This is a genomic window from Acidimicrobiales bacterium (assembly GCA_035533095.1).
Taxonomy (GTDB): Bacteria; Actinomycetota; Acidimicrobiia; order Acidimicrobiales; family Palsa-688; genus DATLUM01.
Genome location: DATLUM010000103.1, coordinates 1 through 57,671, shown reverse-complemented (window position 1 = coordinate 57,671; position 57,671 = coordinate 1). Strand labels below are relative to the sequence as shown.

Here is a 57,671-nt window from a genome sequence, read left to right as displayed (position 1 = left end):
CGCAGCGAGCACGGCCGCGACGTCCCCCTCCCACCTCGGCATCAGCACCTGCGTCTCGGGGTCGCCGAATCGCACGTTGAACTCGAGCACCTTCGGTCCTTCCGGGGTGAGCATGAGGCCGGCGTACAGCACCCCTCTGAAGTCGATGCGGTGCTCCGACAACCATGACAGCGTCGGCTCCACCGCCCCGGCCATCACCGCCTCGACGACTCCCGGCCCCGCGACGGGCACAGGCGAGTACGAGCCCATGCCGCCGGTGTTCGGGCCGAGGTCGTGGTCCAGCGCCCGTTTGAAGTCCTGCGCGGGCGCCAGCGCCACGGCGCGTTTGCCGTCGCACACCGCCATCAGCGACAGCTCCGTCCCGTTCAATCCCTCCTCGACCACGACGCGCCGGCCGGCCTCGCCGAACGCGACACCGGCGAGCTTCGCTTCCACGTCCACGCAGGCCGCATCGAGGTCGTCGGTCACGAGCACACCTTTTCCTGCAGCGAGGCCATCCGTCTTCACTACCCACGGCGGCGGCAGCGACTTGAGGAACTCGATCGCCGGGGCGACCTCGTCGAAGATGCCGTACGCCGCCGTGGGGACACCGGCCTGCGCCAACACGTCCTTCATCCACGCCTTGGAGCCCTCCAGCCGTGCTCCATCGGCACCGGGGCCGAAGACCAGCCGGCCAGCCGCGCGGAGCCTGTCGGCCAACCCGTCCACCAGCGGCTGCTCCGGTCCGATCACGAACAGGTCGGCGTCCACGTGTTCAGGGGGGCCGCCCTTGCACGTCACACCGAGCGCCGCCATGCCAGCGTTCCCCGGGCACACCACGACGTCCGCCGTCCGCCCGAGCGCCTCGGCGAGGGCGTGCTCGCGCCCGCCTGACCCGACTACGCAAACCCGCATCCGCCCGCGTGGGGACACTACGGAGCGAACCTGACGAACTGGTCGCGGCCGGGGCCGACGCCGACCAGGCGGATGGGGACACCGGTCGTCTCGGCCAGGAAATGCACGTAGTCCTTGGCCTCCGCGGGGAGGTGGTGGAGCTCGGTTGCCGCCGAGGTGTCGGTCATCCACCCCGGCAGTTCCTCGTAGACGGGCACAGCCTTGTGCAGCACCGTCTGGTGGTAGGGCATGTGCTCGTAGCGCACCCCGTCGCACTCGTACGCGACGCACACCTTCAGGGTTTCGAACGTGTCGAGCACGTCTAGCTTGGTGAGGGCGACCTCCGTGAGCGAGTTGAGCCTCGCGGCCTGGCGGATCATCACCGCGTCGAACCACCCGGTCCGCCTGCGCCGGCCGGTGTTGGTGCCGAACTCCGCGCCGCGCTCGACGAGCACATCACCGAGTTCGTCATCCAGCTCCGTGACGAAAGGACCGGACCCGACGCGCGTCACGTAGGCCTTGGCGATGCCGATCACCTCGGCTATGTCCTTGGGGCCGATACCGGCGCCGACGCACGCTCCGCCGGCGACGGGGTTGGAGGAAGTGACGAACGGATACGTCCCGTGGTCGAGATCCAGGAATGTCGCTTGCGCACCTTCCAGAAGCACATGCTGGTCCGCGGACAGCGCCTCGTGCACCACCGCGACGGCGTCACCGATGTGCGGCGCGAGCGTCGGTGCGTACTCCTCGAGGTAGCGCCCCGCGATGTCAGCGGCACTCAAGGGCAGCCGGTTGTAGATCTTCGCAAGGATCAGGTTCTTCTCCTTGAGGACCACCTCCAGCTTCTCGCGGAAGATCTTGGGGTCGAGGAGGTCCTGCACCCGGATTCCGACCCTCGCCGCCTTGTCGGCGTAGGACGGCCCGATCCCGCGCTTGGTGGTACCGAGCTTGTTTCGCCCCAGGAAGCGCTCGGTCAACGCGTCGATCTCCTGGTGGTAGGGCATGATCAAGTGCGCGTTGCCGGACACGACCAGACGGGAGCAGTCCACGCCTGCGGAGGTCAGCTTCGCCATCTCGGCGAGCAGCACCCCGGGGTCCACCACTACGCCGTTGCCGATGACAGGCGTGATGTGGTCGTAGAGGATTCCGCTCGGTAGCAACTGGAGCGCGTACTTCTCCCCGTCCACCACGATAGTGTGGCCGGCATTGTGGCCGCCCTGATAGCGGACGACCACCTGCATCTCCTTGGCCAGGAGGTCGGTCAGTTTGCCCTTGCCCTCGTCACCCCACTGGGTTCCGACGACGACGGTGGCGCTCACCCGAACAGCATAGTGAGCCCACCCCTCAACCGATGGTGGAAAGACCCCCGTCCACAGCGAGAATTTGGCCTGTGATGTAGCTCGCCTCGTCGCTGAGGAGAAAGACGGCGGCGTTCGCGACTTCCCAGGCGGTCCCCTGGCGCCCCAGCGGGATGCGCGTCGAGCCGCGACTGGGTCTGCCGGCCGTGGCAAGCCTCCCTAGCGGCGTGTCGATCAGGCCCGGCGCCACAGTGTTGACACGCACTCCCGCCCGTGCCGCCTCGGCCGCGGCGTGCCTCGCCAAACCGAACTGAGCCGCCTTCGAAGCGTCGTAGGCCGGTATACGACTGCCAGGCTTGAGGCCCGCCAACGACGAGATCAACACCACCGCACCCCCCGCCTCCATGAGAGGCAGAGCTGCCTGGATGCAAAGGAAGTGCGACCGCACGTTGATGGAGAAAACGCGGTCCCAGTCCGCAGCCGACGTGCCTGCGAGACCCAGGCCGGAGCCGACCCCGACGTTGAGAACGAGGCCGTCCAGGCCGCCGAGCGCCTCATTCGCCTCGTGCACCGCCTCGGAGCAGGCTTGGGCGTCTGACACGTCGGCCACAACAACGGCTGCGTCCGCCTCGGGCCTCGCCTCCTTGATGAGGCGCGCCGTCTCATTCGCTGATGCTTCGTCGATGTCCGCCACCGCGACCGACGCCCCGTTGCGCGCGGCGGTGACCGCGATCGCACGCCCGTTGCCAGGAGGAGCCTCCGGTTCGTCGGTCGGCCGCGTGCCACCGCCGACGACGAGCACCCGTCGGCCGTCCAGCCTGCCGGGCGTCATGCTTGCGGCCATCCCGGGGTGCCTGCCTCCAACTGCACACCCGTCGCGTTCAAGAAGCCCGACACCAACCGGTAGAAACCCGCGACGATGAGAAGCTCGATCAACTCCTGCTCGTTCCATCTGGCGGAGAGCCGCGCCCACAGGTCGTCGTCAACGGAGTTGGTCAAGCAGAGCTGGTCGGCGAGCTCCACGAGGTCGCGGTCGCCATCAGCCCAACCGTCCGTGCTCTCTACCACGAGGCGGCGGACCTCCTCGTCGGTGATGCCTGCCCCCATGCCGATGACAGTGTGCTGGCCGAACTCGTAGACCGAACCCGACCTCCAGCCGACCCGCAGGATGACGATCTCTCTTTCGCGCGCCTGGACGAGTCCCTTGAACAGCAGGAACCCTCCGAACCGGTTGAATCGGTCGAGAAGCTCGGGGTACTTGGCAAGGGTGGCGAAGATGTTCAGCGGCGGCAAGCCTTCCGGCGCGTCGTCAGCGGGAGCGATCCTCGGGCCGGTTCCGTCCACGATTGATCAACCTAGCCAGCCTGCGATGCGCCCGCATCGGCACCGCTCCGCACCGCTTCCGGCCCCTGCCCTACCGGAGGACGAGCCCGCCGGCGCCCGGCCCGGACCCCGAGTCCGGCTCGGTCAGCCCGGCACCGGTGAGGACCGGTACGCCCTCCAGGGGCGCGTCGACGGTCACCGTGTCGCCGTCGGCGTAACGCCCCTCCAGCAGCGCGAGCGCCAGCGGGTCGCTGATCTCGCGCTGGATGAGACGCTTGAGCGGACGGGCCCCGTACGCCGGGTCGTATCCGCGCCGGGCCAGCCACTCGCGCGCTGCGGGTGTGACCTCGAGCTGCAACCTCCGTGACGACAACAGGCGCTCGGCCAGACCGCGCAGCTGTATCTCTACGACACCTTCGAGATCCTTCTCGGTCAGCGAGCGGAAGCGCACGATCTCGTCGATGCGGTTCAGGAACTCCGGTTTGAAGGCCAGCGCGAGATCGCCGTGGTGGTTGGAGGTCATGATCACGACGGTGTTGGAGAAGTCGACCGTGCGGCCCTGCCCGTCGGTGAGGCGCCCGTCGTCCAGCACCTGCAGGAGAACATTGAACACGTCAGGGTGCGCCTTCTCGATCTCGTCGAGCAGCACGACGCTGTAGGGCCGCCGGCGGACCGCCTCTGTCAGCTGGCCTCCCTCGTCGTAGCCGACGTAACCGGGAGGAGCTCCGAGCAACCGTGCCACCGAGTGCTTCTCCATGTACTCGGACATATCAATGCGCACCATGGCTCTCTCGTTGTCGAACAGGAACTCCGCGAGCGCTCGAGCCAGCTCGGTCTTGCCGACGCCCGTCGGGCCGAGGAACAAGAAGCTGCCGATCGGCCGGTTGGGGTCACCGAGCCCGCTCCTCGAACGCCGGATCGCGTTCGCGACGGCTACAACCGCCTCGTCCTGGCCCACCACCCGCCCGTGAAGCAGGTCCTCCATTCGCACGAGCTTCGTAACTTCTCCTTCGAGCAACCGGGACACCGGAACGCCGGTCCACTTGGACACGACTTCCGCGACGTCCTCCTCGTCGACCTCCTGCTTGAGCATCTTCTGCTCGCCCTGGAGTGATTTCAGCTTCTCGTCGGCTTCGTCGAGCTGCCGCTGCAACTCCGGTATCTGCCCGTAGCGGATCTCGGCGGCCTTCGCGAGCTCGCCGTCGCGCTCGTAACGGTCCGCCTCGCCGCGCCGCGCCTCCAGTTGCTCCTGGAGGGACCCGATCAGGTCGGCGGACTCCTTCTCGTTGCGCCACCTTGCGGTCAGCGCGTTCGACTGTTCTTTGAGGTCGGCGAGCTCCGCTTCGAGCTTGGCGAGTCGCTCTCGCGAAACCTCGTCCGTCTCCTTCTTCAGAGCGATCTGCTCGATCTCGAGCTGCGCGATCCGCCTATCAACGACGTCGATCTCAGTCGGCTTCGACTCCTTCTCGATACGAAGGCGGCTCGCGGCCTCATCGACGAGATCGATCGCCTTGTCGGGAAGGAACCGCGATGTGATGTAGCGGTTCGAGAGCACGGCTGCAGCGACGAGCGCGGCATCCTGAATGCGAACGCCGTGGTGGACCTCGTAGCGCTCCTTCAGGCCGCGCAGGATCGCGATGGTGTCCTCCACCGTCGGCTCCCCGACGAACACCTGCTGGAACCGGCGCTCCAACGCCGGATCCTTCTCGACGTGCTTGCGGTACTCGTCGAGGGTCGTCGCGCCGATCAGCCGCAGCTCGCCACGCGCGAGCATCGGCTTGATCATGTTGCCGGCGTCCATCGCGCCTTCCGCAGCGCCGGCTCCGACGATGGTATGCAGCTCGTCCACGAACGTGATCACCTCGCCGCCCGCGTCGGCGATCTCCTTCAGGACCGCCTTGAGCCGTTCCTCGAACTCGCCCCGGTACTTGGCGCCGGCGACCATCGAACCAAGGTCGAGCGCAAGGACCCTCTTGCCCTTCAAAGAATCGGGGACGTCGCCGGCGACGATGCGAAGCGCCAATCCTTCGACGATCGCCGTCTTGCCGACGCCGGGCTCACCGATGAGGACCGGATTGTTCTTGGTGCGCCGCGAGAGCACCTGGATGACCCGGCGGATCTCTTCGTCCCGGCCGATTACGGGGTCGAGCTTGCCGGCACGCGCGTCAGCGGTCAGGTCACGCCCGTACTTCTCGAGTGCCTGGTACTGCTCCTCAGGGTCCTGGCTCGTCACACGGTGACTGCCCCGCACTTCACGCAGCGCACCCAGCAGCTGCTCGCGGTTCGCGCCGACCAGCCCGGACAGCGCCAGCAACAGGTGCTCCACCGACAGGTACTCGTCGTTGAGCGACTGCCGTTCCTCGTCGGCGCGATTGAAAGCGTCCAGCGCGCCGCGGCCGAGTTGCGGCTCGCTTCCCGGCGCGCCGCCGAAGTTGCGCGGCAGCTTCGACAGTAGGTCCTGCATCCGGTTGCGCACGCTCAACGGCGCCACGCCGACGCGCTCGAGCACGGGCAGGGTGATCGTCCCGTCCTGGCCGAGCATGGCCGCCAGCAGATGCTCCGGTGTGATCTCCGGGTTGTTGCGTGCGCCGGCGTCCGAGGCGGCGGCGCGCAGGACTTCTTGGGTCTTTGCAGTCCATCGATTGGGGTCGAGTGCCACCGGGGCTCTCCTATCTACAGCTTCGGATTCGGGAAAAAGACGCTGCCGTCGCGCCGGCAGCCTGCGTTGTCAACGCCCGGGCACCCATCGCTCGGGCGAGTTCTTGACCGGCACCAGGTCCCGCCGGTACTGGCGGTGGATCTGCGCCGCCTGCGCGGCCGCTTGGCGCTTCGCCTCCGCCAGCTCAGCGCGCAGGCGCGCCACCTCGGCTTCGAGTTCCATCACCCGCCGCACACCTTCGAGGTTCAGGCCCGCGTTGGTCAGATCCTGGATGCGGCGCAGCCTCTCCAGGTCGCGCTCGCTGTATCGCCGGCTACCCCCGACTGTGCGGGCAGGGTCGAGCAGACCCTTCCGCTCGTAGATGCGCAGTGTCTGTGGGTGAACCCCTGTCAGCTCGGCGGCCACGGATATCACGTAAACGGCTCTCGTCAGGTGGCCCTCTGGTTCTCTCACGGTTCACCCCAGAGGTGGTCTCTCAACGAGTCGCCCTTCATGAGATCGCCGAGGGCCTGCACGGCTTCGTGCTCCGCGTCGCTCAGCGAGGTCGGTACCGCCACCTCTACGGTGACCAGAAGGTCGCCGGCACCGGACGCGGCAGGCACGCCACGGCCTCTGACGCGCAAGACCCGCCCGGATTTCGTTCCCGCGGGTACCTTCAGAGTGACCGGCCGGTCCAACGTGGGCACCGAGAGCGTGGTGCCGAGAGCCGCCTCCGGGAAGGTAACGGGCGCCGTCAAGGTCAGGTCCTTGCCCCGCCGGCCGAACACCGGGTGACGCCCAACGTGCACGACCACGTAGAGGTTGCCAGCGGGACCCCCGCCTCGTCCTGCCCCGCCGCGGCCCTTCACCCGGATCCGCTGCCCGTCCTCCACTCCGGCCGGGATGCGGACCTTGACGTCGCGCGCGGCGTACTCCACGCCGGCACCGCGGCAGGTGGGGCACGGAGTGTCGATGCGCGTACCCGTTCCCGCGCACGCCTGGCACGGCTGGCTGAACGAGAAGAGCCCCTGATTGTCGCTCACCACGCCTCTTCCGCCACATACCGCGCAGGTGGTCGGGGCGGTTCCCGGCGCGGCTCCACTTCCGCCGCAGGTGTGGCAGGCCACCTCCGACGTCACGTTGACGGTCGTGGTGATCCCGTTCACCGCATCCATAAACGACAGGTGCAGCGTGGCCTCCAGGTCCTGCCCTCGCTGCGGGCCGAACGCGCCGGAGCCCCCTCCCCCGGCGCGACCGCTTCTCGTGCGGCCACCGCGGCCGAAGATGTTGCCGAGCAGATCTCCTAGATCGTCGACTCGGAATCCGCCCGTGAATCCGCCTGCACCGCCGGGTCCGGGCGCGCCACCGAACATGTTGCCTGCCGGCCCGAGCCTGCGGACCTCGTCGTACTCCTTGCGTTTCGCCTCGTCGCCGAGCACGTCGTACGCGGCGGAGATCTCCTTGAACCTGTCCTCCGAACCGGGGTTGGCGTCCGGGTGGTACTGCTTCGCGAGCTTCCTGTAAGCGCGCCCTATCTCCTTGGCAGTGGCGGTGTCGGCCACGCCAAGCACCTTGTAGTAGTCCTTCTCGAACCACTCGCGCTGGGGCGCCATCTACGGATCAACCTCTTACTTTCACCATCGCCGGCCGCAGCACGCGGCCCTTCCACCGGTAACCGGCTCGAAGCACTTCGACGACGACCTGCTCGCCGTTACCGTCTCCGGGTTCGTGCACGACAGCGTCGTGCAAGGTTGGGTCGAAGGGCGCACCCTCGCCGGCTATGCGCTCGAGCCCTTCTTTCTCCAGGGCACCCATGAGGCTGCCCGTGATCTGCTTGACGTCCTCGCCGCCGCCGTGTGCCAGCGCCAGGTCGGCGGTGTCGAGCACCGGCAGCAACTTGTCCACCAACGACGCGGCTGCACGCTCGAGATGCTCGGTCTGCTGCTTCATCATGCGCTTCTTGTAGTTCTCGAAGTCAGCCTGCAGACGTATCAGCGCATCCCGGTACTCGTCCCGCTCCGCCTCCGCTCGACGTAGCGGGTCGGCTTCCTCTACAGGCGTACCGGGCTCCATCGGCGAGGCTTCCGTGCCAAGCGTTTCGCTCGAAGGGTCGGCAGCCGGCTCGGAGGTCGATTCGGCCGGTCGCTGCCCGCCTCCAGGCGGGCCGCCGGCAGGAGCGCCTCCGAGATCGGTTGGCGGCCTCCGATCGAAGTCGCCATCAGCACTCACGAGCCCTGGCCCTCGTCGACGATCTCGGCGTCGACAACCTCGTCGTCGTTGGCGCCGGCGGTCGACGAACCCGCGCCGGCGGCTCCGTCGGTTCCGGTCGCGGCGGTCGAAGCGGCGGCGTGCTCGTAAAGCTGCTTGCCGAGCTCCTGCACGCCGACGGCGAGTTTCTCGGTGGCGGACTTGATGGCCTCGGTGTCACTCCCGTTGAGCGCTTCTTTCAACGACGCGAGATCCGCCTCGACAGTCGTCTTCTGCTCTCCGCTAAACGACTCGGCCTGGTCCTTGAGCATCTTCTCGGTCTGGTACACGAGACTGTCGGCCTGGTTGCGGACCTCCGCCTCTTCACGCCGGCGGCGATCGTCGGCCGCGTGCGATTCGGCGTCGCGGACCATCCGGTCGATGTCGTCCTTGTTCAAAGACGACTGGCCGGTGATGGTCATCGACTGCTCCTTGCCGGTCGCCCGGTCCTTGGCGGACACGTGGACGATGCCGTTGGCGTCGATGTCGAAGGTCACCTCGATCTGCGGGACGCCGCGGGGCGCCGGCGGCAGGTCGACGAGTTGGAACTTGCCGAGCGTCTTGTTGTACATCGCCATCTCGCGCTCGCCTTGGAGCACGTGGATCTCCACGGAAGGCTGCCCGTCCTCCGCTGTGGTGAAGACCTCTGAGCGCTTGGTCGGGATGGTGGTGTTGCGCTCGATCAGCTTGGTCATGACGCCGCCCTTGGTCTCGATGCCGAGCGACAGCGGGGTGACGTCGAGCAGCAGGACGTCCTTGATCTCGCCCTTGAGGACTCCGGCCTGGATCGCTGCGCCCACAGCAACGACCTCGTCCGGGTTCACACCCTTGTGCGGCTCCTTGCCGGTCATCTGCTGGACGAGCTCCTGGATGGCGGGCATACGCGTCGAGCCACCGACCAGCACGACGTGGTCGATCTTTTCCTTGGTCAACCCCGCGTCGGAGATCGCCTGCTCGAACGGACCGCGGCACGCGTCGACCAGGTCCGCGGTGAGCTCCTGGAGCTTGGCGCGGGTCAGCTTGACATCCAGGTGCTTCGGGCCGGTGTCGGTCGCCGTGATGAACGGCTGGTTGATCGTGGTTTCGAGCACCTGCGACAATTCGATCTTCGCTGTCTCGGCAGCCTCCTTGAGGCGCTGCAGCGCGAGCTTGTCCCCGCTCAGGTCGACGCCCTCGGTGTCTTTGAACGTCTTGACGAGCCAGTCGATGACCCGCTGGTCCCAGTCGTCGCCGCCGAGGTGGGTGTTGCCGCTCGTCGACTTCACCTGGAAGATGCCCTCGGAGATCTCGAGCACGGACACGTCGAACGTGCCGCCACCCAGGTCGAACACGAGGACCGTCTGCTCCTCCTCCTTGTCGAGGCCGTAGGCAAGCGCTGCGGCCGTCGGCTCGTTGATGATCCGCAGGACCTCGAGGCCGGCGATCTGGCCCGCCTCCTTGGTCGCCGTGCGTTGCGCGTCGTCGAAGTATGCAGGCACGGTGATGACCGCCTGGCTGACGGTGTCGCCGAGGTAGCTCTCGGCATCCCTCTTCAGCTTCATCAGGATGCGCGCGGAAATCTCCTGCGCGCTGTACTTCTTGCCGCCGATGTCGACGCTCCAGGAGTTCTCACCCATGTGGCGCTTCACCGAGCGGATGGTGCGGTCCGGGTTGGTGATCGCCTGGCGCTTGGCGACCTCGCCGACGAGCACCTCGTCGGACTTCGAGAAGCCGACCACCGAGGGGGTGGTGCGGGCGCCTTCCGCATTCGGGATGACAGTCGGCTCGCCCGCTTCGAGAACGCTGACGACCGAATTGGTGGTGCCGAGGTCGATGCCGACGGCCTTGGGCATGGGGGTTGCCTCCGTGTCAAATCGTTTGGGTCGACCCTCAGGTTACCAGACTTGAGTGTAAGACGCTCAAGAAATCTTCCATATCGACCTTTGACCTGCCCGGCTACGCTTGGCGAGGTGGGAACCCTCGCCCTTGTGCGCCACGGCCAGAGCCAGTGGAACCTCGAGAACCGCTTCACCGGCTGGTGGGACATCGGGCTCTCCAACCTCGGGAAAGACGAGGCCGCCTCCGCCGGGGCTCTGCTCGCCGAAGCGGGCCTGCTCGTCGATGAGGCCCACACGTCGGTGCTTACCCGTGCCATCAAGTCCCTGCACCTGGCGCTGGAGGAGATGGGCCGGCTCTGGGTTCCGGTGCACAACCACTGGCGGCTCAACGAGCGCCACTACGGCGCTCTCACCGGCCTGGACAAGGCAGAGACCAACACGCGCTACGGCGAGGAGCAGTTCATGGCTTGGCGGCGCGGCTACGCGACCCCTCCGCCGCCCATGCCCGCCGGCCACGAGTTCGACGTGCGGTCGGACCCCCGCTACGCCCCCTACCCCCCCGACATCGTCCCGGCGACCGAATGCCTGGCGGACGTGGTGGTGCGGATGCTGCCGTACTGGCACGACGCGATCGCACCGGCACTGCGTGCCGGTGCCACCGTCCTCGTGGTCGCCCACGGCAACAGTCTCCGCGCTCTGATCAAGCATCTCGAGTCGATCTCCGACGACGACATCACCGAGCTCGAGATACCGACCGGCGTGCCGATCGTCTACGAGCTCGACGCCGAGTTTTCGGTCGTGTCGAAGCGCGAGTTGGGCGACCCGGCGGCGATAGCCGCCGCCGCTGCGGCCGTTCGGGCCCAGGGCGACCGGTAGGACCGGGTTGCCCGCGCCAGCCGAGTTGAAGGCGGCGCGCTCCGCGCTGGTGGGCGACTGCTCGCTGTCGGGCAGCGAATGGTGCGAGCGGTACGCGCGAACTTGGGACGAGTGGCTGGGGTCGCTGTTGGCGGAGGCCGCCGGCGGCGACCTGACCGGTTTGGCGCTGCTGGCGGTCGGCGGGTACGGGCGCCGGTCGCTGGCCCCCGGAAGCGACGTGGACCTGGTGCTCGTCCACAACGGCAAGCGAAAGATCGGCCCGATCGCCGACGCCCTGTGGTACCCGATCTGGGACACCGGTGTCTCGTTGGATCACAGCGTGAGGACGGCCAAGGAAGTCCGGTCGGCGATGGACTCCGACATCAAGGTGGCGCTCGGACTTCTCGACGGACGGCTGGTGGCCGGAGACGACAAGCTCGCGTCGGAGGTGCTCGCCAGAGCGGTGGATATGTGGTCGACCCGGGCCGCTCGTTGGTTGCGGGATGTCGACGGGGCGGTCCGGTCAAGGCATCAGCGATTCGGCGATCTCGCGTTCTTGTTGGAGCCAGACCTCAAAGATGCGCGTGGCGGGCTTCGTGACGTCTCGCAGCTGCGCACCCTCTCGAAGGTCGTGCCGGTCCTGTCGGGCGTGATGGAGGACTCTGACCTGTCCGCCGCCGGCGAGGTACTGACAGCGGCGCGGGTAGAGCTTCACCGGCTCACCGGCCGTCCCGCGAACGTCCTCACGTTGCAGGACCAGGACGCGGTCGCGTCGGCGCTTGCCTACACCGACGCCGACGCGTTGATGGCCGCCGCGGCCGAGGCGGGCCGCGCCATCGCATGGGCCAGCGACGACGGTTGGCGGCGCGTCGAGTCCTGGCTCGCCGGACCCAGCGGTCGCGGAGGCGGGGGAGACCGTCCGCTCGAAACAGGCATCGTGATGCGCGACGGCGAGATCGCGCTGGCCGCCGGCGCTGAGGTCGGAGGCGATCCGTCCCTGGCATTGCGCGTCGCCGCAGTGTCCGCGGAGCTGGATGCCCCCATCGCCCCCTCCACGCTCGACCGCATCGGCTCGAAGGCTGCGGTTCCCGCCGGCGTGTGGCCGCCGGAAGTCCTCCATGCCTTGCTGCGCCTTCTCGGAGCCGGCCGGCCCGCTGTTGCTGCGATCGAAGCCCTCGACCAGCGCGGTCTGTGGGTGCGCTACCTGCCCGAGTGGGAACCGGTCAGGAACCGCCCGCAGCGCAACGCGTACCACCGCTTCACCGTCGACCGGCACCTGGTCGAAACGGCCGCCGGCGCCGCGGCGTTGCAGGTCCGGGTGTCGCGACCCGATCTGTTGCTGCTCGGCGCGCTGTTGCACGACATCGGCAAGGGCCGCGGCGGCGACCACACCGAGATGGGCATAGAAGTGGTGCAGTCGCTCGGACCGCGCCTGGGTCTGCTGCCCGCGGACGTGGACGTCCTGGTAGCGGTGGTGCGGTACCACCTGTTGCTGCCCGACGTTGCGACCAGGCGGGACCTGGACGACCCTGCCACGACCGAGGCTGTCGCGTCCGCCGTCGGCGATCGACTCGTACTGGAGCTCCTATCTGCTCTGACGGAAGCGGACAGCATCGCGACCGGCCCGTCGGCGTGGGGGTCCTGGAAGGCGGGATTGGTGGCCCGGCTCGTGGAGCGCACAGCCGCTGTCCTCGAAGGCCGCCCGCCGCCCGACCCCCGCGGTGCTGACATCGGGGCGGAGGAGCGAGCGCTTCTGGCGACCCGGACACTGCAGTTGGTGGCCGACGGAGGCCGCTTGAGCATCGCAGCACCCGACCGGGCGGGACTGCTCGCCACGGTCGCCGGCGTCCTCACCCTCGCGGGGTTGGCCGTACGCTCCGCCACGACGATGTCGGACCCTGCCACGTCGATGGCGCTGCTCCGCTTCGACGTAGTCCCGGCATTCGACCGTCTCCCCGATTGGGACCGCCTGAGGCACGATCTCGACGCCGGACTCGACGGTCGTCTGTCGGTCGGCGCTCTGCTCGAGGAAAGAGAGGCCCACTACTCCAGGAACCGCAGGCAGACCGCGGCCCAGGCACCAGAGGTCGCCGTCCTCATCGACAATGACGCCTCCGCGGAGTCCTCCGTCGTAGAGGTCCGCGCCCCGGACCGGGGCCCGGTCCTCTACAGAGTCACCAGCGCTCTGACCGCGTGCGGTCTCACGATCTCGTGCGCGCTGGTGAGCACGCTGGGGGCCGAGGCCGTCGACGTCTTCTACGTGCAGACTGTGGGAGGAAAGAAACTGACGGACCCCGGCGATCAAGCGCGGATCGTGGACGAGGTGCGCGGGGCGCTCTGAGCGTCGCCGTCAATCGCTGAGGCTCGAATGCTTCCTCCAGAGCCACATGGAGATGGCGAACCAACCGAACGCGATCACACCCCACGCGGCCGCGTAGGCGGTCTTGCCGTTGGTAGCGAAGATGATCACGATCCCCACTGCGACCAGGGACAGCAGCAGGAACGCCCGCCATATCCACACCGAACGGATCGAGCGGGAATCCTCGAGCTGCCATCCATCCTTCGGCACAGCCGCGATCCTAGGCATCGAAGGGTGGCGCCGCCTGCCGGCGGCGCCACCCTTCTGGGGATTAGATCGCGTCTGCACCGGTCTCGCCGGTCCGGATGCGGGTCAGGGCGTCGACGGGGGTGACCCAGACCTTGCCGTCCCCGATCTTCTCGGTCCTGGCGGCCTTGGTTATCGACTCGACGACGTCCATGACGGACGACTCTCCGACGACGACCTCGACCTTGATCTTGGGGGTGAACGCCACCTGGTACTCGGCGCCCCGGTAGACCTCGGTGTGGCCCTTCTGGCGTCCGAAACCCTGGACCTCTGTGACGGTCATGCCCGTCACGCCGGCGGCCTCCAGCGCCTCCTTGACGCTGTCGAGCTTGAAGGGCTTGATCACCGCTGTTACGAGCATCATCGGGGGTCACCTGCCAGGTCGGGGGTGGTCGGAATCGGTGGTACGGATCGCCCGGATCCTGCTGGGACTGTGCCGAGGGAGGCGCCGACCAGCTGGCCGACCCGGGTATATCCCTCGTCCGCCGGATAGGCCTCCTCGTCGTGGACGGCGAGATCGCCGATCTCGAGCTCCTCGTCGGACATCCGCAGGCCGCGGAAGACAACCTTGAGGATCAGGAGGATGATGGCGGTGACGATGGCGTCGTAGACGATGATGGTGAGCGCGGCGAGGAGCTGGATCCACACCTGCTTCGGGTTCCCGTAGAGCGCCCCTGCGAACGAGACCGGCGTGAGACTCTTCGTCGAAGAGCCGCTGCTGGCGTAGAGGATCACCGCAGGATCGGCGAAGACACCCACGAGGAGCCCGCCGCACAGGCCGGCCAAGCCGTGGGTGAAGACGACCCCCATGGCGTCGTCCACGTAACGCATTGTGATCGGCTGGATGTAGGTCCAGGCGAACCACACGATGCTGGAGGCGATGATGCCTGTGAACAGCGCACCCGCTCCGTTGACGTAACCGGCGGCCGGCGTGATCGCGACCAGCCCGACGATCATCCCGTTCACCGAACCGAGGAACGTCGGCTTCTTCGCCTTGCCGAGAACCATGTCCCAGACCACCCATGCGAGAAGCGCTGCAGCGGTGGCCAGATTGGTGTTCACCACGGCGGTCGCGGCGTCGGCACTGGCGAAGTAGGGGTCGCCTCCGTTGAAGCCATTCCAGCCGAGCCACAGGATGCCGGCCCCTATCGAGATGAGCGGCAGGTTGTGCGGCACGAACCTCGCCCGGTCCCTCGCCAGCCGCGGCCCGATGAGCCAGGCGGCGACGAACCCGCTTGTGCCTGCCGCAAGGTGGATGACGTAACCACCCGAGTAGTCGAGTGCACCCTCGTGGCCCCAGTAACCACCGCCCCAGATCAGCATGGCGTTGACGGTGTAGACGAAGGTGCACCACAGCGGCACGAACAGCAGCCACACCTTGAATTTGATCCGTCCGAGCACGCTGCCGAGGAACAGCAGCGGCGTGATCGCCGCGAACACGAACTGGAAGTAGAAGAGCGCCGTCGTCGAGAACTTGAGAGGCACCGTTGCCCCGCCGTTCGCCGTCAGGGACGCCTGCGAGATCTGGGAGCTGCCCCGAAGCGCCGTCTCGGGGTGGCCGACCATGTTGTTCAAGAAGTTGGAGAGGAAGTTGCCGCCGTAGTGGTAGTTCCACGTGTTGGCCGTGCCTCCTCCGATGGGCGATCCGAACCCCATCTTGTAGCCCCAGAGAACCCATACGATGAGCACTCCGGAAAAGCCGGTGAACGCCATCATCATCGTGTTGACGACCCACTTCTTCGGCACCAGGCCGGCGTAGAGCACGGCCAAGGCGGGGATGCTCATCAAGCCGACGAACGTCGCAGCGGTCAGCTGCCACGCAGTGTCGCCGCTGTCGAGCCAGCTGAGGTCGGAGCAGGCGTTGGAGTTGCCTACTACTGCGTTCTGTCCGCAGCTGGCCGCGTGCACGATTGTTGTTGCGAGCAGAGACAAGGGATGGGCCCTCCTGAGCCGGAAGTGTTTGCAGGAGGGTAGGGAGCGACTGTTTCCGCCCTTCGACCGCTTTGTTGCGCCAGCGTTAAATGAAACCGGACAATTTCCACCGGGGCCCAAGCCCGGTAAGTACAGTTCCGGCCATGGCCGCTGACCGCAAGCTGGAGCACCTCGCCAACGTCCGTATGTTCTCCTCCCTCAACCGGAAGGAGCTGTCGCTGGTGGCGAGGGCCGTCGACGTTGTCACCGTGGATGCGGGCTCCGAGATCGTGACCGAGGGCAGTACCGGTCACGAGTTCTTCCTGATCCTCGATGGCGAGGCCGTGGTGAAGCGGGGCGGACGCAAGATCGCCACGCTGGGCCCCGGCAACTACTTCGGGGAGCTGGCTCTTCTGGATCGCGGGCCGCGGTCAGCCACCATCGTCGCCGGCAGCGATCTGAAGCTCGCCGTGCTGGGGCAGCGGGAGTTCATGGGCCTGCTCGACCAGGTGCCGGCGCTATCGCACAAGTTGCTTGTGAGCATGGCAACCCGTCTTCGAGAAGCGGACACCAAAGCCGTCTCGCACTAGCGCCGGCGGCCCACCAGGACCCGGGCCGCTCCGACGAGCAAACCCACGCCTGCAAACACCCCCGCGGCCGCGTATCCCACCGTGGACGATCGTCCCTGCCTGACGCCCGCCGCAGTCCATAGGAGGTCCGGATGACCCGGGACGGCGACTGCCGGCAGCCTCGCGCCGGCGTCGACCAGCTTGCGGTTCCCCCCGAGCGGCGCCGTGAACGTGCGGCCGTCGACGGTGTAGGAGGCCCGGCAGTTCCAATACTCGATGCCCATGCCGACTCCCGAGCTGACGGCCGTGCATCCCGTTACCCTGGCCTCCACCGGCACACCCCTGCCGCGAAGCAGCGCCAGGCGCGAGTCCTGTCCGGCCGCCGAGACGGCCAGGTAGATGGCGAGCCCCAGCAGTGCGGCCACGAGCAGCCACACGAGGACGCCGGCCAACCGCCGGGTGTTGACCGGGATGCCCCCACCCGCGCGGATGTACGCCGCGCCGGCAACCGGAGGATCAGCGTCGACGGACATGCCGGGATCCTACGGGCGAGCCGGCCTGGTCAGCCCGAGCCACCTTCGCCAAGGGGACACAGAAACAGCCGCGCCGACGATTAGCGGTCTCGAGCCTCGTCCGCTTCCCGGCCATTCTGAGCGTCGCTAGAGGACAGGGAAGGCGTTGCACTTCCGATCTGGAGACTCAACCCTGTCCACTTGAGGACCCAAGACCCACTCGAGGTCCCAAGACGGCCCGCCGTCGGAGCGGCAGGCCCTCAGCAAGCGCCGGCCCTCTACTCCTCGACCGGGGAGGGATGCTGCGCCACAGCCGAGGCCGATGCCGGCGCCAGCGACTGCTCCAGCACCTGCGCCACGTCGAGCACCTTGACCGACTCGGGCGCGCTGCCCTCCGCTTGGCGGCTCTTGGTGGCGTCGTCGAGCATGATCAGGCAGTACGGGCATGCCGTGGAGATCACGTCGGCGCCGGTGGCGAGCGCCTCGTCCGTGCGGTTGACGTTGATCCGCGAGCCGATCTTCTCCTCCATCCACATGCGCGCGCCGCCGGCGCCGCAGCAGAAGCCGGTCCGCTTGTGGCGGTGCATCTCCGTCACGGCTACACCGGGCACCTGCCCGAGCACGCCACGGGGCTCGTCGTAGACCTCGTTGTGCCGGCCGAGGTAGCAGGGGTCGTGATAGGTGACCTTCGCCTCCACGGGAGTCTCCGGCTTCAACTGGCCCTCCGACAGCAGCTTCTCGAGCAACTGGGTGTGGTGCACCACCTCGAAGTCGCCGCCGAGCGCCGGGTATTCCCGGGCGATCGAGTTGAAGCAATGCGGGCAGGACGCGACCACCTTGCGGACCCCCGCCGACTTCAGGGTCTCGATGTTGGCCTGCGCCTGCATCTGGTACAGGTACTCGTTGCCGAGCCGGCGGGCCGGGTCGCCCGTGCAGGACTCCTTCGGCCCGAGCACGGCAAACGACACACCCGCCCTGTGCAGCAGCTTCGCGATGCTCTGCGTGGTGCGCCTGGCCCGCTCGTCAAGGGCACCGGCGCAACCTACCCAGAAGAGGTACTCCACCTCGTCTGGAATGGTCCCGGTTACCACGGGGATCTCGAAGTCGAGTCCCTCGGTCCAGGTAAGACGCTGCGACTGACCGAGACCCCAGGGGTCCCCCTGGTTCTCGATGTTGCGCAGCATGAGCCCAGCCTCGCTCGGGAAGCGCGACTCCATGAGCACCTCGTAGCGGCGCATGTCGACGATGGTGTCGACATGCTCGATGTCCACGGGGCACTGCTCGACGCAGGCGCCACAGGTCGTGCACGACCAGAGCACGTCGTCGGCGATGACGTTCGGGACGAGCATCTTGGCGGCGACACCGTCCTCGGGTACACCGTTGCCCGAAAGCAGCTCGCCCGACGAGGCGAACATGTGCTCGCGCAGGTCCATGATGAGGAGCTTCGGCGAGAGGGGCTTGTCGGTGGCCCACGCCGGGCACTGGTCCTGACAACGACCACACTCGGTGCAGCTGATCAGGTCCAGGCGCTGCTTCCAGCTGAGGTCCATGATCTGGCCGGCGCCGAACGACGCGTCCTCGGCCATGTTCTCCGGGTCGAGGTCCAGGGTGCTCCCGAGCGGCCCCAGGGCCTTGGGGCGACGGGAGAAGAGGACGTTCGGCTCGGAGACGAAGATGTGCATGTGCTTCGAGTTCAAGACGAACACGAAGAATCCCCAAAGCACGAGGATCTGCCCGAGGATGAACGCGGTCTCGATGTTGAGGTTCGTCTGGTAGCTGAACCCTGAGAAGGCGCCTCCGATGAGCCGTGAACCGAAGGCCCACCAGCTCTTGTCGTAGGGGAAGTCGTGGGTGTTGACCTGTGCACCCCGGTACAGGAAGAGCGTGGCGATCACCATGAAGATCATGAACAGCGTGAACCACGCCGCCTTCGTGTGCGACCCGTAAAAACGGCTCTTGCGGTCCTTGCGCGCAGGGTTCTGCTTGATCCGGATGACGCTGAAGGTGATGATCGCCAGCAGCACGGCGGTGGCGATGAGGTCCTCGACAAAACCGAGCGCGTGGCTCGTGCCGAAGCCGGGGATGGCGAACTTCTTGTCGAACAGGTCGCCGTATGCCTCGATGATGGTGAAGAACAGGATGATGAATCCCCAGAACGTGAAGAAGTGGGCCAGTCCGGGGATGCTCCTGCGCAGCAGCTTGCGCTGCGCGAACACGTCGAGGATCTCCGCTTTGAGTTGAGCTCCCACGTCCTTCATCCGCCCGGGCGCCGGCTTGCCGTTGGAGATCAACCGGAAGAGGAACCAGGATCGCTGCAGGACCAGGAGGAGCCCCAGTCCGCTTATTACGAGTCCGATGACGATTCTTACGGTCACGTGGTTCCTCCTCCGCCGCCCGGGCTCCGCGATACCGGTGACGCCCGCTGTCAGGCGGCGAACAGCGACGGGTCACCATAGCCGTTGCCCACCTGGACTTCCCAGCTAGAGAAGTTCGCTCAGCCCCGTGACGGGGTTCCCAGTCCTCCCGAGTGCCGGTCCAAAAACGAGTACACGTCTGTGAGATCCACCCCCGGATGCGCCGAGAACACCACGGTGTCGGTGGGCAGGCCGGACACGAAGTGGCTGTGGTCCCGAGCGGACGGCCAGGCGACTCCCTCCCAGCGCCGGACTGCGTCCGCCGGAGGCCGCCGGCAGCACGAAGGGTCCGGGCAGCCCGATACCGCGCGGCGGGTCGTCTCGCTCCCCCTGAACCAGTGCGCCTCGTCCGCAACGGTGCCGATCGTGACGGCGTCGCCGCGCTCGCGCTCCACACCGATGTGTGTCGCACACCAGAACTCGCCCGAGACGGTTTCTGTGTACTGGTAGTGCAGCGCATAGGAGTCCTCGGACTCGAAGGCCTGCCGGCTCGACCACCAACGGCACAGCCGCTGACCCTCGATGGTGCCGTCGACGTCGGAGGGCAGGAGAACGCCGTCGTTTTCGTAGGCCTTCCACAGGAGGCCCTCCGGGTCGGATCGCTGGAAGTGGACAGGGATCCCGAAGTGCCGGGTGATCAGGTTGGTCAGCCTGTGCGCCGCCATCTCGTAAGAGATGTAGAACATCTCGTTGAGGTCCTCGACGGAGATGTCCTCCCTCGCCTTGGCCTCCGCGAGCACCCGCACGACGGCACGTTCGGGCGCCAGAAGAGCGCCGGCGAAGTAGTTGGCCTCGACACGCTGGCGGACGTAGGACTCGAAATCAGTCGGGTCGCGATGTCCCAGTGCGAACCGTCCCAGGGTCTGGGCGATCACGGAACGAGCGGAGCGCATTCCCCCGGTCAAGTTGCGCTGCGGGACGTAGATGACCCGGTGCCGCAGGTCGCTGATCGACCTCGTGGACGGCGGTAGGTCCTGGACCCTCGAGATGGCGAAGCCGAAGTAAGCGGCTAGATCCGTCAGGTTGCGCTCGGACACGGCGCCAGAGCCGCCGTACCCGACTGCCAACAGCGCGTCGCCGGCGACTCTTTCGATCTCCTCGAAGTAGTTGTCCCTCTTGCGCATCTCGTCGCGCATCGCAGCGTTCGCGGCGCGGGCTCCCGGCGAGTCCTCGTCGAAGCGGCCGCCGTCCGCCTGGCCACCGCTCGCGCCGGAACCCGCTGCCGACAGCTCCCGCACCCGCTCGAACAACCCGACCAGGTGCTGGAGCGCCGCGTCGTCGAGCCGCGCGCTCGGCTTCAGGTACGGCAGGCGCAACGCCTTGTACCGCGGATCGTCCTGCATGTGCGCCAGGGCGACCTCGAGCTCGGCCCGGCGGTTGGGCGCGCCCGACGCCAGCAGATCGCTCGGCCGGCAACCGAGCGCACCGGCCAGCTGGCTGACCGTCGAGAGCCGTGGCTCCCGGTGACCGTTCTCGAGCTGGGACAGGTAGGAGGCCGGCCGGCCGACCGCCTCCCCGAGCGCCTCTAGGGTGAGCCCGGCCTGGCGGCGGAAGTGCCGCAGGCGGTGCCCGAAGACCAGCGGATCCAGCGTTTCCGAGCCCATAACTTTGATAAGTTTCTCACTTCTTCACAGTTAGTGCAAGCCCTGGCGATATTCGATTCGACAAGACGGCCGGTTTTTTACATAATCAGGTTGTGCCCCGCGAAATCAGCTTCACGCCCCACCCGCAGGCGGACCGGGTCCTCACGGCCGAGGCCATCGATTTCGTCGCTGAGCTGCACGAACGGTTCGATTCCCGCCGGCGGGAGCTCCTCGCCGCCCGGGTCGAGCGGCAGGCCCGCTTCGACGCCGGCGAGCGGCCCGATTTCCTTCCCGAGACCGAGTCGGTCCGCCTCGGCGGCTGGACCGTCCCCGAGGCGCCCAAGGCCCTCGCCGACCGGCGGGTCGAGATCACCGGCCCGGTTGAGCGCAAGATGATGATCAACGCCCTCAACTCGGGCGCCAAGGTCTTCATGGCCGACTTCGAGGACGCCAACTCGCCCACCTGGGACAACTGCATCGAGGGCCAGGCCAACCTGCAGGACGCCGTGCGCGGGACGATCGAGCTCACCACCCCGGACAAGAGCTACCGCCTCAACGACGAAACAGCCACCCTCGTCGTGCGCCCCCGCGGCTGGCACCTCCAGGAGAAGCACTTCACCGTCAACGGCCAGAGCGTCTCCGCGAGCCTCTTCGACTTCGGGCTGTACGTGTTCCACAACGGTCGCGAGAGCCTCTCGCGCGGCTTCGGTCCCTACTACTACCTCCCGAAGCTCGAAGGTCATCTCGAAGCCCGCCTCTGGAACGACGTGATGTTGGCCGCCGAGGACCTCCTCGGTCTGGATCGCGGTTCGATCCGGGCGACCGTGCTTATCGAGACCATCACCGCCGCGTTCGAGATGGACGAGATCCTCTGCGAGCTCAAAGACCACATCTGCGGCCTCAACGCCGGCCGATGGGACTACATCTTCAGCGTCGCCAAGCGCTTCCACCTCGACCCCGCGTTCGTGCTGCCGGACCGCTCGCAGGTGACGATGACGACCCCCTTCATGCGCGCGTACACCGAGCTGCTGGTGAAGACGTGCCACCGTCGCGGGGCGCACGCCATCGGCGGCATGGCGGCTTTCATCCCCAATCGCCGCAAGCCCGAGGTGACCGAAGCCGCGCTGGCGAAAGTCACCGAGGACAAGCGGCGCGAGGCCGGCGACGGCTTCGACGGGACCTGGGTCGCGCACCCCGATCTGGTCGAGACGGCGATGGCCGAGTTCGACGCCGTGCTCGGCGACCGGCCGAACCAGCTCGATCGACAGCGTCCCGAGGTGGCCGTCGGCCCGGGACGGCTGCTCACCGTGGACCGTTCCCGCGAAAGCATCACCATGGCCGGACTGCACACCAACATCTCCGTGGGCATGCGCTACCTGGTGTCCTGGCTGTCGGGCACCGGTGCCGCGGCAATCGACGACCTCATGGAGGACGCTGCGACGGCCGAGATCAGCCGGGCGCAGGTCTGGCAGTGGGTGCACCACCGCGTGACCCTCGCCGGACCCGAGCGCACCTTGGTGACAGCGGAGCTCGTCCGCTCGATGCTCGACGACACGGAAAAGGAGTTGGCCGACGGTGGGTACGACCCCGAGGTCGTCAAGAACGCCCGCTCCGTCTTCGAGCAGGTGTCCCTCGCCGACGACTTCCCCACCTTCCTCACCCTGCCCGCGTACGAGTTACTCCCTTAGAACCTCGAGATCCCGAAAGGACCATCGAACGTCATGACCACCCCCTTCGACAGCGCAGTCAACGAGCTCGAGCGCCAATGGGCGTCCGACCCCCGTTGGAAGGGAGTAGAGCGCCCCTACAGCGCGGCAGACGTCGTGCGCCTGCGCGGCTCGGTGCAGATCGAGTACAGCCTGGCGCGCCAGGGTGCGGAGAGGCTCTGGTCGCTCCTCCGCGACGAGGACTACATCAACGCGCTCGGCGCCATGACCGGGGGCCAAGCCGTCGAGATGGTGAAGGCGGGCCTCAAGGCGATCTACCTGTCGGGCTGGCAAGTCGCCGCTGACGCCAACCTCTCGGAGCAGGTCTACCCCGACCAGAGCCTGTACGCGGTCAACAGCGTCCCGACGGTCGTCCGCCGGATCAACAACGCTCTGCGCCGCGCCGATCAGATCGAGTGGGCGGAAGCCGGTGGGAAGCCCGGCTCCGAGCAGCGGCACTGGCTGGTGCCGATCGTCGCCGACGCCGAGGCCGGCTTCGGCGGCGCGCTCAACGTCTTCGAGCTGATGAAGTCGATGATCGAGGCGGGCGCCGCCGGCGTCCACTGGGAGGACCAGCTGTCCTCGGAGAAGAAGTGCGGCCACATGGGCGGCAAGGTCCTCGTCCCGACCGCGCAGCACATCCGCACCCTCGCTTCCGCCCGGTTGGCATCCGACGTCTGCGGGGTTCCGACGTTGATCGTCGCCCGCACCGACTCGCTGGGCGCGACCCTGCTCACGAGCGACGTGGACGAGCGCGACCAGGAGTTCTGCACTGGCGAGCGCTCGCCGGAGGGCTTCTACTACGTACGGGCCGGGATGGACATCGCGGTCGCCCGCGGCCTCGCCTACGCACCGTACGCCGACCTGATCTGGTGCGAGACGTCGACTCCGGACCTCGACGAGGCACGCACCTTCGCCGAGCGCATCAAGGCCGAGTACCCGGACAAGATGCTGGCGTACAACTGCTCTCCGTCGTTCAACTGGAGGAAGCACCTCGACGACCAGACCATTGCCCGCTTCCAGAAGGAGCTCGGCGCGATGGGTTACGCGTTCCAGTTCGTAACGCTTGCCGGTTGGCACGCCCTCAACGAGTCGACCTTCGAGCTTGCACACGGCTACGCCCGGCGCGGCATGAGCGCCTACGTCGAGCTCCAGCAGCGCGAGTTCGCCTTGGAGGATGAGGGCTACACCGCCACCCGCCACCAGCGCGAGGTGGGCGCCGGCTACTTCGACGACGTCATGACCACCCTGAGCGGTGGCAAGTCCTCCACGCTGGCCCTCGCCGGGTCGACCGAAGAAGCGCAGTTCGAAGCGCACTGACGCTGCGGGCGGGCCGGGCCGTGGCGCCGGCCGGGCATGCCCTGTGCGCTAGCGTGCCCAGACTTCTCCGGGGAGGTACATCCGTGAACAAGACGCCGTTGTGGGCAGCACTGGCCGCGGCTGGCGCACTGACTCTCGCGTCGTGCGGCAATGGCGGCTCGTCCGGTTCCACGCCGGCGCCGGGCCACGGCTCGCCTCAAGCTGCGGTCATGGGGCTCATCCGAGGGCTCGCCGCCCACGACACCAACGCCGCGTGCGGGTACTTCGTGCCCGCAGAGCAGTCGCTGTGCCGCGGCACCCAACTGCCCTCCACGACTGGTTCGGTCACGATCGGCCACACAGCCGTGAGCGGTGACAAGGCTCTTGTCGTGGTGATGTCCCCGAAGTACTGCATCCAGAACCAGTGCCTCAGCAACACCAACCCGTCCAAAGGCCTGCCAACCGGCTCGACCACCTTCGACGCCGCCTACTCTGCCACCCAGAACAATCAGAGCGACCCGACCACTCCTTGCCAGCGCGTCAACGGCAAGTGGTACGTGGCCGGCTAGCCCGCCATGTCAGACCTGTTGGCAGGATTCGAGCGCGAAGAGTTCACCGCCGGATCCATCAGCCACGACATCTACCGTTCGGGAACCGGCCCCGCCGTGATCGTCATCTCGGAGATCCCGGGTATGACGCCGAACGTCATCGGGTTCGCGGAGCGCGTGCGCGACCTCGGCTGCACCGCCGTCCTCCCGCACCTGTTCGGCGTGCCCGGCCAACCGCCTTCGACGGCCTACGTCTTCGAGACCATCGCCAGGCTGTGCGTGTCGAAGGAGTTCGCCGGCATGGCACTGGGGCGCGCCGGCCCAGTCATGTCGTGGCTGCGCGCGCTCGCCCGCGCCGAGCACGAGCGCTGCGGCGGCCCGGGCGTCGGTGTGGTTGGCATGTGCTACACGGGCGGTTTCGGCCTCGCGATGGCGGTCGACGATTCGGTCGTCGCCCCGGTGCTCAGCCAGCCGTCCCTACCGTTCGCCGTCACCAGATCGCGGCGGTCGGACATCCAGGTTTCACCGGCGGAATGGCAGACCATTCAAGCGCGAGCGGATCTCTGTGTCATCGGTCTGAGGTTCACGGGCGACCGCGCCGTCCCACCGGAGAGGTTCAAGCTCCTTCGCGAGAAACTCGGTGATCGCTTCATCGCCGTCGAGCTCGACTCGTCGAAGGGGAACCCGTACGGGCATCCGGCCAACGCCCATTCGGTTCTCACCGAGCATTTGGACGACCGGCCGGGCACGCCGACGCGCGAGGCCCTCGACAAGGTGCTCGGCTTCTTGAGGGAACGTCTGCTACAGGCCGCCTAGAGAGGTTCCGTCTCTAGGCCGCGGCGAGAACTCCGCGCCCGACGGGCAGGGCGGAGCAGAGCACCACCGACTCGTAGAGTGAGCCGTCCACGTGGCTGCGGTACACGTCGACCGTGCCCGTCGCGCTGTGATGGATGACCGACCAAGGCGACGCGAGGCCTTCTCGCACACACTCGACGGCACGGTCGCTCGCCGGCGCGCACACCCAGCACGCACCTGCACGACCGCTGATGGACATGACGAGATATTGCCCACCCGTTCCGTGACCGACCGCCACCTCGGTGCCGTCCGCGAGCGGGATCAACTCCCGAAGTTGAAGCTGCGGCGGGACCTTCTCCATATCATTGGACTCGGCACCGGGCGTTCAGAACTTGAGGCTCTGCAGCCCCCAAGAGGCTTGAAAACTCTGGCCTTCCTCCAACCTGAGCAGTCCGTCCCGGTTGCGAAGCATGTCCGGCGCGCAGGTCATCGGCTCCACCGCCAAACCGCGCCGGCGCCTGCTCTCGTCACCGAGAGTGTCGCCTGTGTACACCATCAGATGGGTGAACGCGCCGTCCATCCACATCCGCACGACCTCGCCGCCCGACCCACTGCGGAACTCGACGATCGCCCGCCCATTGCCACCGCGCGTCAACCCTGTGAACGCGACGTCCAAGCGGGCCTCGCCGATGGTCCGGCCGTCACGAAAGTCCATGGCCGTGCCCTCCACCGGACCCACCGACGCGGGAAGCCCGCGGTCGTCGCTGCTGTACACCGAACTGGCCGGAAGCTGCAGGACCACGTCGTCGACTACACCCCCGAAGGCCGCCAGGTAGGGGTGCCAACCCAGGCCGAACGGGCAAGCTCCGGCGCCCCCCTCGTTGGTCACGGAGATCACGGTCTCCAACCCCTCGGCGTCGAGCGAATACGAGACGGACAACCGCAGCGGCCACGGCCATCCCGGCTGCGGGAGCAGATGGCAACCCATCCTCAATCCAGACTCGGACCGGTCCTCGAGCGCCCAGGGCAACCACCTGACGAGGCCATGGATGGCGTTCGAGCGCTCCGGTTCGTTCAGGGCGAGCTGGCACCAGCGGCCCTCCCAGGAGAACCGGCCGTCTCCCACGCGGTTCGGCCAGGGGGCGAGGATCTGGCCCCTGCCACCGTCGCACATCTCGCCGGCGCCGTAACCGTCGATCACGTCGGTGCCGCCCCGGCGGTACGACCTGATACCCCCGCCGACCTCCACCACCAGCAGGTCCTGGTCCTCGTGCACCAGGCGGTGCTGCTCACCCGAGGGAACGAAACCGGCCACCGGGCCCATCCTCACACGCCCGAGCCGGCTTCGAAAAAATGCCCCCGGGCGCGACGAAGGGCCTGGAGGGGGGGACCAGGCCCTTCGGATAGCCGCTCACGGTCCGGTGGGGGGGTACCGGCCGGAGCGTTGACTCCAGTATCGGCCATCGAGACCTATCAGGCAAACAGTTTTACGAGATGCCGAGCATCTGCAGGACCGATGGGCCCGGCGGCCCCCGACCCATCGGCCGCTCTTAGGACCCCGCAGCCGCCCAGAAGGGCGCTTTCAGTTCCCGCTTCAGCACCTTGCCCGACCCCGTCTTGGGCAACTCCTCCACGAAACTCACCGAGCGTGGCATCTTGTAGCCAGCCAGATGCTCCCGGGCGAACGCCATCACGTCCTCGGCGGCAACGCCCAGCCGGGCCGGCACCACCACCGCGTGCACGGCTTCCCCCCACTGCTCGTTGGGGATCCCGAACACCGCCACCTCATAGATGTCCGGGTCGGCGTCCAGGGCTGCCTCGATCTCAGCCGGGTAGATGTTCATGCCGCCCGAGATGATCATGTCGTTCTTGCGGTCGGCTATGTAGAAGTAGCCGTCCTCGTCGAAATAGGCGATGTCGCCGACGGTATGAAAATCACCGCGCGTCGCCGCCTCGTACTTCTCCTCAGCCTTGTAGTAGGTGGAGAACACGGACTTCGCCCGCACGTACAGCTCTCCGGTCTGGTGGGGTTCGGTGACTTCATGGCCATCCACGTCGAAGAGCTTGATCTCGATGCCGGGCGCCGGCTTCCCGCACGAGCCCGGCTTGCGGAGGTGATCCTCCGGCGCGAGCACCGTGTCGACACCGAGTTCGGTAGAGCCGTACACCTCCCACAGCGACTCTGGCGGGAAGTCCGCCAAGTACATCCTCTTCAGGGCCAGCGTCCACGGCGCGGCATTCGCGATCAGCCGCTTCATCGACGTGCGGTCGTAGCTGTCCTTCACCTCTCGGGGGAGGCTGCAGACCATCCGGATCGGCGTCGGCGCGGTGAAGGTGGTGGTCACCTTGTAGGTCTGCACCAGCCGCAGCCAGTCTTCGGGGTCGAACTTGTGCTGGACCACGACGGTGTTGCCGAGAGCGTGCGCCACGCCGGCGAACCCACCCGGTCCCGAGTGGTAGAGCGGTCCGGTGGTGAGGTACACGTCATCGGGCACGTAGCCGATCAACGCGATCAAAGACCCGGCGGTCGCGGGATCCAGCGCACCCGAACGCACGGCACCTTTCGGCTTGCCGGTAGTGCCCGACGTGTAGATCATCGTCGTGGCCAGGCCGACCTCGTCGCCCGTGGCTTCCGCCGGCGCCGAGTCCGGGCACGCGGCGACCTTCGCCTCGAGCGAGCCGTCACCGTCGAAGACGAGGACATCCGTCACCTTGGGCAGCCGATCCCGGATCCCATCGATCAGGACCTCGTATTCGGCGTCGACGTAGACGACCTTCGCGTCGCAGTTGTCGATCACATAGGCGGCCTCGTCGGCAGCGAGGCGATAGTTGAGAGGTACGCCGACCGCCCCCACCTTGCGGATGGCGTGGATCATCGCCATGAGGCCCGCGGAGTTCTGACCGCACCACACGACTTTCGTCGCCGCATCGACGCCGAGTCCGAGCAGATAGTTGCCGAGCTGGTTGGCCCGCCGGTCGAGCTCGGCGAAGCTCCAGGTCACGACGGGCTGCCCGGGCCGGTCATCGATGACTGCAGGCTTGTCCGGCTGCTGCGATGCGTACATGGCCAGAAGATCCATCAGGGCACCTTTCGGTCGGAAAACCGCACGCGCAGGTCCTTCTTCGAGAACTTCCCGACGGACGTCTTCGGGACCGCGTCTATGAACTCGACGTCGTCGGGCAGCCACCACTTGGCGACACGCGGCTTCAGCCATTCGAGCACGTCTTCCTTGGTAAGCGACTCGCCCTGCTTGACCACCACGCACGCCATCGGCCTCTCCATCCACCGGTCGCTGGGAACCGCGATCACCGCGGCCTCCGCCACCGACGGGTGAGCCATCAGGTGGTTCTCGAGCTCGACCGAGGAGATCCATTCTCCGCCCGACTTGATGAGGTCCTTGGTCCGGTCGACCAGGCGGATGTAGCCGTCGGGGCTGACAGCTGCAACATCACCGGTCTTCAGCCAGCCGTCGGGCGTGAACGACGAGTCGCCGCGCGGGTCGTTGTAGTACTCGCGGGCGATCCAGGGCCCCCGCACCTGTACCTCGCCGGACATCTCGTCATCCCAGGGCAGCTCCTCGCCGGTCGACGGGTCGGCTATGCGCAGCTCGACGCCGGGCACGGGGATGCCCTGGGTCGCGCGCACGTCTGCAAGCTCGGCGTCGGAGCAGTGCGCGGCGCGCTCGCTGCGCACCCGCGCCACGCTCGCCAGCGGGCTGGTCTCGGTCATGCCCCATGCCTGCAGGATCGGGACGCCGATCTCGGTCCGGTAGGCCTCGGCGAGCGCCTTGGGCACCGCGGAACCTCCGCACAGCACGACGCGCAGTTGGTGCTCCCGGCCGGCCAGCAGCGACCTCGCTCCCATCCAGATGGTCGGTACCCCGGCGGCCACCGTCACCTTCTCTCCGGTGATGAGCGATACGACCGCCTCCGGCGAGAGGTCCGCACCGGGGAACACGATCGTCGAACCGGCCATGACACCCGCCTGGCACAGCCCCCAGGCGTTAGCGTGGAACATCGGAACCACGGGCACGATCACGTCCGCCTCGCTGATGGCGATCGTGTCGGTCATCATCGCGGCCATCGTGTGCAGCACCACCGATCTGTGCGAATACACGACACCCTTCGGGTCGCCGGTCGTCCCGCTCGTGTAGCACATCGATGCCGCGACGTTCTCGTCCTTGACGACGGAAAAAGAGTGCGCATCCGCGGCTGCCAGCAACTCCTCGTAGTCCGAGATCCGTGGGTCGTCGGGGATGTCCGGCCCCCCCTTGCCCGTGTCGTTCATGACGACTACATGGCGAACGGTCTTGAAGTCGTCGATCAACGGCCACAGGATCGGAAGCAGGCTCCGATCCACGAACACCACCTCGTCCCCCGCGTGGTTGGCGATGTACACGAGCTGGTCGGCGAAGAGCCGGATGTTCAAGGTGTGAAGCACCCGACCACTGCAGGGAGCGGCGAAGTACAGCTCGAGGTGGCGGGTGTTGTTCCAGGCGAATGTTGCCACCCGTCCATCCGGGCTGATCCCCAGGTTGTCGAGAACCCCCCCGAGCCGGCGTGTCCGGTCGGACCAGGTCCGGTAGTCGATCCTCTCCAGTCCCGCCGGCGTCGAGGTCACCAACGTCTTGGTGGACCACAGGGATTCGGCACGGTTGAAAACCGTGTCGAGGGTGAGCGGCGTGGGTTGCATCAGGCCCTGCATGTATTTCACTCCCCGGGAGATGCGTGGGCATGCATCTTCGCACGCCTCATCCCAGTCGCGCCGCTCGGCACGGTGGAGAGGACCCCGACCCTCCTTCGAGGCTCAAGATGCGAAGCGGAACTCGAGGTGCGCCTCTTTGAGTCCGTAGACGAACGAGTTCGCCATCTCCACCGGCGCCGTTCCCGGCACGACGCGGAACGCCTGGACTCGCCTGGCGAGCTCCTCGAAGAACACTCGGATCTCCATGCGTGCGAGCGCCGCGCCGAGACAGAAGTGCGTACCGAACCCAAACGACAGGTGCCGGTTGGGATTGCGCCTCACGTCCAAGCTCTCGGGGTCCTCGAAGTGCGCCGGATCCCTGTTCGCCGCCGGGTACATCATCACGACCTGCTGGCCCTTCGCGATCGGATGACCAGAGACCTCTGTGTCCACGGCGGCGACCCGGCACATGTTGTGTATAGGCGTGACGTATCGGACGAACTCCTCGGCCGCGACGCCGGCGTCGGCTCCCGCACGAAGCAGCGACCACTGTTCCGGGTGCTCGAGGAGGTTGAGAAGTGTCCGGGCGATAACGGTCCTTGTCGTCTCCGCCCCGCCGTCGAGCAGCAACAGGCAGTCTGCGACGACCGTCTCTATGTCGAGCGCAACGCCGTCTACCTCGGCCGCGGTCCATATCGACATCACGTCGTCGGCCGGGCACTCCTTGCGCTCCATGTAGAGGCCCCAGGCTGCGGTGCCGAACTCCTCGACTGCCGCGTAGCCGTCGTCGTTGCGGTAGCGGGGACCGCCGCCGAGCATGATCGTCCGCTCCGACCACGCCGCCAGGTCCGGCCAGCGTTCCTCCGGGAAGCCGAGCAGCCAGGCGATCGTCATGGCCGGAAGGGGCGACGCGAGTTCGTTGACGATCTCGGCCGTGCCGCCTTTGGCCTCGACTGCGTCGAGCAGCCGGGTGACCGTCTGGCGGACATGCTCCTCGCGCCCGGTGACGGCTTTGGGGGTGAACCGCCGCGCGACCAGGTTTCGCCGCTTCTGGTGCAGCGGGTCGTCGAGCCCGATGATCGCCGGGTCTGCCGGCATGTTCGGCCGGTAACCACCCTTGACCTGGTCAGAGCTGATGAAGACGTCCTTGCGGGTCTCTATCTCGACGATGTCGTCGTAGCGCGAGACGCCCCACAGCTCGTTGGTGCCGTCCCAGTAGAACGGGGCGTTCTCGCGGAGCCATGCGTAGGTCGGGTACGGGTTGTTGACGTAGAAGGAACCTTCGAGAAGGTCCAACGGACCGCCCGGCGGATGCGGCTGTGCCATGGCGGGGAGTCTTATCTCAATCCGATCGCCTTCGCCCAGATCCCGGTCATCGCGGCGACCGCCTCCTCGTCGTCAAAAGACTGGCCGAGGAGGTGCCTCACCTCTGCGAAGTTCTCCACCATCCCGCAGAGCATCGCAGCGGTCAACGTCGGGTCCAGCGAGCGATCAGCCTGGCCGGCCTTTTGCATGGAGCGGATGCCCCTCTCCGCCCTCTCGACGAACGCCAAGCGCGACTTCTGCCGGCGCGCCCTGAACTCGGGGCTGAACGACGCCACCTGCACCACCACCGCATACAGCGCGGCATGACGCGCAAACGACTCCACGTACAGCCGGTTCGCCGCCGCGATCCGCGCGACCGGATCCGGACCGACCACGTCCCCCACGTGTGACTGCTGGTAGAGCTCGTCGATCAGCTCGTCCACGACTTCGCGGAAGATGGCCTCCTTGGAATCGAAGTAGGTGTAGAAGCTCCCGGTCGCCACGCCGGCCTCGGCGGCAATATCGGCGATGCGCGCGTCGAGGAAGCCGTCACGTTCGAAGACCCGCGCCGCGGCGTGCACCAGGGCGGACTTCGTCCTCTGGCCCCTCGCCGTGGCGGGGGTCGCCGGAGCCGCCGCCCCGCCAGCCACGTCAGGCCCCGGGGTCCCTCGGGAGCCCGAGAACCCATTCGGCGATGATGTTGCGCTGCACCGCCCAGGTGCCACCGCCGATGGTCAGCGCGGGAGCGAACAGGTAGCCGTAGTGCCACACCTTCTCGACGCCCGGCATCAGATCGTCCGCGAAGCGGATCTCGGTGGCGCCGCCGCGAAGGGAACCTGGCAGCTCGCCTCGCGGTCCCGACCCGGCGAGCAGGCCGGACGTGCCGGCGAGGTCTTTCGCCACTTCCATCACGTGCTGACCGTGCTCGTCCGCTAGAAGCTTCTGAACCGACGCCTCGGGTCCCGGCGTTCTACCTGCGAGGCGTGCAGACAGGGTTCGCAGCCTGATGAGGCGCAGGACCTCTCCCTCGATCCACGTCTTGACGAGACGCTGTCGCAGGACCGAATCAGGGACGGGGCCGTCTTTCTTCACCAGGTCAACCAGATCCTGCACGGATGGGCCGCTCCCCCACAGCGCGCCCCCGCTCGACAAGGACACCCGTTCGTTCGCCAGCGTCGCCTTAGCCAACCTCCACCCTTCGTCAACCTCGCCGACCAGGCAGTCGGCCGGGAGCCGGGCATTGTCGAAGAACACCTGGTTGAACGAGTGGGCTCCCGTCATGTCGACGATCGGCGTCATCGTGATCCCCGGTGTGTCCATCGCGCAGATGAAATACGAGATGCCCTTGCGCTTGGGCGCAGTCGGGTTGGTCCGTGCCAGGAGGATGCCGAACTTGGCGAGGTGGGCGCCGCTGGTCCAGATCTTGGACCCGTTGATCACCCACCGGTCGCCGTCGCGCTCGGCGCGCGTCGTCAGCGACGCCAGGTCGGAACCGGCGTCGGGCTCCGAGAAGAGCTGGCACCAGAACTCCTCGCCGGCGAGCGCCGGCCACAGGTAACGCTCCTTCTGTTCCTCTGTGCCGGCCATGAGGATCGTCGGCGCGGCCCAGCCGATACCGATCGGGTTGGTCGGGCGGCTCACTCCTGCGCGGCGCAGCTCGTCGTCGACGATCAGCTGGTGAACAGGGTCCGCGCCGAGACCGTAGGGGTGCGGCCAGTGCGGGACGACGAGACCGGCCTCTGCAAGCTGGCGCCACGTGGGCGAGGGGTGCTCGGCGAGCCACGCGCGCAGTTCCTCGCGGCGGGGGTCGTCCTCTCCCGGCAACTCGAAGTCCACGGTCCCTCCCTCTGCCGCGCGCCCTTGCGCAGGTGCGGCCCCATCAGTATGGTTTCGAGTTGAATCCAGATTCAAGTTTCTGCCGGCTTCAGTACTGCTGGGCCGGCCAGTCAGGGGGAACATGCTCTTTACCGAGGACCACGAAGCGTTTCGCCAGGCCGTGAGGGGTGTGCTCGAGCGCGAGGTGGTCCCCCACTTCGACGAATGGGAGGAGGCCGAGATCTTCCCGGCCCACCAGGTGTTCAAGGCGCTCGGGTCCGCGGGCCTGTTCGGGCTCGAGTACGACCCGGAGTTCGGTGGCCAAGGAGCGGACCACGCCTACACAGTCATCCTGGGCGAGGAGCTCGGCCGGATGGGTTGTGCAGGCGTCGCGATGGCGATTTCCGTGCAGACGGATATGGCGACGCCGTCGTTGCATCGTTTTGGGTCGCCCGAACTGAAGAGGCGTTACCTGGAGCCGGCGCTCAGAGGAGAGGTGGTGACGTCCATAGCGGTGAGCGAGCCCGATGCCGGCTCCGACGTCGCGGGGATCAGGACGCGTGCCGTGCGCGACGGCGACGAGTGGGTGGTCAACGGGTCCAAGACTTTCATCACCAACGGCACCCAGGCCGACTGGCTCTGCCTGCTCGCCAGGACGAGCGACGAGGGCGGCTACAAGGGTATGTCGCAGATCGTGTTCCCGACCGACACGCCGGGCTTCTCGGTCAGCAAGAAGTTGAAGAAGCTGGGCAATCACGCGTCGGACACCGCCGAACTGTCTTTCGTCGACGCCCGGGTTCCTGTCGCCAACACGATCGGATCGGTCGGCCAGGGCTTCCAGCAGCAGATGGCCCAGTTCCAAAACGAGCGGATGATCGCCACTTACACCGCTGCCGGCGGCATGGACGGTGCCCTGAAGCGGACCGCCGACTACCTGCGCGAGCGAAAGGTGTTCGGAAAGCCGTTGCTTTCGAAGCAGTTCATCCAGTTCAAACTGGCCGAGCTCTCAGCCGAGGTGGACGTGCTGCGCCACTACAACTACGCCTGCGCGGAGGCTTACATGCGCGGTGAGGACACCACACGGTTCGCGACCATCGCCAAGTTCAAGGCTGGCCGCCTCCAGCGCGAGATCGCCGACTGGTGCCTCCAGTTCCACGGCGGTATGGGCTACATGGCGGAGACCTGGGTGTCGCGCTACTTCCGGGATGGGCGGCTGATGTCCATCGGAGGCGGTGCCGACGAGGTCATGCTTCACGTCCTGTCCAAGCTCGACGGCTTCACCGCCTGAACCCGATGCCCGACATCGAAGACCTCTGCAACGACCTTGCCGCCGAGCATGCCTCCCTCGACGCCATCGTCGCGAACCTCGACGAAGCCGGTTGGTCCACGCCGACACCCGCAGCCGGGTGGGACGTGCGCGACACGGTCAGCCACCTCATCTTCTTCGACGAGCAGGCGACTCTCGCGATCGATGACCCGCCGGCGTTCGAGGAGCACAAGTCAGGGCTGATCGCCTCGGCGTCCGCAGGCGAGGAGCCTGACGTGGCGATCGGGCGAGGGATCGAAGGCGCCGCCGTCCTCGAACGGTGGCGAAACTCGAGGTCGGCACTGATCAGGCGGGCACTCAGGGCCAGCGAGGACGCCGGCGGCGCACCACCACGCATCGCGTGGTATGGGCCTCCCATGAGCTTGGCCAGCTTCATCAGCGCGAGGATCATGGAGACCTGGGCGCACGGCGCAGACATCCGCGACGCGCTCGGCGAACCGCTCGAGTCGTCGGCGACAGTGCGCCTGAAGCACATCTGCCACCTGGCCTACGGGGCTCGCACGTTTGCCTTTGCCGTACACGGTGTCGAGGACCCCGGCGATCCGGTGGCCATGGTCGTCGAGGCCCCCGGCGGCGGCACGTGGACCTGGGGTCCGCCAGCGGACGAAGTTGCGAATGTGATCACGGGGAGCGCGCTCGACATCGCGCTGGTGTTCACCCAGCGCCGGCATCCGTCCCGCACCGGCGTGAAGGTCACAGGGCCGACGGCCGCGCGGTGGGTCTCGATCGCGCAGGCCTTCGCCGGGCCGCCGACCGTCACGCCCGAGGGTCGCTGAGCCATGGCAGCCCCTCCGCTTCGCACCGTCGTCGACACGCGCGACCCTGCGTTTCGGTCCAACCGGTCCGGGATGCTCGAGCTGCTGGCCGAGATCGACCGCCTCCTCCAGCAGGCATCACAAGGCGGCGGTCCCAGGGCGATAGACCGGCACCGCAGCCGGGGCAAGCTCCTCGCGCGCGAAAGGGTGGCGCTCCTGCTGGACCCCGACAGCGCGTTCCTGGAGATAAGCCCGCTCGCCGGCTACATGACCGACTTCAACGTCGGCGGCGGCATGGTGCTCGGCATCGGCGTCGTCGAAGGGACCGAGTGCGTGATCCTCGCCAACGACCCCACCGATCTCGGCGGGGCCATGACCGCCGTGTCGATCCAGAAGCTGATGCGCGCCCTGGAGATCGCCCGGCTCAACCACATGCCGTACATACAGTTCGTGGAATCCGCCGGCGGAGACCTCCGCGGCCTGACCTCGGGCGAGGACCCCGAGGCGGTGATGAGGCGCAACCTCACCCACTTCGCGGAAAGCGGGCGGATGTTTCACGACATAACCGAGCTGTCCGCCCGCGGCATCCCGACCATCTCTGTCGTATTCGGTAGCTCCACCGCCGGCGGCGCCTACCAGCCCGGGCTCTCGGACTACAACATTTTCGTGCGAGGCGGCGCCAAGGTGTTCCTCGGCGGGCCGCCACTGGTGAAGGTCGCGACGGGCGAAGACGCCGGGGACGAGGAGCTCGGTGGCGCGGAGATGCACGCGTCCGCCAGTGGCCTCGCCGACTACCTGGCAGAGGACGAGTTCGAAGCGATCCGCATGGCGCGCGACGTCGTCGCGCACCTCCACTGGCGGAAGCTCGGGCCTGGTCCGGTGACCGACGACCCCGAACCGCCGCTGTACAACGCTGATGAGCTGCTGGGCCTCATGCCGGTGGATCTGAAAGCGCCGGTCGATGCGAGGGAGATAATCGCACGGGTCGTCGACGGCAGTCGTTTCGAGGAGTTCAAGCCTCGCTACGGCCCCACGCTGGTCACCGGCTGGGCGCACGTTCACGGCTTCCCCGTCGGGATCCTCGCCAACAACGGCGTGCTCTTCTCCGACTCTGCACAAAAGGCCGCGCAGTTCATCCAGCTGTGCAATCAGACCTCGACACCGCTGCTGTTCCTGCAGCACATCACCGGTTACATAGTGGGCCGGGACTACGAGCGCGGCGGGATCGTCAAGCACGGCAGCCAGATGATCAACGCCCTGTCCAACTCCACGGTCCCGCACATCACCGTGATCATGGGAGCGAGCTACGGAGCCGGCAACTACGGCATGGGGGGCCGGGCTTTCGACACCCGCTTCGTGTTCCTCTGGCCGACGGCGAAGATCGCGATCATGGGCCCGAAGCAGATGGCCGGCGTGATGTCGATCGTCCGGCGGGAGCAGGCGGCCAGGAGAGGCCAACCCGTCGACGAGAACCTGGAGGCGGCGATCACCAAGGCGGTAGAGGACTTCGCCGAATCCCAGTCTCTCGGCCTCTACGCGACCGGCCGGGTCGCCGACGACGGGATCATCGATCCGCGCGACACTCGCACCGTCGTCGCTATGGCCCTGTCCGCTTGCCACAGCGCTCCGGTAGAAGGGGCAGCCGGGTTTGGGGTGTTCCGCCTGTGATCACGCGTCTGCTGATCGCGAACCGGGGCGAGATAGCACGCCGTGTGGCCCGGACGGCACACTCCATGGGGATCACGACGGTCGCCGTCTACGCGGAGGGGGACGGTGGGGTCCCGTTCGTCAACGAGGCTGGCGCGGCGGTGCCGCTGAAGGGCAGGACCGCCGCCGACACCTATCTCAACATCGAGGCTCTGCTCGAAGCCGCGGCATCGAGCGGCGCCGACGCTGTTCACCCGGGCTACGGCTTCCTTTCGGAGCGGGCGGCGTTCGCGCAGGCAGTCCAGGATGCCGGCCTGACGTGGGTGGGCCCACCCCCGAACGTCATCGAGCTGATGGGAGACAAGCTCGCGGCGAAGCGGCTCATGGCCGGCGCCGGCGTGCCCGTTCTGCCGACATGGGAGGCCGACGACGGCGACATCGCCTTCCCGATTCTCGTGAAGGCGGCCGCCGGCGGCGGCGGCAAGGGCATGCGGGTCGTGACCTCCAGTGCAGAGCTCGCGGACGCCGTCGCCGCGGCCGCGCGCGAAGCCGAGGCGGCCTTCGGCGACGGCACCGTGTTCCTCGAGCACTACCTGACCCGAGCCCGCCACGTCGAGATCCAGATCCTCGCCGACTCGCACGGAAATACCATCCATTGCTTCGAGCGCGAGTGCTCGATCCAGCGCCGGCACCAGAAGGTCATCGAGGAGTCCCCCTCGCCTGCGGTCGACGATTCCCTGCGCGATCGGATGGGCGAGGCGGCGCTCGCCGCGGCGAAAGCCGTCGGGTACGTCAACGCCGGAACGGTGGAGTTCGTCCTGGAGCCCGGCGGCGATTTCTTCTTCCTCGAGGTGAACACCCGGCTGCAGGTCGAGCACCCCGTCACCGAAGCAGTGACCGGTCTGGACCTGGTGCGCGAGCAGCTACTGGTCGCTCAAGGGCTCCCCCTGTCGGTCACCCAGGGCGATCTTTCGATCGACGGGTACTCGATCGAGGCCCGCCTGTACGCGGAGGATCCTGCCGCCGGGTTCCTGCCCGCGACCGGCTCGCTGGTCGACTGGGCACCGGCGGCCGATCCTGCGGTCAGGTGGGACTCTGGCGTCGAGACCGGCTCCGAGGTGGGGGTCGAGTTCGACCCGATGCTGGCCAAGGTGATCTCTCACGCACCGACGCGCGACGAGGCAGCCCGGAGACTCGCTCTCGCGCTGGAGCGAAGCCGTATCCGGGGACTGACGACCAACCGGGACTTCCTGGTCGCCACGCTCCGCCACACGCGCTTCCTGGCAGGCGACACGACCACGTCGTTTATCGACGAGAGCGGCGTGGCGCCGGTCCGGACACCCGGCCCGGAGGAACTTCGCACAGCCGCCATCGCGGCAGCCCTCGCCGATCGAGATGAAGCGACTAAGGCGCGCCGGGTGCTCCGATCCATCCAGCCGGGGTGGCGCAACTCGGTGATGCCCCCGGAGCGCCGCGTCTTCGAGCACGCAGGTGAGGAACTCGAAGTCACCTACCGCACCGAGCCGGATGGGACCCTGGATTTCGGAGATCGCGTCGTCCGCGTTCGGGGAGTCGAGAGCGGGTGGGTCGACTTCGAGGACAGCCGGGACCGCCACCACCTCCACGTCTTCCGGCGCGGGGCGAGCTTCTGGGTCCAGGGACCCGATGGGGACGCGCGGCTCACGGAGCGTCCTCGTTTTCCGGACGCCGCGAGGGAGTCGGACGTGCCCGGCGGGCTCGTCGCACCCATGCCGGGCAAGGTGGTCTTCGTCTCCGTCGAAGAAGGCCAAGACGTGGAGACGGGAGACCTGCTGATGATCGTGGAGGCAATGAAGATGGAGCACCGCGTCGTGGCTCCGAGCGCCGGAAAGGTCGTCGACCTCCACGCCCGTGCCGGCGACCAGGTCGACGCCGGCAGCCTGCTGGCGGTCATCGAATGAGCGAGCCGATCAGGATCGCCAACTGCAGCGGGTTCTACGGCGACCGCCTGTCGGCCGCTCGGGAGATGGTCGACGGCGGCCCGATTGACGTGCTGACAGGGGACTGGCTCGCCGAGTTGACGATGCTCATCCTCGCCAAGAACATGCTGCGCGATCCCGCCTCCGGCTACGCGCGGACGTTCGTCACCCAGATGGAGCAGGTGATGGGCAGCTGCATGGATCGCGGTATCAAGGTCGTGTCCAATGCGGGCGGACTCTCCCCGCGTGGATGCGCCGGCGCGGTAGCCGAAGTCGCCGAGAAGCTCGGCCTCGACCCGGTCATCGCCTACGTGGAGGGCGACGACCTGGTCCCCCGGATGGAGGAGTTGAAGGCCGCGGGCGTGGTCTTTTCCAACATGGATACCGGGGAACCGCTCGGGGACCGGCAGGTCATGACAGCCAATGCCTACCTCGGCGGCTGGGGTATCGCAGAGGCACTCGCTCGAGGTGCCGACATCGTGGTCACCGGACGGGTCACCGACGCAGCCTTGACCGTCGGGCCGGGGGCATGGCGGCACGGTTGGTCCCGCGACGACTGGGACGCACTCGCCGGCGCAGTCGTCGCCGGCCACGTCATCGAGTGCGGCACGCAGGCCACGGGCGGCAACTACTCCTTCTTCGGGGAGATCCGTGGCCTCGAGCACCCAGGGTTCCCGATCGCCGAGGTGCACTCCGACGGATCGTCGGTCATCACCAAGCACCCCGACCAAGGCGGCACGGTGTCGGTCGGGACGGTGACGGCGCAGCTGCTCTACGAGATCGGCGGACCGGACTACGCCAACCCGGACGTCACAGCCCGCTTCGACACGATTCAGCTGGACCAGGAGGGACCGGACCGGGTACGGATCACGGGGGTGAAGGGCGAGCCGCCGCCGGCGACGGCGAAGGTGGCGCTCAACTACCAGGGCGGCTGGAGGTCGACCACCGTCTTGTACCTGACGGGCCTTGACATCGAGGAAAAGGCCGCTCTCGTGGAGAGGGCCCTCTGGTCCGAGGTGTCGAAGGGTTCGTTCGCCGGTGTCGACGTCCAACTGCTCCGCACGGACAAGGACGACCCGGCCACCAACGAGGAGGCCGTTGCGCAACTGCGCATAACCGTCAAGGACAGCGACGAACGCAAGGTCGGCCGCGCCTTCTCGTCGAAGATCACCGAGTTGGCGCTCGCGTCTTACCCCGGCCTGTTCGGAGGCGGGCTGACCGCCGGCGCGCAGGCGTACGGGGTGTACTGGCCGGCGCTCGTTCCCGCCGATCTCGTCTGGCAAGAGGTGGTGATCGCCGGCGAGCGTACGCTCGTCGAGCCCGTTCTGCCGCCCGCCGCGCCGGGTCCGGCCGGCGGTTCCTGTCCGGCCGGGGACCCCCCCGCCGGCTTGACACCGGCGGTCTCCGCCGACCACCCGCCGGCCTCGGCCAGGCGGCGGGTGCCGCTCGGGCGCGTCGTCGGCGCGCGATCGGGTGACAAGGGTGGAAACGCCAACCTCGGTGTGTGGGCCCGCTCGGAAGCCGCTTACGAATGGCTCGACGGGTTCCTCACCACCGAACGGCTGAAGGAGCTCCTGCCTGAGACGGCGCCGCTGACAGTGGATCGCCACCCGCTTCCCAACATCCTGGCGATCAACTTCGTCGTCCACGGAATCCTCGGCGAAGGAGTCGCGTCCAGCACCCGTCTCGACGCCCAGGCCAAGAGCCTCGGCGAGTGGCTCCGGGCGCGCCACGCCGACATCCCCGAGGAGCTGCTCAGGTGAGCGACGCCGTCCTCTACGACATCGCCGCCGGCGTGGCCAGGCTCACCCTCGCCCAACCCGACAACCGCAACGCCCTCACCCCCGCCCTCCTCGACGGTCTCGGAGACGGGCTCGATGCGGCCGTGCGCGACAGTTCCGTCCGGGTCGTGGTGCTCACCAACACGGGCCCGGCGTTCTGTGCGGGGGCTGATCTCAAGGGCGGCGGCCTCGCCCCAGCACGTCACGACCTGCCGTCGATACTCACCGCTATCCAGGACTCTCCGAAGCCGGTCGTGGCCCGCATCGCCGGCCACTGCATGGGCGGTGGGGTCGGCCTCGCAGCGGCTTGCGACCTGTCGATAGCCGCGCCCGACGTGAAGTTCGGATTCACCGAGGTCCGCATAGGGGCTGCGCCCGCGATCATCTCCGTCGTCTGCCTGCCGAAGATGCGTCGAGGAGACGCCCTCGAGTTGTTCCTGACCGGAGAGAGGATCAGCGCCGCGCGAGCGGCGGACGCCGGGCTGATCACCGACGTCGCCGGCAGCGAGGGTTTGGACGCGGCGACGGACACCCTCGTGTCCAAGCTGCTCGCCGGCGGACCTGGCGCTCTCGCGGCTGCCAAGCGGTTGGTCTTCGAAGTTCCAGGCCGTGGTCGAGCGGAGGCGTTCGAGATGACGGCCGCCATCTCGCGTGACCTGTTCGCCTCGGCCGAGGCGGCCGAAGGAATGGCCGCGTTCCGCGAGAAGCGCTCGCCGTCATGGGTTCCTGCCGACGGCTAGGGTCCCGCGGATGGCAAGGTGGTCCAACTGGGCCGGGAACCAATCGGCCGACGGGGTTACCGTCGTCAATCCCCGCAGTACCGAGGAAGTAGCGGAAGCCGTCCGCCGAGCGGCCGGTGCAAAGCAGCGGGTCAAGCCGATAGGGGCCGGCCATTCGTTCACGGCGATCGGCAGGCCGGAAGGCACACAACTGGTCCTCGACAACCTGACCGGCCTCCGCTCGGTCGACAGGGCCTCGGGAGCGGTGACCGTCGAAGCGGGCACCCGCTTGCACCGGCTCAACGAGTTGCTCGCCGGCGAGGGGCTCGCCATGACGAACCTCGGCGACATCGATGTGCAGACGATCGCCGGGGCGGTCTCCACGGGCACACACGGCACCGGGAGCCGGTTCGGCGGGATCGCCACCCAGGTCGTTGGCCTGGAGATCGTGGCAGCCGACGGCTCGGTCCTCACCTGCTCCCCTACCCAACGACCCGATCTCTGGTCCGCAGCACGCGTCGGTCTGGGAGCGCTCGGTGTGATCACCGCCATCACCCTCCAGACCGTCCCGCTCTTCGCCCTGCGTGCCGAAGAGGGTCCGATGCCACTCGACGAGCTGCTTTCCCGCTTCGACGAACTGGCCGAGGAGTACGACCACTTCGAGGCGTACTGGTTCCCCCACACGACTTCGACCCTGACCAAACGCAACACCCGGAGGCCACTTCAGCAGGGCCTCGAGCCTCTGCCGAAATGGAAGGAGTGGCTGGACGACGAGTTCCTCTCGAACACGGTCTTCGGCTGGACGATCGCCGCTGGGCGACGACGTGCCTCGCTGATCCGCCCGGCGAACCGGATCGCATCGAAGGCCCTCGGCTCCCGCACGTTCACCGACCTCTCCTACAAGGTGTTCACCTCACCGCGGCGAGTGCGTTTCTGCGAGATGGAATACGCCATACCGCGCGAGGTCGCGATCCAAGCCATCACGGAAGTGGTGTCCGCAGTGGATTCGAGCGGCATGAACATCTCGTTTCCCGTAGAACTTCGCGTGGCCGCCGGCGACGACATCCCGTTGTCCACGGCGTCGGGCAGGGACTCCGCTTACATTGCGTTCCACGTGCCGGCCGGGGTCGACCACCGCGACTACTTCGCGCTGGTCGGCCGGATCCTCGACGGCTACAGCGGCCGCCCTCATTGGGGGAAGCTTCACACCCTCGACGCCGAAACCCTCCGGCAGCGCTACCCGCGCTTTGATGAGTTCGTCGCTATCCGCGATTCGCTCGACCCGACCGGAGTGTTCACCAACTCCTACCTCGACACCGTTCTCGGCTCACCGCCTGACGGGACCGCGAGCGGCTGACGACCTGAACCGGCTCGGTCCGACCACCTGGTTCCTGCCCGCCTCCTTGCCGCGCAGCAGCAGGTGGTTCGCGGCCTCGAACGCCGCGTCGGCGGTCGTGTAGCGCGCGTCGGATCCGATGACACCGGCCGTGATCGTCACGACTCCGGGGCGGTTGTTGAGGTGCTCGATGCGAAGGCCCTGCACCTTCACACGGATGCGCTCGGCAACTGACGTCCCCTCCTCCGCACTCGCTCCCGGAAGCAGAACGGTGAACTCCTCGCCTCCGTACCGGTAGGCGCGGTCTTCCTGCCGGATGGTCGCGGATATGGTGTCGGCAACGGCGCGGATCGCCCGATTGCCCGCGAGATACAAGTAGCGGCTGTTGTAGCCGTGGAACCGGTCGATGTCGATCAGCATGAGCGCGTACGGCTCCCCCATCTCGACGAACCGGGCGTGAAGTGAGGCGTGATCGTCCTCGAAGGCGGCGCAGTTCGGAAGGCCGGTTCGGGCGTCGACCGTGGCGGCCTCGGCGAGCGCCTCGTTCTCCTGCCTGAGGACTCCCAACCGCATCGCCAGGACGTCCGCCTCGCGTTTACGGACGAGTGCCCAGTCGTCGAACTCCTCGCAGTAGAGCACCACCCGGCCGCCTCCCGATGCTTTCGCTCGGTACATGGCCGCGTCGCCGTCGCGGAGGACGCCCTCAGGCCGCCGGCGGTCGCGCAGGACCGCGACACCGATAGATGCGGATATCTGCACCTGGGACATGCCGAGGTGGATCGGCTCGCTAACCGACTCCAGGATCCTCTCCGCGATCCTCGACGCCTCGTCAGCGGAGGTCCGGTCGAGCAGGACAGCGAACTCGTCTCCCCCGACCCGAAACGACGTCCCCGCCCCGCCCACCACCCCTGCCATCCTCGTCGCTACCAAACGCAGGACCGTGTCGCCGGCGTGATGCCCGTGACCGTCGTTGACCCGCTTGAACGCGTCGAGGTCTAGCGAGAGCACCGCTGGTCTCGGGCCGTCCAGGGAAGCTGATCCCACCGCTTGCGCGAGCCGTTCGAGGAGGCTGAACCGATTGCTCAGCCCGGTCAACCCGTCCGAATAGAGCAGGTTCTGGGATTGGCTTTCGCGCTCGGCCCACGTCGTCACGTCGTGGACGACCACCACGTAGCCGTCCAGCTCCGGAATGTCCCTCTTGTCATGGCCCACCATCTCGACACGGCGCGGCGCGGAGCCGTCAACCGGCACGGAGCACACGAAACGAACCGGCGAGCCGCCGGAGTTGCCCACTCGGTCGAGAAAAGACGCCGCCGCCGCGGCGTCGGCAATATCGATCAGGTCGGGCAAGGCGCCGTGGGCGCCGTCGAACAGCTGGCGTGCTGCCGGAGTAGCCCATCGGACCTGCAGGTCGTCGGCCACAAGGAGAACCGCCACCTCGCCGTGTTCGACCACGGCCTGAGCGAACAACTCGAAGTCGTCCAAGCGAGCTCCCCTCCACGTCGCCCTTCGCGTGGTATCGGCAACGTGGCGGCACGCCTTGAGATGGTTCTTCGAACATTTCTGGTCTTTCATCCGAGCCGGTCGATCTAGGTTTCGACGCGTGCTCGCCCACAAGATCGTCGGAAACGCAATGCAGCAGGTTGTCTGCCAGGTCGAGGCAGGACAGACCGTCTACGGAGAACCTGGGAAGTTCCTCTGGAAGACGCCGAACGTAACCCTTGAGACCAGGCTCACGACGCCCGCTGGCAACCAGGCGGGCGGACCCGCCGCCAAATCGGGATTCCTGCAGAAGGCGATGGATGTCGGAAAGCGGGTGCTGGCCGGGGAGCACCTCGCCTTCCAGTACTTCACGCCGGTGGGCGGGAGCGGATTGGTGACCTTCGCGGGCGTGATGCCGGGGGAGGTCCGAGCTCTTGAGCTCGACGGCTCGTCCGGATGGCTCACCGAGCGTGGCACCTTCGTCGCCGCCGAGGCGTCCGTGAACTTCGACATTGCGCTGAACGGGCTGCGCACCGGCCTGCGGTCCGGGCAGGGTTTCGTGCTGGAGAAGTTCACCGGCCAGGGAACCCTACTCATAGCAGCCGCGGGCAACTTCATCGAGCTCAACCCGGCGAAGTACGGCGGGAAGATCCAGGTCCACGCCGGGTGCGTGGCCGCGTTCCAGGACTGCCTCACCTTCGGCGTGGAGCGCGTCGGGGGTCTTAGCGCGCAGACAGCGATGACGGCTCTGTTCGGCGCTGAGGGGATCAACCTGGTGACCCTCGAGGGCGACGGTGTGGTCCTGCTGCAGTCCGTGACGATCGAGGCGCTGGCCCACGCGCTGCAACAGCACATGGTTGCGCCAGGCGAGGAGCGCAAAGGGGGGTTGGGCGGGATCCTGGAGGGACGTCTGTGATCCCCAACCCGACGGACCGCGCATGAACACACGATTCAGGAGGTAACAGGCATGGGCCTAATGGACAAGGTCAAGCAGCAAGCGGAGCAGGCGCTGAGCAAGGCCCAGCAGGGCGTGGCGCAGGGACAGGCAAAACTCGACGAGGTACAAGCGAAGCGCCAGATCGACGCTCTCTTCCGCGACCTCGGCGCCGCGTACTACGCGGTTGAGAGGCAGGGCGGCCCCGCTGACGACGTGGCCAAGGCACTCGCGGCCGTCGACGAGCACGTGGCGGCACAAGGGCCCGTCGCCACCGCGAACACCACCACTACGGACGCCGATGCCGGTGCACCGGCAGGCGACTACAGCCTGGGCGACCTCTAGACCTTTTCCGTGGCGGCGCAACTCACCCGCCGGGCGTTACTGCGCGGCGGGGGCGCCGTAGGCCTCGCAACCCTGATCCCTGCCGAGATCCTCGCGGCATGCGGGACGAACCCCCCGCCCAACCCGTTCAGCGACCATCAGATGTCGCTGCTCACCGAGTCAACCGCGCGCCTCATACCGGGCCCGCAGGACGACCCGGCCGAACTGGGTCATCCCGGCGCGCGGGAAGCGGACGCTGCCAGATACATCGCCACCCTCGTCGGCGCCTTGGCCTACAACCCTCCGCGCGTGTACGCCGGCGGCCCCTTCTCGAACCGATCCGGGGCTGCGCATGACGACATGGCCGACTTCCTGACGCCCAGCCGCACCACCAGGAGCGCGTGGCGCGACCGCCTGGCGGCCATCCGTGACAGCTACATGACGGGCCTGGCCGAACTGGATCGCAGAGCGCGCACGGTCGGGGTCGCGGACTTCCTGACCCTCGAGGCGGCAGCGAAGGATCGTGTCCTCGCCACCAACTTCAAGGTCGCCCGGTTGCCGGGCGAGTTCTCGGGCTTCACCGACATGCTCTTCCACCACTCCATCGAGGGCACCTACAGCGCTCCCGAGTACGGAGGGAACCATGGGCTCGCCGGCTGGAGGGATGTCGGGTTCCGCGGAGACATGCAACCCCGCGGGTACACGGCGGAGGAGGTATCCGCGCCCCTCAATGACACCAGGCTCGTGCCGGGCCCAGCCGTAGCAGCCCTCCTCGAGATACTGAGTGCCACCTCGCCTCCACCGATGCACGCACCGTGAAGGCCATAGTCGTCGGAAGCGGAGCCGGCGGGTCCGTCGCTGCCATGACGCTCGCGCAACGAGGACTGGATGTCGTCGTATTGGAGAAGGGTGACAGCTGGTTCGACGATCTCGCCAAGAGTGACCCCCGGACCAGGTTCTCCAACGACGACCTCAAACGGAACCGTGCCTTTGCCCGCCCGGACCCCGACTCGGATCCACGGACGTACAGATGGACCGCCAGGGACAAGGAACCGCGTCACGTCGGGGAGGTGCAGAGCCTCCTGCAGACTGTCGGCGGAGGAACGGTCCACTGGGGAGCCGACACGCCGCGGTACTGGGACATCGACTTCGAGAAGCTCTCGCTTCTGGGTCCGGCCCCGGGCGCGGAGATCTCCAACTGGCCGTTCACCTACGCGGAGATCGCGCCCTTCTATGACGAAGTCGAGGAACTGATCGGGGTTGCGGGAGACGTCAGCTCCCTCCCTGAGCTCGTGTTGAGGCACGCCCCACGCGACAGGCCGCTTCCGATGCCGGCGGGTCCGGCGCAGTATTCCTCCGCCCTGGCTGCCGTGGGCTGCTCGCGATTCGGCCTGCATCCCTTCCCCGTTCCCATGGCGATCAACAGCCGCCCCTACGACGGCAGGCCGGTGTGCAACAACTGCAACTTCTGCTCAGGGTACGGCTGTCCAATAAATGCTCGCTCCGGTGCTCTCGCCCCGCTGCGCAAGGCCGTCCTCGCCGGCGCCGAAGTGCGACCGCTCGCCCGGGCCGTAGGGGTGCTCACCTCCGGGCGGAAGGTGACCGGCGTCCGTTGGGCGGACGACAACGGCGGGACCCACACCGAGGCAGCGGACATCGTCGTGCTGGCCGCCATGGCGATCGAGTCGTCACGCCTCGCGAAGCTCTCGAACCTGCCCGATCCGCACGCGACGGTCGGAACCTGCCTGATGATGCACTGGTTCACAGACGGCACCGGCATTTTCCTCGACTACTCGCCCGGCGCGGAGCGGGGTCGTTCCATCACCCACGATTGCGACGACTTCGCGGACCCGGACTACCCGGGAGCGCGCGAGGCAGCCAGAGCGGCGGGGCTTCCCTATTTCCGGGGGGGCGGCATGGAGCTCGGCGGATCGCAGAGCCTCCTCGACGAGGCTTCGACCTACCGGGGCTTGATGCCGATCATCTCCCCCTCGAAGCCGTTCGGCGCCGAGTTCAAGCGGCTGATGAGGGCGAGCATCCTGCGCAACCGGCTGTGCGGGATATCGATGATGGGCGAGGACCTGCCCTACAGGACCAATACGGTCGATCTGGACCCCAAGGTTCGCGACTTCGCCGGTGTCCCGGTCGCCAGGATCACCTACAGCCCCGGTGCACACGAGCTCGCCGCCCAACGCTTCTACATGCCTCGGATCGCCCAGATCATGCGCGAGGCGGGAGCCACCTACGCGACAGCCGTGTCCAACGCCGAGTCCAGCGAGACACCCGTCGCCGGCAACGCGGTCCCGTCGACGCAGCACGTGATGGGTGGACTGCGCATGGGTACCGACGAGACGGTGAGCTGCACAGACGCGGTCGGTCGCTATCACCAACTGGACAACCTCTTCGTCGCGGACGGGAGCGTGTTCCCGACGTCGGGGGGTCACAACCCGACTCTGACGATCATGGCGACGGCGCTGAGAAACTCCCGGCGTTGGGTGTAGGGGTGCTGCTGTATCGCGTCAGGAGCCGGCCGTGTTGCGTGCTCCTTCGTTCAGGAAGTCGACCGCCCGTTGGATGGGGTTGTCGGCCTTGAGGATCTCGGATGACCTGATCAGCGCTCCGAAGGGGGCATTCCAGTAAGACGGGTCACCTGGGCGTTCATTTCCCCACGGCCCGAAGTAGGCATAGGGCTCGGGTTCGAACGCGTCCCCCGGTGAGAAACCGATGTTGGCCCGTGACCCGGTCGGCAACGCGACATTCGAGCCGGCGTCGAAGTGTTCGGGCCACAGCTGGATTGTGGCGGCATCAGCCTCGGGCCCGAGTCCGAAGATGAATCCGTCGAGCACCTTCCAACCGAGGGCGAACCACTCGGCCATTCGGCTGGCGGCGCCCGAATCGAGGCGAATCTCGCCGTCGGCATCCCCGAGCGCCGGCGTGCCGCCGCCGGCGGAGAACTCGGCCTCAAGGTCGGTTCCCACGAACGACGACAGCTGCCGGAGCGTCGATCCGTTGATCGGCATGGTCCGAACCTTGCCGCCCACCTCGTGGACGAGCGCGCGGCCCGCTGTACGGACCACCTCGAACTGCAGACCGAACGTCGGCGTTCCGAAACCGCCCGGGGTGGCCCGCAGACCGAACCGGCCTGCCGACTCGTAGCGGCGCCGGGCGAGCACGTGGGCCGCTACGCTATGGAGCGCCTCGCGGGTGTCCCGGTGGGCGGCCGGTGAGATCATTCGCCGGTCGTTCCGTCGATCACTTCGCGCAGAAGGTCGGCGTGCCCGTTGTGCCGCGCGTACTCCTCGATCATGTGGACGAAGATCCACCGGATGTCCCGCACCCTCTCCGGGTGGTCCCCCCTGCTGGGTACTACCTCGTCGAGCGGCCGTCCGGCAACGGCGGCCCCGGCCGCCTCGCACTCCTTCACGAATGCCTCCAAGTCCGCCTTGGCGTCGGCCTGCTCCACTTCCTCGAAGTCGAGCCCGACTGCGTCCGGGTCGTACGGGAAGCCGATGTCCTCTCGCCCAGCGTGCATCCGGAACCACCAGCGCTCCACTTCGACCATATGTCGGACGAGACCGAGCAACGAGAGCCTCGACGGCGGGATCGCCCGCTGCTTCAGCTGCTCGGCAGTCAGGCCTGCGCATTTCATCAGCAAGGTGGCCCGGTGGTAGTCGAGCCATTGCTCGAGGCTGGTTCGTTCGCCGGACACGAGTTCCGGCTCGGCTCGGTCCATGGCCGGCGCGACCCATGAGTCAGTCATGGCACCATTCTCGTCCTGCGCGAGACGTGTTACGCAGGTGGTGGAGCCAAGGTGGGCAGAGTCTTGATCCGTTCACTTCTCTCCGACCGCTACCGGGAGGCCGGCCAGCCGCCATTCGGGCATACCGTCTTCTAGGCGACGGCCTAGTCCTCTTGGCGGCGAGGACCGCCGATCAGCGCCCGCAGGAATAGGTCCACGGCCGTGCGGGTCCGCGACGAGGTATACGAATCGACGAACGCCTCCCACAGCTCGACTTGGCGCTCCGGGGTCACGGCGCCGCGTGATCTCTTCATCGGCTGCATATACCCGCTGGCCGCGATTCATCTCGGAACGGCGGTCGTTTGGCAGCGCGTCAAAACCGCCGGATCGGGGTAGGCATCTGACATGTCCGCCGAGCCCGTCTGTCGCTGGTGCTACGTGATGAGCAGGCACCGCCGCAACGGACCCCTGGGGTCCCTGCGGGTGGCGTTCGACTGCGCCCGCAGCAAGCACCGCCACCCCCTCTTGCAGGCGACCCTACGCAACACCGGACCGAAGATGGAGACCGCCCGGAACGGCAGCTCCAGGAAGGTGAAGGTGGTGCTAGAGGTGACAAGTCAGGGGCAAATGGAGCTACCGCCTCTGCCGACAACTGTCGTGGACGATTTGGTCCTGGCTGCCGAACGGATCCTCGCCGAAGCCTGCGGTTAGCGTCCAGGGAGGACGCAAGCCGCGGGCCAGGGTCTCTCGCTCCCGGCGGTGCGGTGGTCGTCAGCGCAGCGAGTTTGCCTCGAGCAGGAACCCCACCCGGTCCAGTTTGTCAGGCGGCCGATTATGTTCTGGCGGCCCTCCTGGGCAGAGTGGTTCCTCTTCGCAGCCGCTGTCTTGTTGCCCGTTCTCACGATCAGCGTGGCCATCATCGGCTACGACCCGCTTACGGCCGTCAACGACAGCGGTGAGCCGGTGAGCCGCTCCGATGTGTTCGTGGGCACGTTGATGGGGAGCATCGTCGGGCTCAGCACGCCGGCTTTCGTCATCGGCATGGTCGTACGGACGTGGCTTGGGAACGCTTCGCCGCCACGCCGGTCCGTCGGACCTGCGGGCGGCAAGGCAGCGCGCTGATTCGGCCCCGAGGAAGTCCCGACGATTGATCCAAGAGACCGTGTGCACGGCTTGAGCGGGCATCCGACGGCGATGCTGAACGGGTCGAGAGCAATGAGGACGGCTAGCCTCGAAGAAGGCGGCATGCCTACATCACGATGCTCCGAGCGGCGGTCGCTGCGAGGTCCGACCGCGATGTAGTGCCGCTGTCCCGGTCACCGCGCAGACCGCAGAGCGGTCCCCGGCCCAGATGGCGCGCGCGACTGGTCCGTGGGACCGACATCCTCGGGTGGCGGCGATGGCGGCGGCTGCTGACGGCGGCCGAACCAGTGCCAGCGCGCCGCTGCGGCAGCCATCAAGAGGATCAGAAGCCCGGAGATCGCGAGCGACGCCGGCACGCCCAGCGTGTCGCCGAAGTAGTAGGTCACGGCGCCGATGACGTAGCCGAGCTCGGCCACCGAGCCCAGGGTCAGAGCGGGCGTGAACTTCGCGACGACGGCCAACGTCATTACCGTCGTGGCGGTGGCGATCCCTAGCGCGAATCGAAGTCCGCTCGGCTGGTCGATCGTCGCCGGCGCGATGAGCGCCACGAGAAGCCCGAGGGGAAACGCTACGAACCACGGGGCGACGCGACGCCACCATCCGGCTGCCGCCCAGGCGATTCCCATCGCCCACAGCGGTACAACGATCATCCAGCCGCTCGCGTCGGTGATCACGTAGTTGACGATCGAGGCTAGGCCGACGCATGAGGCGCCGAACGCAACCGCCTGCTGGACGCCATGACGATGCAGCACCCACAGGATGACGGCGTACGCCGCGGTCGATGTCGCAATCGTCAGGAACGGCGTCTTCCCACTTGTGTCGAGCAGCAAGTTGACCATTCCGGCCGAACCCGCGAACGCCGCTACCGAAACGGCCCAGGTCACCGCGGCCAGGCGTCGCAGCGCCGGCTCGGTAGATGACAGCACGAACGCGCCGATGCCGAGGAACACCGCGGTGGCGACCGCGAGGATCGCGAACCGTCCCCCTTCGGTGATGTCCGTCCAGTGCTGCTGTGCGAAGGCGAAGGCGCCGGCAAGCACCAGGATCGTGCCGATGTAGCCGATCGCCTCCGTCAGCAGCGAGATCCGCCGTGGTTGCGCCTCCTCGGCCGCCGCCGAAGCTGGCAGTTCGGGCCGATGCTGTCTCATCCAGGCGGCGATCCCAGCGACCACTGCTCCGACAACGAGCAGAAGAACCAATGGCCCGATCATCGTGATCACCTCGACTCCCACCAATACCGCATGGCAGGCGTTGTGACCAGAGCCGAAAGGCCTCAAGGTCAATCCCCGCACATACCTCGGCGTCGACACCGCCGTGGCTGGTGGCGGCCCGGACGCGCGTGCAGGCGACTTGCCAACCTCGTATCCAACGGCGAGCCTCCTGCTGCGACAGCTAAACCTCATCCGCTGTCGGCGTGGGACTGTCGTAGAAGTGCCGCTTCAACACGCTCGGACAACCGCTCGCTCAGGGCATGTAAGCGCAGTTCCTCGCCACCGGCGGCGGACCGCCGAGCGTCGAGGAAGCCTGCCGCGCGCACGGTTCGACCGTGCCTCGCTTGGGTGTCTTCATGGTTCGAGCGCGAACCGGCGGCGCCGGGTGCGCTGTGGCGTGTCTGGGTGGTGTCGCCGGACGGGCACCGGGTTACCGTCCTCGTCGAGTTTCCCGCTCATGCGGCAGCGGGCCGGGACGAGCCGGCCAAGCAGTTGTCCGTGTTTGGCAGCGAGCGCGGTCCAGCCGTCGTCCGTTCTGCCGCCGCGAGACAGAAACGCCTCGTCGCAGATGTCGATCGTGCGCTGGAGCGCCTCGAGGCTGCCCGGGGTGGCGGCGAGAGCGGCGTAGGCGGCAATGAGCCGCGGTGCAATCGCGGTTCAGTCCGAGGATCAGGCATTGTGCACTCCCGACGGTAAGTGCCATCGTGTCGGCGGATGGGAGGGCCGATGCCGGGCGCAGATGAGATCCGAGACGTTCAGCGAGCGACGTGGGCTGGTCTTTCCGCTAGCTGGGAGAAGTGGGATTCGGTCATCATGGACCAACTGGGCCCGGTCGGCGCAGCGATCATCGAATGTCTCGGCGTCGCTGAAGATCAGCAGCATCTCGACATTGCCGCGGGCACGGGTGAGCCCGGTCTGAGCATCGCCAGACTCTCGCCCAGGGGACGCGTCGTGCTCACCGACCTCTCGGCGGAGATGCTCGACGTAGCGGCACGGCGAGCCAGCGCGCTGGGGGTCGCCAATATCGAGACGAAGGTCTGCAGCGCCGATGACCTGCCGTTCAACGATGCCGCATTCGACAGTGTCTCCGTGCGCTTTGGGTACATGTTCTTTCCCGACGTGGCCAAGGCGACGGCCGAGTTCTCCCGGGTGCTCAAGCCGGGCGGACGTATCTGCTCGTCGGTGTGGGTCAAGCCCGAGGAAAATCCGTGGACGACGATTGTCATGCAGGCAATCGCGACCGAGGCGGCATTGCCGTCACCCGATCCGGACCAGCCGGGTATGTATCGGTTTGCAGCTCGGGGATTGGTCACTGCCCTCTACGAGAGCACGGGGTTCCGCGATGTTGTCGAGTGGGACGTCGGCGTTGAACTGGTGACCCGATCTCCCGAGCAGTACTGGGAAATGATCAGCGAGCACGTCTCACTCGCTGCGGCGGCGCTTCAGCGGGTCGAGGGGTCGGCGCGGGAGCGAATACGGGTAAACGCCATTGCGAAGGTGAGGGAGTTCGAGAAGGACGGCCAGGTCCGCGTCCCAGGCGTGGCCCGCTGCATCGTGGGAACGAAACCAGGCTCTAGGGGCACCCGCCCACGCGACGGCTCCCGACTCCCCACCGCAGGCTGACCCATCCAGCCGCAGGCCGGGGCGGCGCCATAACAGTCCCTCTTGGTCGCCACCAGACACCGCATGCTGTTGGGTCACGCGCGACCGAGTCGGCGATACCGAATGGTTTCGGGGGCTGGTTGAGTCAGCGATTCGCGTCGCAGATCGGCGCCCTCAGATGGTGACGACTTGCAGGAGCTGCTCAAGGCCTCGGAAGTCCTCGGGGTTGCGGGTGTATAGCGGCAGTGACGATGCGTGGGCGGTGGCAGCGATGAGCAGGTCCACGGCCCGAGGACCGCGAGCTTTGCGGCCGGAGGCCGAGACGGCAGAGTAGATCCGTCCGTAGGATCGAGCAGCCTCGGCGTCGAATGGCAACGGGTCGAACGCCGCCTCGGTGCGCTGCAGCCGGTCTTGTCTACGAGCGCGTTCCTCGGCGTCGTCGGTGGCGTGGGGACCGGCAGCCAGCTCGGCCAGCGTGAGGGAACTGATGGCCACCTCGACAGGCAGGTCCGCTGAGTCGAGTTCTTCCAAATCGATGACTACCGATGTGTCGATGAGTCCCCTCGGGGGGCGAGTCGTGGTTTCAACCACGTGGGCTCAGGTCCTGAGAGACCACTCGGTCGAGGTCGTCACGCAGCTTGTCCAGATCGACTGCGGGGGCGTGGCGGAACAGTGCCACAGCGGTGTCGGAGCGAACGAAGCGGTGCCGGCGAAGCGGTGACAGTTCGCCAACGGGGACTCCGTTGCGAGTCACGATGAAAGACTCGCCCTCGTCGAGCTGTCGCATGATCTCCCCACTGTCGTTGCGCAGCTCCCGCTGAGTGATCTCTCTGGCCATACCGGCAGCGTAGCACGTGGTGCTACACTCGACGTCGCCGCTCGTCGGACGACGTCTGCGGCCAGGAAGTAAGCGCCGAACGCGAGCGCATCCGATTAGGTCGACAGCTTGACCGGAGACGCTAAATCGGCGATAAGCGCCTAACTGCGACGCCGGCCGATGATCGACGCCACCAAGGCGAACGGACCGAACAGCAAGCCCAAGGCGATCCAGCCGAGAAGCGACCTGCCTTTGCTGTAGGCAACCAGAGCACCGATGAGCCCCAGCAGAACAAACGCTCTCGGAGCTAGATGTGCTGCCACAGGGGTGATCGTAATGTTCGATCTTGCGCACATCCGAGTCGATGACGGCCTGCCTGCGGATTCCGGCGGTTTTCGTACACCTATTCCGATCGTTTTCGTACAGCGATTCCGGTGTTTCGTACACCGTGTCGGGGAGGCTTGTAGTGCTGGCGTGAGGTGAGGAGGGCAGCCGGTTGGTTGCCTGGCTGTGAGCTTGGGGTGCCCGGGTTCGGGTCCACCACCTGGCGAAGAGTCGGTGTCAACCCTGCCTCGAACTGTTCCCGACTGTTCGAGGCGACCCGGTGCCCAGACCCCGCTGCGACATGCGCAAGATCCGAGAAGTTCTGCGTCTCACTTTTGGGGAAGGGCGGTCGCGCCGCCAGGTCGCCGCGGCGACTGGTGTGCCGGTCATGACGGTGTGGGTTGCATCCGACGGGCGACATTGGCTGGGCTTTCCTGGCCGCTGCCCGACGACGTCGACGACGTGGCGTTGGAGACGTCCTTGTTCCCCCCGACCGCCCCGTCGTCGGTCGCGCCGCCCCCGACCCGACTTCGCCGCCGCGGATGACCTGAACCTTCGGGCGCACAATCCGACCGGCGTCGGGACCACCGAGGAGGCGCGCCGATTTAGCGAGCCTCTCGACCGAAGGTGCCGGCGTTGTTCTGTGCGCGTCTCACCTTGCTACGAGCAGATTTGGAGGGTGAGAGCTGACTACCTGGTGGCGGGTTAGGGGGAGTCTGGGTTGCGGCGGAGGTGACGGGGTGTCCGGCGGGGAGCCGGGGCCGGCAGTTCCGCCGATACCGCGGCGATAGCGGCGTCTAGGACGGCCAAGGTGTCGAGAAGAGCTAGTAGGTCGTCATCGTCGAGGGCTCCCATGACAGCGGTGGCTACCTGTTGGACTTCTGGGAGCATCCGGTCGAGCACGGGGGTGGCGGCTGGGGTGATATCGACTAGGACGCGACGGCGGTCTCCCGGGTCGGCGAGGCGCCGGACGAGGCTGTTGCGTTCGAGTGTGTCGAGCACGGTGGTCATGGTCCCGCTGGTGATGTGCATCCGCGCGCTGACTTCTCCTACCGGGATGGGTCCACCTTGGCCTTCGATGACGGCCAGCGCATTGAGGGCGGCGTGAGACAGCCCGTAGCGGCGGGCTACGCGTGCGACGAGGGCTTCGGCTTTGGCACCGACTACTTCGAGTTGGCGCAGCGCCCGGCTAGCCAGCCACGAGGCTCCGGGGTACTCGCGCTCGAACGCCTCGGCTTCGGGTGGGCGCGTCGAGGCGGCGCCCGTTCGCTTGGCGCCACCTCTCCGGTGCGGAGGTTGCGAGCTCAGGTCAGGCCTCGACGGCTATTTCGATCCTGGCAGGACCCGCGACGCCGGCCCGGCCCATCGCCTCGCGCCCGCGGCAGCGCCGCCGTGCACTCGAAAATCGACAGCAGCCTCTCGCCGCACGCGTCAATGTGGAGAGCGTGACAACGAGTAGCACGGAGGTGATGTTGTGAGCGAGGAACGATGGGGCACCGACGCCGACCTACTCGCCGCTCGCCAGCGCTTCGCCGACCGAATACCCAGGTTCAAGCCACCCGTCGCCTACAGCGTCGCTCGCCTGGACGACGGTCGTCTGACCTTCGGTCATGTCAACGACCCCACCAGTGAGCACCGCCTTCCCGCTGTAGTTCTTGCTTCCTACTGCGGCTACACCAACCGGACGGGCACCTTCCCTCTAAGCACCAAGGACTTCACCTGTGCCGTGGCCGCCCTAGCACCGGCCGAGGCGGCTACCCACTGGGAGCACCCCAATCTGTGGTCGTGGCGACGGCTGCTCGAAGAGGCCGGACCGGAAAGCACGTTCATCGCCTTCTACCTCACCGACCTCGACGAGCCAGTGGCCGATGACCACGATGCTGCCTTCCGGGCCCTCCTTCGAGAAGGCGAGCAGAACATCAGCGCCTCTAGTTACGGAATGCGGCGGATCGGGCGCTCGTAGTCGGCGCTCGGAGCGCTGTGACGCTGCTGGTAGGAGCCGATATCTAGCTACATAATCGCGAGAGCAAAGGCGTCACCCTGCCGGCGGTGCCCATCGTGTGCCGTCGGATGCCGTGAGCACAGTGGTCGCGATGCCCTCCGTTCGGCAGGCATCAAGCAAATGGGGATCGCTGGTAGCGAGATCCGTGTCCGCCTGGCGGGCGGCCTCGGCCGCGATGCAGTCAGCCATGCTGATCGCGCGGCGGCTGCGGTGATAGCGGCGGGCTCTGAACCGTCCGGCGGCGACACCAAGGTCTGAGTTCACGACGATCCCGTCGAGGAGCCCGAGTTGCGCCAAGTCCAAGGCTGCGTTCTCTTCGTCCGCCCCAGCCAGGCGCACCAGATGGTCGAGGACCTCAGCCACTCCCACGGCGGTCAAGGCTGCCTCGCCGGTGTCGAGCAGGCCCCGGACTTCTGTGGCCGCGGGTTCGCCCTTCAGGAAAGCGAGGACAGCGTAGGCGTCGAGGACTGTCACCGCTTGCGAGCAGTATCGGCTCGGCGAGCCTGACGGCGGGCCTCATCAGACGCAGGCCCTCGCCCCCTGTACTTTCCTTCGAGCTCGGCCACCGGACTATCGGAAGCTGGACGCATCACAACTCGATCGCCTAGATCGACGACGATGACCCGACGGGCCTTCCACCGGGCCCGTGTCGTGGCTGGAATGGAGACCTGCCCGTTTTGGGAGACCGTCATCACATGCTCGCCCATCGACATGACCACATTGTATGACATCCCCGGTCCGTTGTATGGCCGGACTGGCGGGAAGCGACCAGGATATCGGGTGCTCCCTGACCGTTTTGGTCCATAGCGTCGATGCCCTCAATCGTGGGGCTCGACGCCCCGGGTCCCACCGACTCGGAGGTGACCAATGCAAACAACACCGTCTGCTTCGCTGGTGGTGTTCGACCCCGCCTTCAGTGACGCAGAGCGTCTCGCAGTAGTCGGGTTCCTCGCCGGATACCGCGGCTTCACCCGCGAGGCGTACTCGCTCGATCTGCGCCAGTTCGTTACATGGTGCGACCGCTACGAGCTGCCGCTGTTCTCGGTTCGTCGGGCAGACACCGAGTGCTACGCCCGCTCCCTAGAAGAACGGGGTCTAGCTCGAGCGACCGTCGCCAGGAGACTGTGCACCGTCGCTGGGTTCTACCGCTACGCCGAAGAAGAAGGCCTCATCTCCGTCTCGCCAGCGGTTCACGTCCGCCGACCTCGTCTCGACTACGAGTCTCACGCGGTCGGCTTGGACCGAAACGAGGTCGGCGCCCTGCTGGTAGCGGCAGGTCTGGGAGCTGCGATCGAGCACGCACTGATTTCTCTTCTGGCCCTCAACGGCCTGCGCGTCTCAGAAGCCACGGGTGCGAACATCGAATCACTGGGTCTCGAACGCGGTCATCGCACCCTCACCGTCCTGCGCAAGGGTGGCAAGGTCGTCACGATCCCTCTCGCACCGCGTACCGCTCGAGCGGTCGACCTTGCCATCGGCGAGCGGACCTGCGGGCCGATCTTCATCGCTGCTGGCGGGAGCCGGCTCGACCGACACGGCGCCGCCCGAATCGTTCGCAAAGTCGCAAGACGGGCAGGTCTGAACAAGCGGATCGGGCCGCACACCCTGCGCCACGCCTTCATCACCGCCGCCTTGGACGCCGGCGTTCCACTGCGCGACGTGCAAGAAGCTGCATCGCACGCAGACCCCCGAACCACCATGCGCTACGACAGGGCCCGGGTCTCCCTCGACCGCCACGCCACCTACATCGTCTCCACCTTCATCGCTGGCGCA

The 57,671-nt window shown here is 67.2% G+C and carries 55 protein-coding genes (1 of these 55 running past the window's edge); 23 read left to right on the top strand and 32 right to left on the bottom strand.

Features of this window, described 5'->3' with window-relative positions:
* The 9 genes from purD to dnaK all read right to left on the bottom strand — a co-directional run.
* Positions 1 to 894, bottom strand: the 5' portion of a protein-coding gene (gene purD / locus VNF71_13090; GenBank protein ID HVA75487.1) for a phosphoribosylamine--glycine ligase. Its footprint begins 351 nt before the window's first position; the window shows 894 of its 1,245 coding nt (coding positions 1-894); it begins with the start codon at positions 892 to 894; its stop codon lies off the left edge, out of view.
* Positions 895 to 911: 17 nt separating this feature from the next.
* Positions 912 to 2,192, bottom strand: coding sequence for an adenylosuccinate synthase (locus VNF71_13085; protein HVA75486.1), 1,281 nt, complete (start codon positions 2,190 to 2,192; stop codon positions 912 to 914).
* A gap of 25 nt (positions 2,193 to 2,217) precedes the next feature.
* Positions 2,218 to 3,015 (bottom strand): SDR family oxidoreductase, encoded by a 798-nt coding sequence (locus VNF71_13080; GenBank protein HVA75485.1) that lies wholly within the window; start codon positions 3,013 to 3,015, stop codon positions 2,218 to 2,220.
* Positions 3,000 to 3,515, bottom strand: coding sequence for a carboxymuconolactone decarboxylase family protein (locus VNF71_13075; GenBank protein HVA75484.1), 516 nt, complete (start codon positions 3,513 to 3,515; stop codon positions 3,000 to 3,002). The genes VNF71_13080 and VNF71_13075 overlap by 16 nt, the downstream gene beginning before the upstream one ends.
* 70 nt (positions 3,516 to 3,585) lie before the next feature.
* Positions 3,586 to 6,153, bottom strand: a complete 2,568-nt coding sequence (gene clpB, locus VNF71_13070; GenBank protein HVA75483.1) for an ATP-dependent chaperone ClpB — start codon at positions 6,151 to 6,153, stop codon at positions 3,586 to 3,588.
* A gap of 69 nt (positions 6,154 to 6,222) precedes the next feature.
* Positions 6,223 to 6,606 (bottom strand): helix-turn-helix transcriptional regulator, encoded by a 384-nt coding sequence (locus VNF71_13065; GenBank protein ID HVA75482.1) that lies wholly within the window; start codon positions 6,604 to 6,606, stop codon positions 6,223 to 6,225.
* Complete coding sequence (gene dnaJ / locus VNF71_13060; protein HVA75481.1) at positions 6,603 to 7,745, bottom strand: molecular chaperone DnaJ; 1,143 nt, start codon at positions 7,743 to 7,745, stop codon at positions 6,603 to 6,605. Before dnaJ ends, VNF71_13065 begins: the two co-directional genes overlap by 4 nt.
* Positions 7,746 to 7,752: 7 nt before the next feature.
* Positions 7,753 to 8,205 carry a nucleotide exchange factor GrpE gene (locus tag VNF71_13055; protein ID HVA75480.1) on the bottom strand — a complete coding sequence of 151 codons (453 nt, stop codon included), beginning with the start codon at positions 8,203 to 8,205 and terminating at the stop codon, positions 7,753 to 7,755.
* 152 nt (positions 8,206 to 8,357) lie between these two features.
* Positions 8,358 to 10,211, bottom strand: coding sequence for a molecular chaperone DnaK (dnaK, locus tag VNF71_13050; protein HVA75479.1), 1,854 nt, complete (start codon positions 10,209 to 10,211; stop codon positions 8,358 to 8,360).
* Between the two features lie 117 nt (positions 10,212 to 10,328).
* Here dnaK and gpmA point away from each other — a divergent pair, with 117 nt between their 5' ends.
* Both gpmA and VNF71_13040 read left to right on the top strand, forming a co-directional pair.
* Entirely contained in the window at positions 10,329 to 11,072 is a 744-nt protein-coding gene (gene gpmA / locus VNF71_13045; GenBank protein HVA75478.1) for a 2,3-diphosphoglycerate-dependent phosphoglycerate mutase, read from the top strand.
* A gap of 7 nt (positions 11,073 to 11,079) precedes the next feature.
* On the top strand, positions 11,080 to 13,392 hold the full coding sequence (locus VNF71_13040; GenBank protein HVA75477.1) for a [protein-PII] uridylyltransferase: 2,313 nt from the start codon (positions 11,080 to 11,082) through the stop codon (positions 13,390 to 13,392).
* A gap of 9 nt (positions 13,393 to 13,401) precedes the next feature.
* Here the strand turns inward: VNF71_13040 and VNF71_13035 are convergent, their stop codons facing one another.
* The 3 genes from VNF71_13035 to VNF71_13025 all read right to left on the bottom strand — a co-directional run bounded on the left by VNF71_13035 (position 13,402) and on the right by VNF71_13025 (position 15,564).
* Positions 13,402 to 13,620, bottom strand: coding sequence for a hypothetical protein (locus VNF71_13035; GenBank protein ID HVA75476.1), 219 nt, complete (start codon positions 13,618 to 13,620; stop codon positions 13,402 to 13,404).
* 61 nt (positions 13,621 to 13,681) lie between these two features.
* Positions 13,682 to 14,020, bottom strand: a complete 339-nt coding sequence (locus tag VNF71_13030) for a P-II family nitrogen regulator (GenBank protein ID HVA75475.1) — start codon at positions 14,018 to 14,020, stop codon at positions 13,682 to 13,684.
* Positions 14,017 to 15,564, bottom strand: coding sequence for an ammonium transporter (locus VNF71_13025; protein ID HVA75474.1), 1,548 nt, complete (start codon positions 15,562 to 15,564; stop codon positions 14,017 to 14,019). Before VNF71_13025 ends, VNF71_13030 begins: the two co-directional genes overlap by 4 nt.
* 167 nt (positions 15,565 to 15,731) lie before the next feature.
* On the opposite strand from VNF71_13025, the gene VNF71_13020 reads away from it, so the two are divergent.
* Positions 15,732 to 16,157 carry a cyclic nucleotide-binding domain-containing protein gene (locus tag VNF71_13020; protein HVA75473.1) on the top strand — a complete coding sequence of 142 codons (426 nt, stop codon included), beginning with the start codon at positions 15,732 to 15,734 and terminating at the stop codon, positions 16,155 to 16,157.
* Here the strand turns inward: VNF71_13020 and VNF71_13015 are convergent.
* The 3 genes from VNF71_13015 to VNF71_13005 form a co-directional block, all read right to left on the bottom strand.
* Positions 16,154 to 16,669 carry a hypothetical protein gene (locus VNF71_13015; protein HVA75472.1) on the bottom strand — a complete coding sequence of 172 codons (516 nt, stop codon included), beginning with the start codon at positions 16,667 to 16,669 and terminating at the stop codon, positions 16,154 to 16,156. The two genes, VNF71_13020 and VNF71_13015, sit on opposite strands and share 4 nt — an antisense overlap.
* Before the next feature lie 257 nt (positions 16,670 to 16,926).
* On the bottom strand, positions 16,927 to 19,023 hold the full coding sequence (locus VNF71_13010; GenBank protein HVA75471.1) for a (Fe-S)-binding protein: 2,097 nt from the start codon (positions 19,021 to 19,023) through the stop codon (positions 16,927 to 16,929).
* A gap of 119 nt (positions 19,024 to 19,142) precedes the next feature.
* Entirely contained in the window at positions 19,143 to 20,666 is a 1,524-nt protein-coding gene (locus tag VNF71_13005; protein ID HVA75470.1) for a helix-turn-helix domain-containing protein, read from the bottom strand.
* A 92-nt stretch (positions 20,667 to 20,758) separates the two neighbouring features.
* Here VNF71_13005 and aceB point away from each other — a divergent pair, with 92 nt between their 5' ends.
* From aceB to VNF71_12985, 4 genes are all read left to right on the top strand, one after another.
* Positions 20,759 to 22,333 carry a malate synthase A gene (gene aceB / locus VNF71_13000; protein ID HVA75469.1) on the top strand — a complete coding sequence of 525 codons (1,575 nt, stop codon included), beginning with the start codon at positions 20,759 to 20,761 and terminating at the stop codon, positions 22,331 to 22,333.
* A 33-nt stretch (positions 22,334 to 22,366) separates the two neighbouring features.
* Positions 22,367 to 23,671, top strand: a complete 1,305-nt coding sequence (aceA, locus tag VNF71_12995; GenBank protein HVA75468.1) for an isocitrate lyase — start codon at positions 22,367 to 22,369, stop codon at positions 23,669 to 23,671.
* 83 nt (positions 23,672 to 23,754) lie between these two features.
* Complete coding sequence (locus VNF71_12990; protein HVA75467.1) at positions 23,755 to 24,219, top strand: hypothetical protein; 465 nt, start codon at positions 23,755 to 23,757, stop codon at positions 24,217 to 24,219.
* A 6-nt stretch (positions 24,220 to 24,225) separates the two neighbouring features.
* Positions 24,226 to 25,014, top strand: coding sequence for a dienelactone hydrolase family protein (locus VNF71_12985; GenBank protein HVA75466.1), 789 nt, complete (start codon positions 24,226 to 24,228; stop codon positions 25,012 to 25,014).
* Between the two features lie 13 nt (positions 25,015 to 25,027).
* On the opposite strand, the gene VNF71_12980 is transcribed toward VNF71_12985, so the two are convergent.
* The 7 genes from VNF71_12980 to VNF71_12950 form a co-directional block, all read right to left on the bottom strand.
* A complete protein-coding gene (locus VNF71_12980) occupies positions 25,028 to 25,354 on the bottom strand; it encodes a hypothetical protein (protein ID HVA75465.1) in 327 nt (108 codons plus the stop codon).
* Positions 25,355 to 25,378: 24 nt separating this feature from the next.
* Positions 25,379 to 26,308 carry an aldose 1-epimerase family protein gene (locus VNF71_12975; protein HVA75464.1) on the bottom strand — a complete coding sequence of 310 codons (930 nt, stop codon included), beginning with the start codon at positions 26,306 to 26,308 and terminating at the stop codon, positions 25,379 to 25,381.
* 235 nt (positions 26,309 to 26,543) lie between these two features.
* On the bottom strand, positions 26,544 to 28,073 hold the full coding sequence (locus tag VNF71_12970) for an AMP-binding protein (protein ID HVA75463.1): 1,530 nt from the start codon (positions 28,071 to 28,073) through the stop codon (positions 26,544 to 26,546).
* On the bottom strand, positions 28,073 to 29,698 hold the full coding sequence (locus VNF71_12965) for a long-chain fatty acid--CoA ligase (GenBank protein HVA75462.1): 1,626 nt from the start codon (positions 29,696 to 29,698) through the stop codon (positions 28,073 to 28,075). Before VNF71_12965 ends, VNF71_12970 begins: the two co-directional genes overlap by 1 nt.
* A 102-nt stretch (positions 29,699 to 29,800) precedes the next feature.
* Positions 29,801 to 31,003 (bottom strand): cytochrome P450, encoded by a 1,203-nt coding sequence (locus VNF71_12960; protein ID HVA75461.1) that lies wholly within the window; start codon positions 31,001 to 31,003, stop codon positions 29,801 to 29,803.
* Between the two features lie 11 nt (positions 31,004 to 31,014).
* Complete coding sequence (locus tag VNF71_12955) at positions 31,015 to 31,563, bottom strand: TetR/AcrR family transcriptional regulator (GenBank protein ID HVA75460.1); 549 nt, start codon at positions 31,561 to 31,563, stop codon at positions 31,015 to 31,017.
* A gap of 70 nt (positions 31,564 to 31,633) precedes the next feature.
* Positions 31,634 to 32,818 carry an acyl-CoA dehydrogenase family protein gene (locus tag VNF71_12950; GenBank protein HVA75459.1) on the bottom strand — a complete coding sequence of 395 codons (1,185 nt, stop codon included), beginning with the start codon at positions 32,816 to 32,818 and terminating at the stop codon, positions 31,634 to 31,636.
* A 121-nt stretch (positions 32,819 to 32,939) separates the two neighbouring features.
* Between VNF71_12950 and VNF71_12945 the strand changes: the two genes are divergently transcribed.
* From VNF71_12945 to VNF71_12915, 7 genes are read left to right on the top strand one after another with little or no spacing between them, the layout of a single operon-like run.
* Entirely contained in the window at positions 32,940 to 34,085 is a 1,146-nt protein-coding gene (locus tag VNF71_12945; protein ID HVA75458.1) for an acyl-CoA dehydrogenase family protein, read from the top strand.
* 5 nt (positions 34,086 to 34,090) lie between these two features.
* On the top strand, positions 34,091 to 34,900 hold the full coding sequence (locus VNF71_12940; protein ID HVA75457.1) for a TIGR03084 family metal-binding protein: 810 nt from the start codon (positions 34,091 to 34,093) through the stop codon (positions 34,898 to 34,900).
* A 3-nt stretch (positions 34,901 to 34,903) separates the two neighbouring features.
* On the top strand, positions 34,904 to 36,547 hold the full coding sequence (locus tag VNF71_12935; GenBank protein ID HVA75456.1) for a carboxyl transferase domain-containing protein: 1,644 nt from the start codon (positions 34,904 to 34,906) through the stop codon (positions 36,545 to 36,547).
* Positions 36,544 to 38,466: a biotin carboxylase N-terminal domain-containing protein gene (locus VNF71_12930; protein HVA75455.1), complete on the top strand. Its 1,923-nt coding sequence runs from the start codon at positions 36,544 to 36,546 to the stop codon at positions 38,464 to 38,466. Before VNF71_12935 ends, VNF71_12930 begins: the two co-directional genes overlap by 4 nt.
* The gene (locus VNF71_12925) at positions 38,463 to 40,247 is read left to right on the top strand and encodes an acyclic terpene utilization AtuA family protein (protein HVA75454.1); all 1,785 of its coding nucleotides are present in this window, start codon (positions 38,463 to 38,465) and stop codon (positions 40,245 to 40,247) included. The genes VNF71_12930 and VNF71_12925 overlap by 4 nt, the downstream gene beginning before the upstream one ends.
* A complete protein-coding gene (locus VNF71_12920) occupies positions 40,244 to 41,005 on the top strand; it encodes an enoyl-CoA hydratase-related protein (GenBank protein HVA75453.1) in 762 nt (253 codons plus the stop codon). Before VNF71_12925 ends, VNF71_12920 begins: the two co-directional genes overlap by 4 nt.
* Positions 41,006 to 41,015: 10 nt before the next feature.
* The gene (locus tag VNF71_12915; GenBank protein ID HVA75452.1) at positions 41,016 to 42,341 is read left to right on the top strand and encodes a D-arabinono-1,4-lactone oxidase; all 1,326 of its coding nucleotides are present in this window, start codon (positions 41,016 to 41,018) and stop codon (positions 42,339 to 42,341) included.
* Here VNF71_12915 and VNF71_12910 read toward each other — a convergent pair.
* On the bottom strand, positions 42,312 to 43,805 hold the full coding sequence (locus tag VNF71_12910; protein HVA75451.1) for a GGDEF domain-containing protein: 1,494 nt from the start codon (positions 43,803 to 43,805) through the stop codon (positions 42,312 to 42,314). The genes VNF71_12915 and VNF71_12910 overlap by 30 nt on opposite strands.
* A gap of 118 nt (positions 43,806 to 43,923) precedes the next feature.
* On the opposite strand from VNF71_12910, the gene VNF71_12905 reads away from it, so the two are divergent.
* From VNF71_12905 to VNF71_12890, 4 genes are read left to right on the top strand one after another with little or no spacing between them, the layout of a single operon-like run.
* Positions 43,924 to 44,718 carry an AIM24 family protein gene (locus VNF71_12905; protein HVA75450.1) on the top strand — a complete coding sequence of 265 codons (795 nt, stop codon included), beginning with the start codon at positions 43,924 to 43,926 and terminating at the stop codon, positions 44,716 to 44,718.
* A 51-nt stretch (positions 44,719 to 44,769) separates the two neighbouring features.
* A complete protein-coding gene (locus VNF71_12900; protein ID HVA75449.1) occupies positions 44,770 to 45,081 on the top strand; it encodes a hypothetical protein in 312 nt (103 codons plus the stop codon).
* Positions 45,082 to 45,090: 9 nt separating this feature from the next.
* The gene (locus tag VNF71_12895; GenBank protein HVA75448.1) at positions 45,091 to 45,879 is read left to right on the top strand and encodes a gluconate 2-dehydrogenase subunit 3 family protein; all 789 of its coding nucleotides are present in this window, start codon (positions 45,091 to 45,093) and stop codon (positions 45,877 to 45,879) included.
* Positions 45,876 to 47,561, top strand: a complete 1,686-nt coding sequence (locus VNF71_12890; GenBank protein HVA75447.1) for a GMC family oxidoreductase — start codon at positions 45,876 to 45,878, stop codon at positions 47,559 to 47,561. Before VNF71_12895 ends, VNF71_12890 begins: the two co-directional genes overlap by 4 nt.
* A gap of 18 nt (positions 47,562 to 47,579) precedes the next feature.
* Here VNF71_12890 and VNF71_12885 read toward each other — a convergent pair whose 3' ends face one another.
* The 3 genes from VNF71_12885 to VNF71_12875 all read right to left on the bottom strand — a co-directional run bounded on the left by VNF71_12885 (position 47,580) and on the right by VNF71_12875 (position 49,113).
* Entirely contained in the window at positions 47,580 to 48,293 is a 714-nt protein-coding gene (locus VNF71_12885) for a hypothetical protein (GenBank protein HVA75446.1), read from the bottom strand.
* Entirely contained in the window at positions 48,290 to 48,820 is a 531-nt protein-coding gene (locus VNF71_12880; protein HVA75445.1) for a DinB family protein, read from the bottom strand. The genes VNF71_12885 and VNF71_12880 overlap by 4 nt, the downstream gene beginning before the upstream one ends.
* A 143-nt stretch (positions 48,821 to 48,963) precedes the next feature.
* Positions 48,964 to 49,113: a hypothetical protein gene (locus tag VNF71_12875; protein HVA75444.1), complete on the bottom strand. Its 150-nt coding sequence runs from the start codon at positions 49,111 to 49,113 to the stop codon at positions 48,964 to 48,966.
* Between the two features lie 91 nt (positions 49,114 to 49,204).
* Between VNF71_12875 and VNF71_12870 the strand changes: the two genes are divergently transcribed.
* Positions 49,205 to 49,510, top strand: coding sequence for a hypothetical protein (locus VNF71_12870; protein HVA75443.1), 306 nt, complete (start codon positions 49,205 to 49,207; stop codon positions 49,508 to 49,510).
* 123 nt (positions 49,511 to 49,633) lie between these two features.
* Positions 49,634 to 49,921: a hypothetical protein gene (locus VNF71_12865; protein HVA75442.1), complete on the top strand. Its 288-nt coding sequence runs from the start codon at positions 49,634 to 49,636 to the stop codon at positions 49,919 to 49,921.
* Between the two features lie 194 nt (positions 49,922 to 50,115).
* Here the strand turns inward: VNF71_12865 and VNF71_12860 are convergent, their stop codons facing one another.
* Positions 50,116 to 51,174, bottom strand: a complete 1,059-nt coding sequence (locus VNF71_12860) for a hypothetical protein (protein HVA75441.1) — start codon at positions 51,172 to 51,174, stop codon at positions 50,116 to 50,118.
* 705 nt (positions 51,175 to 51,879) lie between these two features.
* Here VNF71_12860 and VNF71_12855 point away from each other — a divergent pair.
* Positions 51,880 to 52,776, top strand: a complete 897-nt coding sequence (locus VNF71_12855) for a class I SAM-dependent methyltransferase (GenBank protein HVA75440.1) — start codon at positions 51,880 to 51,882, stop codon at positions 52,774 to 52,776.
* Positions 52,777 to 52,929: 153 nt separating this feature from the next.
* Here VNF71_12855 and VNF71_12850 read toward each other — a convergent pair whose 3' ends face one another.
* The 4 genes from VNF71_12850 to VNF71_12835 form a co-directional block, all read right to left on the bottom strand.
* The gene (locus VNF71_12850; GenBank protein HVA75439.1) at positions 52,930 to 53,346 is read right to left on the bottom strand and encodes a type II toxin-antitoxin system VapC family toxin; all 417 of its coding nucleotides are present in this window, start codon (positions 53,344 to 53,346) and stop codon (positions 52,930 to 52,932) included.
* Positions 53,339 to 53,593, bottom strand: a complete 255-nt coding sequence (locus tag VNF71_12845; GenBank protein ID HVA75438.1) for a hypothetical protein — start codon at positions 53,591 to 53,593, stop codon at positions 53,339 to 53,341. The genes VNF71_12850 and VNF71_12845 overlap by 8 nt, the downstream gene beginning before the upstream one ends.
* A gap of 140 nt (positions 53,594 to 53,733) precedes the next feature.
* Positions 53,734 to 53,895: a hypothetical protein gene (locus tag VNF71_12840; GenBank protein HVA75437.1), complete on the bottom strand. Its 162-nt coding sequence runs from the start codon at positions 53,893 to 53,895 to the stop codon at positions 53,734 to 53,736.
* Positions 53,896 to 54,601: 706 nt separating this feature from the next.
* The gene (locus tag VNF71_12835; protein HVA75436.1) at positions 54,602 to 55,009 is read right to left on the bottom strand and encodes a MarR family transcriptional regulator; all 408 of its coding nucleotides are present in this window, start codon (positions 55,007 to 55,009) and stop codon (positions 54,602 to 54,604) included.
* A 361-nt stretch (positions 55,010 to 55,370) separates the two neighbouring features.
* Here VNF71_12835 and VNF71_12830 point away from each other — a divergent pair, with 361 nt between their 5' ends.
* Entirely contained in the window at positions 55,371 to 55,859 is a 489-nt protein-coding gene (locus VNF71_12830) for a hypothetical protein (protein HVA75435.1), read from the top strand.
* A 72-nt stretch (positions 55,860 to 55,931) separates the two neighbouring features.
* Here the strand turns inward: VNF71_12830 and VNF71_12825 are convergent, their stop codons facing one another.
* The gene (locus VNF71_12825; GenBank protein HVA75434.1) at positions 55,932 to 56,372 is read right to left on the bottom strand and encodes a PIN domain-containing protein; all 441 of its coding nucleotides are present in this window, start codon (positions 56,370 to 56,372) and stop codon (positions 55,932 to 55,934) included.
* A 393-nt stretch (positions 56,373 to 56,765) separates the two neighbouring features.
* Here VNF71_12825 and VNF71_12820 point away from each other — a divergent pair.
* On the top strand, positions 56,766 to 57,671 hold a 906-nt coding region (locus VNF71_12820), incomplete at its 3' end, for a tyrosine-type recombinase/integrase (GenBank protein ID HVA75433.1).

What these genes read in the sequence shown, in the direction of transcription:
- aceA (HVA75468.1), top strand. Translation starts at nt 22,367, where the DNA reads ATGACCACCCCCTTCGACAGCGCAGTCAACGAGCTCGAGCGCCAATGG.
- dnaK (HVA75479.1), bottom strand. Translation starts at nt 10,211, where the DNA reads ATGCCCAAGGCCGTCGGCATCGACCTCGGCACCACCAATTCGGTCGTC.
- dnaJ (HVA75481.1), bottom strand. Translation starts at nt 7,745, where the DNA reads ATGGCGCCCCAGCGCGAGTGGTTCGAGAAGGACTACTACAAGGTGCTT.
- VNF71_12985 (HVA75466.1), top strand. Translation starts at nt 24,226, where the DNA reads ATGTCAGACCTGTTGGCAGGATTCGAGCGCGAAGAGTTCACCGCCGGA.
- VNF71_12915 (HVA75452.1), top strand. Translation starts at nt 41,016, where the DNA reads ATGGCAAGGTGGTCCAACTGGGCCGGGAACCAATCGGCCGACGGGGTT.
- VNF71_13080 (HVA75485.1), bottom strand. Translation starts at nt 3,015, where the DNA reads ATGGCCGCAAGCATGACGCCCGGCAGGCTGGACGGCCGACGGGTGCTC.
- VNF71_12945 (HVA75458.1), top strand. Translation starts at nt 32,940, where the DNA reads ATGCTCTTTACCGAGGACCACGAAGCGTTTCGCCAGGCCGTGAGGGGT.
- VNF71_13030 (HVA75475.1), bottom strand. Translation starts at nt 14,020, where the DNA reads ATGATGCTCGTAACAGCGGTGATCAAGCCCTTCAAGCTCGACAGCGTC.
- VNF71_13015 (HVA75472.1), bottom strand. Translation starts at nt 16,669, where the DNA reads ATGTCCGTCGACGCTGATCCTCCGGTTGCCGGCGCGGCGTACATCCGC.
- VNF71_12880 (HVA75445.1), bottom strand. Translation starts at nt 48,820, where the DNA reads ATGACTGACTCATGGGTCGCGCCGGCCATGGACCGAGCCGAGCCGGAA.
- VNF71_12900 (HVA75449.1), top strand. Translation starts at nt 44,770, where the DNA reads ATGGGCCTAATGGACAAGGTCAAGCAGCAAGCGGAGCAGGCGCTGAGC.
- VNF71_13005 (HVA75470.1), bottom strand. Translation starts at nt 20,666, where the DNA reads ATGGGCTCGGAAACGCTGGATCCGCTGGTCTTCGGGCACCGCCTGCGG.
- VNF71_12845 (HVA75438.1), bottom strand. Translation starts at nt 53,593, where the DNA reads ATGGCCAGAGAGATCACTCAGCGGGAGCTGCGCAACGACAGTGGGGAG.
- VNF71_12960 (HVA75461.1), bottom strand. Translation starts at nt 31,003, where the DNA reads ATGGCACAGCCGCATCCGCCGGGCGGTCCGTTGGACCTTCTCGAAGGT.
- VNF71_12970 (HVA75463.1), bottom strand. Translation starts at nt 28,073, where the DNA reads ATGGATCTTCTGGCCATGTACGCATCGCAGCAGCCGGACAAGCCTGCA.
- VNF71_12875 (HVA75444.1), bottom strand. Translation starts at nt 49,113, where the DNA reads ATGAAGAGATCACGCGGCGCCGTGACCCCGGAGCGCCAAGTCGAGCTG.
- VNF71_12940 (HVA75457.1), top strand. Translation starts at nt 34,091, where the DNA reads ATGCCCGACATCGAAGACCTCTGCAACGACCTTGCCGCCGAGCATGCC.
- VNF71_12885 (HVA75446.1), bottom strand. Translation starts at nt 48,293, where the DNA reads ATGATCTCACCGGCCGCCCACCGGGACACCCGCGAGGCGCTCCATAGC.
- VNF71_12865 (HVA75442.1), top strand. Translation starts at nt 49,634, where the DNA reads ATGTTCTGGCGGCCCTCCTGGGCAGAGTGGTTCCTCTTCGCAGCCGCT.
- VNF71_12855 (HVA75440.1), top strand. Translation starts at nt 51,880, where the DNA reads ATGCCGGGCGCAGATGAGATCCGAGACGTTCAGCGAGCGACGTGGGCT.
- VNF71_12870 (HVA75443.1), top strand. Translation starts at nt 49,205, where the DNA reads ATGTCCGCCGAGCCCGTCTGTCGCTGGTGCTACGTGATGAGCAGGCAC.
- VNF71_13055 (HVA75480.1), bottom strand. Translation starts at nt 8,205, where the DNA reads ATGGAGCCCGGTACGCCTGTAGAGGAAGCCGACCCGCTACGTCGAGCG.
- VNF71_12980 (HVA75465.1), bottom strand. Translation starts at nt 25,354, where the DNA reads ATGGAGAAGGTCCCGCCGCAGCTTCAACTTCGGGAGTTGATCCCGCTC.
- VNF71_12935 (HVA75456.1), top strand. Translation starts at nt 34,904, where the DNA reads ATGGCAGCCCCTCCGCTTCGCACCGTCGTCGACACGCGCGACCCTGCG.
- VNF71_12965 (HVA75462.1), bottom strand. Translation starts at nt 29,698, where the DNA reads ATGCAGGGCCTGATGCAACCCACGCCGCTCACCCTCGACACGGTTTTC.
- VNF71_13020 (HVA75473.1), top strand. Translation starts at nt 15,732, where the DNA reads ATGGCCGCTGACCGCAAGCTGGAGCACCTCGCCAACGTCCGTATGTTC.
- VNF71_12925 (HVA75454.1), top strand. Translation starts at nt 38,463, where the DNA reads ATGAGCGAGCCGATCAGGATCGCCAACTGCAGCGGGTTCTACGGCGAC.